At 69.5% G+C, this 55,463-nt stretch carries 53 protein-coding genes and 1 pseudogene (1 of these 54 running past the window's edge); 35 read left to right on the forward strand and 19 right to left on the reverse strand.

The features are described from left to right. The 7 genes and pseudogenes from A9976_RS01345 to A9976_RS01375 form a co-directional block, all read right to left on the reverse strand. A pseudogene (locus tag A9976_RS01345) lies at positions 1–184 on the reverse strand (helix-turn-helix domain-containing protein); the annotation flags it as partial. Between the two features lie 235 nt (positions 185–419). Then, complete coding sequence (locus A9976_RS01350) at positions 420–2,285, reverse strand: phosphoenolpyruvate carboxykinase (GTP) (RefSeq protein ID WP_183017488.1); 1,866 nt, start codon at positions 2,283–2,285, stop codon at positions 420–422. Between the two features lie 325 nt (positions 2,286–2,610). Continuing rightward, positions 2,611–2,760 (reverse strand): hypothetical protein, encoded by a 150-nt coding sequence (locus A9976_RS01355; RefSeq protein WP_013800017.1) that lies wholly within the window; start codon positions 2,758–2,760, stop codon positions 2,611–2,613. 105 nt (positions 2,761–2,865) lie between these two features. Continuing rightward, on the reverse strand, positions 2,866–4,065 hold the full coding sequence (locus A9976_RS01360) for a threonine ammonia-lyase (RefSeq protein WP_183017489.1): 1,200 nt from the start codon (positions 4,063–4,065) through the stop codon (positions 2,866–2,868). Positions 4,066–4,106: 41 nt separating this feature from the next. Next, complete coding sequence (locus tag A9976_RS01365) at positions 4,107–6,563, reverse strand: TonB-dependent siderophore receptor (RefSeq protein ID WP_183017490.1); 2,457 nt, start codon at positions 6,561–6,563, stop codon at positions 4,107–4,109. Between the two features lie 178 nt (positions 6,564–6,741). Further along, positions 6,742–7,722: a FecR domain-containing protein gene (locus A9976_RS01370; protein ID WP_232245683.1), complete on the reverse strand. Its 981-nt coding sequence runs from the start codon at positions 7,720–7,722 to the stop codon at positions 6,742–6,744. Beyond that, positions 7,722–8,237 (reverse strand): sigma-70 family RNA polymerase sigma factor, encoded by a 516-nt coding sequence (locus A9976_RS01375; RefSeq protein WP_183017492.1) that lies wholly within the window; start codon positions 8,235–8,237, stop codon positions 7,722–7,724. Before A9976_RS01375 ends, A9976_RS01370 begins: the two co-directional genes overlap by 1 nt. Positions 8,238–8,387: 150 nt before the next feature. On the opposite strand from A9976_RS01375, the gene A9976_RS01380 reads away from it, so the two are divergent. After that, positions 8,388–9,416, forward strand: a complete 1,029-nt coding sequence (locus A9976_RS01380) for an AraC family transcriptional regulator (RefSeq protein ID WP_183017493.1) — start codon at positions 8,388–8,390, stop codon at positions 9,414–9,416. A gap of 109 nt (positions 9,417–9,525) precedes the next feature. Continuing rightward, complete coding sequence (locus tag A9976_RS01385; protein ID WP_183017494.1) at positions 9,526–10,653, forward strand: siderophore-interacting protein; 1,128 nt, start codon at positions 9,526–9,528, stop codon at positions 10,651–10,653. Between the two features lie 45 nt (positions 10,654–10,698). On the opposite strand, the gene A9976_RS01390 is transcribed toward A9976_RS01385, so the two are convergent. Both A9976_RS01390 and A9976_RS01395 read right to left on the reverse strand, forming a co-directional pair. After that, positions 10,699–12,219, reverse strand: coding sequence for a class I adenylate-forming enzyme family protein (locus A9976_RS01390; protein WP_183017495.1), 1,521 nt, complete (start codon positions 12,217–12,219; stop codon positions 10,699–10,701). 45 nt (positions 12,220–12,264) lie between these two features. Further along, positions 12,265–13,962: an acyl-CoA dehydrogenase family protein gene (locus A9976_RS01395; protein ID WP_183017496.1), complete on the reverse strand. Its 1,698-nt coding sequence runs from the start codon at positions 13,960–13,962 to the stop codon at positions 12,265–12,267. Between the two features lie 45 nt (positions 13,963–14,007). Here A9976_RS01395 and A9976_RS01400 point away from each other — a divergent pair, with 45 nt between their 5' ends. After that, positions 14,008–14,667 carry a TetR/AcrR family transcriptional regulator gene (locus tag A9976_RS01400; protein WP_183017497.1) on the forward strand — a complete coding sequence of 220 codons (660 nt, stop codon included), beginning with the start codon at positions 14,008–14,010 and terminating at the stop codon, positions 14,665–14,667. A gap of 40 nt (positions 14,668–14,707) precedes the next feature. On the opposite strand, the gene A9976_RS01405 is transcribed toward A9976_RS01400, so the two are convergent. Together A9976_RS01405 and A9976_RS01410 are read right to left on the reverse strand one after the other, a co-directional pair. After that, complete coding sequence (locus tag A9976_RS01405; protein ID WP_183017498.1) at positions 14,708–15,886, reverse strand: cell wall metabolism sensor histidine kinase WalK; 1,179 nt, start codon at positions 15,884–15,886, stop codon at positions 14,708–14,710. Continuing rightward, entirely contained in the window at positions 15,871–16,593 is a 723-nt protein-coding gene (locus A9976_RS01410; protein ID WP_183017499.1) for a response regulator, read from the reverse strand. Before A9976_RS01410 ends, A9976_RS01405 begins: the two co-directional genes overlap by 16 nt. Positions 16,594–16,767: 174 nt before the next feature. Here A9976_RS01410 and A9976_RS01415 point away from each other — a divergent pair, with 174 nt between their 5' ends. The 9 genes from A9976_RS01415 to A9976_RS01455 all read left to right on the forward strand — a co-directional run bounded on the left by A9976_RS01415 (position 16,768) and on the right by A9976_RS01455 (position 25,202). Further along, positions 16,768–18,288 (forward strand): TolC family protein, encoded by a 1,521-nt coding sequence (locus A9976_RS01415; RefSeq protein ID WP_259649072.1) that lies wholly within the window; start codon positions 16,768–16,770, stop codon positions 18,286–18,288. Continuing rightward, positions 18,285–19,439: an ABC transporter permease gene (locus A9976_RS01420; RefSeq protein ID WP_183017501.1), complete on the forward strand. Its 1,155-nt coding sequence runs from the start codon at positions 18,285–18,287 to the stop codon at positions 19,437–19,439. The genes A9976_RS01415 and A9976_RS01420 overlap by 4 nt, the downstream gene beginning before the upstream one ends. 15 nt (positions 19,440–19,454) lie before the next feature. Beyond that, positions 19,455–20,213: an ABC transporter ATP-binding protein gene (locus A9976_RS01425; RefSeq protein WP_013800028.1), complete on the forward strand. Its 759-nt coding sequence runs from the start codon at positions 19,455–19,457 to the stop codon at positions 20,211–20,213. Then, a complete protein-coding gene (locus tag A9976_RS01430) occupies positions 20,210–21,154 on the forward strand; it encodes an HlyD family secretion protein (RefSeq protein WP_183017502.1) in 945 nt (314 codons plus the stop codon). Before A9976_RS01425 ends, A9976_RS01430 begins: the two co-directional genes overlap by 4 nt. Continuing rightward, positions 21,147–21,851, forward strand: a complete 705-nt coding sequence (locus A9976_RS01435) for an MtnX-like HAD-IB family phosphatase (protein WP_183017503.1) — start codon at positions 21,147–21,149, stop codon at positions 21,849–21,851. Before A9976_RS01430 ends, A9976_RS01435 begins: the two co-directional genes overlap by 8 nt. Before the next feature lie 174 nt (positions 21,852–22,025). After that, positions 22,026–22,973, forward strand: a complete 948-nt coding sequence (locus A9976_RS01440; protein ID WP_183017504.1) for a carboxylesterase — start codon at positions 22,026–22,028, stop codon at positions 22,971–22,973. Then, positions 22,963–23,331, forward strand: coding sequence for an EamA family transporter (locus A9976_RS01445; RefSeq protein WP_183017505.1), 369 nt, complete (start codon positions 22,963–22,965; stop codon positions 23,329–23,331). The genes A9976_RS01440 and A9976_RS01445 overlap by 11 nt, the downstream gene beginning before the upstream one ends. 154 nt (positions 23,332–23,485) lie before the next feature. Beyond that, positions 23,486–23,980, forward strand: coding sequence for a multidrug efflux SMR transporter (locus A9976_RS01450; protein ID WP_012202071.1), 495 nt, complete (start codon positions 23,486–23,488; stop codon positions 23,978–23,980). Then, positions 23,973–25,202, forward strand: a complete 1,230-nt coding sequence (locus A9976_RS01455) for a DegT/DnrJ/EryC1/StrS family aminotransferase (RefSeq protein WP_183017506.1) — start codon at positions 23,973–23,975, stop codon at positions 25,200–25,202. Before A9976_RS01450 ends, A9976_RS01455 begins: the two co-directional genes overlap by 8 nt. Positions 25,203–25,220: 18 nt before the next feature. Here A9976_RS01455 and A9976_RS01460 read toward each other — a convergent pair whose 3' ends face one another. The 5 genes from A9976_RS01460 to A9976_RS01480 form a co-directional block, all read right to left on the reverse strand. Continuing rightward, positions 25,221–26,126, reverse strand: a complete 906-nt coding sequence (locus A9976_RS01460; RefSeq protein ID WP_183017507.1) for an arginase family protein — start codon at positions 26,124–26,126, stop codon at positions 25,221–25,223. Next, positions 26,108–27,181 (reverse strand): GNAT family N-acetyltransferase, encoded by a 1,074-nt coding sequence (locus A9976_RS01465; RefSeq protein WP_183017508.1) that lies wholly within the window; start codon positions 27,179–27,181, stop codon positions 26,108–26,110. The genes A9976_RS01460 and A9976_RS01465 overlap by 19 nt, the downstream gene beginning before the upstream one ends. Positions 27,182–27,188: 7 nt before the next feature. After that, positions 27,189–28,562 carry an aspartate aminotransferase family protein gene (locus A9976_RS01470; protein ID WP_016447370.1) on the reverse strand — a complete coding sequence of 458 codons (1,374 nt, stop codon included), beginning with the start codon at positions 28,560–28,562 and terminating at the stop codon, positions 27,189–27,191. Between the two features lie 102 nt (positions 28,563–28,664). Beyond that, on the reverse strand, positions 28,665–29,438 hold the full coding sequence (locus tag A9976_RS01475) for a GntR family transcriptional regulator (protein ID WP_183017509.1): 774 nt from the start codon (positions 29,436–29,438) through the stop codon (positions 28,665–28,667). Between the two features lie 4 nt (positions 29,439–29,442). Next, positions 29,443–31,137 (reverse strand): sigma-54-dependent Fis family transcriptional regulator, encoded by a 1,695-nt coding sequence (locus tag A9976_RS01480; protein ID WP_183017510.1) that lies wholly within the window; start codon positions 31,135–31,137, stop codon positions 29,443–29,445. A gap of 311 nt (positions 31,138–31,448) precedes the next feature. Between A9976_RS01480 and A9976_RS01485 the strand changes: the two genes are divergently transcribed. From A9976_RS01485 to A9976_RS01590, 22 genes are all read left to right on the forward strand, one after another. Then, the gene (locus tag A9976_RS01485; RefSeq protein ID WP_183017511.1) at positions 31,449–31,658 is read left to right on the forward strand and encodes a phenol hydroxylase subunit; all 210 of its coding nucleotides are present in this window, start codon (positions 31,449–31,451) and stop codon (positions 31,656–31,658) included. Positions 31,659–31,699: 41 nt separating this feature from the next. After that, positions 31,700–32,692, forward strand: coding sequence for a phenol hydroxylase (locus tag A9976_RS01490; protein ID WP_183017512.1), 993 nt, complete (start codon positions 31,700–31,702; stop codon positions 32,690–32,692). 13 nt (positions 32,693–32,705) lie between these two features. Next, positions 32,706–33,008, forward strand: a complete 303-nt coding sequence (locus tag A9976_RS01495) for an MmoB/DmpM family protein (protein WP_183017513.1) — start codon at positions 32,706–32,708, stop codon at positions 33,006–33,008. Between the two features lie 52 nt (positions 33,009–33,060). Further along, the gene (locus A9976_RS01500; protein ID WP_183017514.1) at positions 33,061–34,656 is read left to right on the forward strand and encodes an aromatic/alkene/methane monooxygenase hydroxylase/oxygenase subunit alpha; all 1,596 of its coding nucleotides are present in this window, start codon (positions 33,061–33,063) and stop codon (positions 34,654–34,656) included. Further along, positions 34,653–35,009 carry a phenol hydroxylase subunit P4 gene (locus A9976_RS01505; RefSeq protein ID WP_183017515.1) on the forward strand — a complete coding sequence of 119 codons (357 nt, stop codon included), beginning with the start codon at positions 34,653–34,655 and terminating at the stop codon, positions 35,007–35,009. Before A9976_RS01500 ends, A9976_RS01505 begins: the two co-directional genes overlap by 4 nt. A 56-nt stretch (positions 35,010–35,065) precedes the next feature. Further along, positions 35,066–36,139 carry an NADH:ubiquinone reductase (Na(+)-transporting) subunit F gene (locus tag A9976_RS01510; protein ID WP_183017516.1) on the forward strand — a complete coding sequence of 358 codons (1,074 nt, stop codon included), beginning with the start codon at positions 35,066–35,068 and terminating at the stop codon, positions 36,137–36,139. A 12-nt stretch (positions 36,140–36,151) separates the two neighbouring features. After that, the gene (locus A9976_RS01515; RefSeq protein WP_183017517.1) at positions 36,152–36,562 is read left to right on the forward strand and encodes a 2Fe-2S iron-sulfur cluster binding domain-containing protein; all 411 of its coding nucleotides are present in this window, start codon (positions 36,152–36,154) and stop codon (positions 36,560–36,562) included. Position 36,563: 1 nt separating this feature from the next. Further along, positions 36,564–37,508, forward strand: a complete 945-nt coding sequence (locus A9976_RS01520) for a catechol 2,3-dioxygenase (protein ID WP_183017518.1) — start codon at positions 36,564–36,566, stop codon at positions 37,506–37,508. A gap of 23 nt (positions 37,509–37,531) precedes the next feature. Further along, positions 37,532–38,440 carry a transporter gene (locus A9976_RS01525; RefSeq protein ID WP_232245686.1) on the forward strand — a complete coding sequence of 303 codons (909 nt, stop codon included), beginning with the start codon at positions 37,532–37,534 and terminating at the stop codon, positions 38,438–38,440. A gap of 11 nt (positions 38,441–38,451) precedes the next feature. Further along, positions 38,452–38,931 (forward strand): heme-binding protein, encoded by a 480-nt coding sequence (locus A9976_RS01530; RefSeq protein WP_183017519.1) that lies wholly within the window; start codon positions 38,452–38,454, stop codon positions 38,929–38,931. 28 nt (positions 38,932–38,959) lie between these two features. Beyond that, positions 38,960–40,414: a 2-hydroxymuconic semialdehyde dehydrogenase gene (locus A9976_RS01535; RefSeq protein ID WP_183017520.1), complete on the forward strand. Its 1,455-nt coding sequence runs from the start codon at positions 38,960–38,962 to the stop codon at positions 40,412–40,414. After that, positions 40,395–41,261 (forward strand): alpha/beta fold hydrolase, encoded by an 867-nt coding sequence (locus A9976_RS01540; protein ID WP_183017521.1) that lies wholly within the window; start codon positions 40,395–40,397, stop codon positions 41,259–41,261. Before A9976_RS01535 ends, A9976_RS01540 begins: the two co-directional genes overlap by 20 nt. A 4-nt stretch (positions 41,262–41,265) precedes the next feature. Next, positions 41,266–42,048, forward strand: a complete 783-nt coding sequence (dmpE, locus tag A9976_RS01545) for a 2-oxopent-4-enoate hydratase (RefSeq protein ID WP_183017522.1) — start codon at positions 41,266–41,268, stop codon at positions 42,046–42,048. Between the two features lie 18 nt (positions 42,049–42,066). Next, positions 42,067–42,984 carry an acetaldehyde dehydrogenase (acetylating) gene (locus A9976_RS01550; protein WP_183017523.1) on the forward strand — a complete coding sequence of 306 codons (918 nt, stop codon included), beginning with the start codon at positions 42,067–42,069 and terminating at the stop codon, positions 42,982–42,984. Positions 42,985–42,998: 14 nt separating this feature from the next. Continuing rightward, positions 42,999–44,093: a 4-hydroxy-2-oxovalerate aldolase gene (gene dmpG / locus A9976_RS01555; RefSeq protein ID WP_183017524.1), complete on the forward strand. Its 1,095-nt coding sequence runs from the start codon at positions 42,999–43,001 to the stop codon at positions 44,091–44,093. Positions 44,094–44,107: 14 nt separating this feature from the next. Next, positions 44,108–44,896, forward strand: a complete 789-nt coding sequence (gene dmpH / locus A9976_RS01560) for a 2-oxo-3-hexenedioate decarboxylase (protein ID WP_183017525.1) — start codon at positions 44,108–44,110, stop codon at positions 44,894–44,896. A gap of 13 nt (positions 44,897–44,909) precedes the next feature. Beyond that, a complete protein-coding gene (locus A9976_RS01565) occupies positions 44,910–45,905 on the forward strand; it encodes a tripartite tricarboxylate transporter substrate binding protein (RefSeq protein ID WP_183017526.1) in 996 nt (331 codons plus the stop codon). 25 nt (positions 45,906–45,930) lie between these two features. After that, positions 45,931–46,122 (forward strand): 2-hydroxymuconate tautomerase, encoded by a 192-nt coding sequence (locus A9976_RS01570; RefSeq protein WP_183017527.1) that lies wholly within the window; start codon positions 45,931–45,933, stop codon positions 46,120–46,122. Positions 46,123–46,402: 280 nt separating this feature from the next. After that, entirely contained in the window at positions 46,403–48,736 is a 2,334-nt protein-coding gene (locus A9976_RS01575; RefSeq protein WP_183017528.1) for a TonB-dependent hemoglobin/transferrin/lactoferrin family receptor, read from the forward strand. Between the two features lie 172 nt (positions 48,737–48,908). Continuing rightward, complete coding sequence (locus A9976_RS01580; protein ID WP_183017529.1) at positions 48,909–49,397, forward strand: hypothetical protein; 489 nt, start codon at positions 48,909–48,911, stop codon at positions 49,395–49,397. 6 nt (positions 49,398–49,403) lie between these two features. After that, complete coding sequence (locus tag A9976_RS01585) at positions 49,404–50,213, forward strand: DUF4198 domain-containing protein (RefSeq protein ID WP_183017530.1); 810 nt, start codon at positions 49,404–49,406, stop codon at positions 50,211–50,213. 89 nt (positions 50,214–50,302) lie between these two features. Then, positions 50,303–50,623 (forward strand): helix-turn-helix domain-containing protein, encoded by a 321-nt coding sequence (locus tag A9976_RS01590; RefSeq protein WP_016452227.1) that lies wholly within the window; start codon positions 50,303–50,305, stop codon positions 50,621–50,623. Between the two features lie 7 nt (positions 50,624–50,630). Here the strand turns inward: A9976_RS01590 and A9976_RS01595 are convergent, their stop codons facing one another. The 3 genes from A9976_RS01595 to A9976_RS01605 all read right to left on the reverse strand — a co-directional run bounded on the left by A9976_RS01595 (position 50,631) and on the right by A9976_RS01605 (position 55,186). After that, on the reverse strand, positions 50,631–52,562 hold the full coding sequence (locus A9976_RS01595; protein WP_183017531.1) for a RecQ family ATP-dependent DNA helicase: 1,932 nt from the start codon (positions 52,560–52,562) through the stop codon (positions 50,631–50,633). Positions 52,563–52,782: 220 nt separating this feature from the next. Continuing rightward, positions 52,783–53,934, reverse strand: coding sequence for an acyl-CoA dehydrogenase family protein (locus A9976_RS01600; RefSeq protein WP_183017532.1), 1,152 nt, complete (start codon positions 53,932–53,934; stop codon positions 52,783–52,785). A 10-nt stretch (positions 53,935–53,944) separates the two neighbouring features. Further along, entirely contained in the window at positions 53,945–55,186 is a 1,242-nt protein-coding gene (locus tag A9976_RS01605) for a CaiB/BaiF CoA-transferase family protein (RefSeq protein WP_183017533.1), read from the reverse strand. A gap of 94 nt (positions 55,187–55,280) precedes the next feature. Between A9976_RS01605 and A9976_RS01610 the strand changes: the two genes are divergently transcribed. Next, positions 55,281–55,463: the 5' end (the start) of a LysR family transcriptional regulator gene (locus tag A9976_RS01610; RefSeq protein WP_183017534.1), read on the forward strand. It continues 714 nt past the right edge of the window; only the first 183 of its 897 coding nucleotides appear in the window; its start codon is at positions 55,281–55,283; its stop codon lies off the right edge, out of view.

Here is a 55,463-nt window from a genome sequence, read left to right on the forward strand (position 1 = left end):
ATGCCGAACTCCAGTTTTGGCGACCATGCTTGCGCAGCCACACCAACACGGTCGAACGGCCCTGGATGCCGTAGCGCTCCTGGGCCTGTTTGTACGTGAGATCGCCTTTTTCCACCTGATCGACCACCGACAGCTTAAAAGCCAGCGTGTAGTCCCGCTGCGTGCGTTTGACCCTTGATTCCATTGACTTGCCTTTTCTGAGAGGAAAAGGTGTCAACCCAGGTCAGGACGGGTCAAACGCCACAAAAAAGCCTCGCACTGCGAGGCTTTTTCTATGGGTCGAGAGCTACTCAGGGATTCATTGTTCTGTGCATCTTCCACAGTCCATGAAACTGGCGCTGCCCAAAGCAAGGGGCACCAAGGGTGCAGTCCTCCCGCGAAGCGAGAGGGGGAAGCGGCGTAGCCGCTCAGGGGGAGCTTTATGTCCCCAAGCGCTTTTCCAGTTCGGCCTTGGTCACCAGCAGCTCTTGAGGCAGCTTGTGGGCCAGCTTGTCGAAGTGCTCGGTGTGCAGTTGCATTTCCTCGGCCCAGGCGGCCTTGTCGATGCTGGTCACGCTGGCGAACTGCTCGGCGGAGAAGTCCAGGCCGGTCCAGTTGATCTCGGCGTACTGGGGCGCAATGCCGAAGGCGGTCTGCTCGCCCTGTGCCTGGCCTTCGAGGCGGTCGATCATCCACTTCAGCACGCGCATGTTCTCGCCGTAGCCGGGCCAGACGAACTTGCCGTCGGCGTTCTTGCGGAACCAGTTGGTGGTGAAGATCTTGGGCAGGGCCGCGCCCTGGCCTTCGATCTTGGCGCCCAGCGTGAGCCAGTGCTGGAAGTAGTCGCTCATGTTGTAGCCGGCAAACGGCAGCATGGCGAAGGGGTCGCGGCGCACCACGCCCTGGGCGCCGAAGGCGGCGGCCGTGGTTTCCGAACCCATGGTGGCGGCCATGTAGACGCCTTCGGTCCAGTTGCGGGCCTCGGTCACCAGCGGCACGGTGGTGGAGCGGCGGCCGCCGAAGATGATGGCGTCGATCTTCACGCCCTTGGGATCGTCCCAGGCTTCGTCCAGCGCGGGGTTGTTGGTCGCGGCCACGGTGAAGCGGGCGTTGGGGTGGGCGGCCTTGGCGCCGGTCTCGCGGGCGATCTGGGGCGTCCAGTCCTTGCCTTGCCAGTCGATCAGGTGATCGGGCTGCTTGCCGGTGTCCTTGTCCATGCCTTCCCACCACACGTCGTTGTCATCGGTCAGCGCGACGTTCGTGAAGATCACGTTCTTGTCGAGGCTGGCCATGCAGTTGGGGTTGGTGTGGTAGTTCGTGCCCGGGGCCACGCCGAAGTAGCCGGCTTCGGGGTTGATGGCGCGCAGCGAGCCGTCGGCCTGGGGCTTGATCCAGGCGATGTCGTCGCCGATGGTGGTGACCTTCCAGCCTTCGAAGACCTTGGGCGGCACCAGCATGGAGAAGTTGGTCTTGCCGCAGGCGCTGGGGAAGGCCGCAGCCACGTGGTACTTCTTGCCCTGGGGGTTGGTCACGCCCAGGATGAGCATGTGCTCGGCCAGCCAGCCCTGGTCGCGGCCCATGGTGGAGGCGATGCGCAGCGCAAAGCACTTCTTGCCCAGCAGGGCGTTGCCGCCGTAGCCCGAGCCATAGCTCCAGATCTCGCGCGTCTCGGGGTAGTGGACGATGTACTTGGTCTTGTTGCAGGGCCAGCTGGTCTGGTCCTTCTCGCCTTCGGCCAGGGGCGCGCCCACGGTGTGCACGCAGGGAACGAACTCGCCTTCCACGCCGATCACGTCATACACGGCACGGCCCATGCGGGTCATGATCTTCATGTTGACGGCCACATAGGCGCTGTCGGACAGCTCCACGCCCACGTGGGCGATGGGCGAGCCCAGCGGGCCCATGGAGAAGGGCACCACATACATGGTGCGGCCGGCCATGCAGCCGTCGAACAGCGGCTGCAGCGTGGCGCGCATCTCGTTCGGGGCCATCCAGTTGTTGGTCGGGCCCGCGTCTTCCTTGTTGGCCGAGCAGATGTAGGTGCGGTCCTCGACGCGCGCCACGTCGGACGGGTCGGACCAGGCCAGGTAGCTGCCGGGGCGCTTGACGGGATCGAGCTTCTTGAAGGTGCCGGCATCGACGAGCTGCTGGCACAGCTGCTCGTACTCTTCCTGGGAGCCGTCGCACCAGTGGATCCGGGCGGGCTTGCACAGTGCGGCCATCTCGGCCACCCAGGCGATCAGTCGGCTGTTCTTGACGTAGGCAGGGGCCTGGATGTTCAGGCCTTGCATGACGGGTGCGTTCATCGCGGAGCTTCCTTCAATTGAAAAAACCAGTTTTTCAAAGGGGACGCGCCTGTTGCCGCGCCAACTTTGAGAAACGGGCTCTCGTTCAGTCGGCGCGCGAAGGAAGCTCTTCTCGGGGCGGCGAGGCGGCGCTGGCGGAAGCTGGCGGCGCACCGGCTGGGGATTCGATTCTAGGGAGCGGTCACGAATTTGTCAGCAAACGAATGGCAAAAACTATGCATTCTATGCATTGAAATATGCAAGATACTTTGTCTGTCTGCCTATTGCATAGGCAAACAAAAAGCCCCGCAAAGCGGGGCTCGGTGCAGTGGGCGAAGAGGCCGGATCAGGCCATGTTGACGGCGATGAAGGCCAGCAGGAACATCATCACGGCGCCCGCCAGGGGCAGGATGACGGGCATGTAGGGGACGATGGCCTCGGTGGCGTCTTCGGGGGGCGACTGCTCGCCGTGGTTCGCTGCGGGATCATGCGACATGCAAAAGCTCCTGGCTGCCAATGGGGATGCCCCATTCTAGGCAGGCCTGCCCGCCAGCGCCTTCGGGGAAAGCCATGACACAAGGGCCAGGGGCCTGCTAGGGCTCTAGACGGCGTTGACCTGCATGCCCTCGGCCTGAAGGGCGGCAATGACCTCGTCGATATGGGCCTTGTTGCGCGTCTGCAGCACCAGCTCGATCTCCACGCTTTGCGCGGCCAGCATGGTGAAGGCCCGCTGGTGGTGGACTTCCTCGATATTGGCACCCGCCGCCGCCACCGTGGCCGTGATGCGCGCCAGCACGCCGGGCACGTCGCGCGCGCTGACCTTGATGCGCGCCAGCCGCCCGGAGCGCACCATGCCGCGCCCGATGATGGCCGCCAGCAGCAGCGGGTCGATGTTGCCGCCCGACAGGATCAGCCCCACCTTCTTGCCCGCGAAGTGCTGCGGGTGGCGCAGCAGTGCGGCCAGGCCTGCGGCGCCCGCGCCCTCGACCAGGGTCTTCTCGATCTCCAGCAGCATGAGCACGGCCTGCTCGATGTCGCCTTCATCGACCAGCAGCATGTCGTCCACCAGGCGTGACACGACTTCCTGCGTGATCGCGCCGGGCTGGGTGACGGCAATGCCCTCGGCGATGGTCGAGGTGCCCATGGGCAGCCCGGCCTGTCGCACGGCATTGAACATGGACGGAAAGCGCTGGGTCTGCACGCCGATGACCTCGATGCCCGGGTTCAGCCCCTTGGCCGCCGTGGCCACGCCCGCGATCAGGCCGCCGCCGCCAATGGCCACGATGAGCTGGTCCAGGTCGGGCTGCTCGGCCAGCATCTCCAGCGCCAGCGTGCCCTGGCCGGCCGCGATCTGCTCGTCGTCATAGGGGTGGACGAAGCACAGGCCCTGCTGCTCGGCCAGCGTGTAGGCATGCTGGCGCGCCTCGGCCAGGGAGTCGCCGTGCAGCACGATCTCGGCGCCGAAGCCGCGCGTGCGCTCCACCTTCACGCCCGGCGTGAAGCGCGGCATGACGATGACGGCACGCACGCCCAGGCGCTGCGCGTGGTAGGCCACGCCCTGGGCATGGTTGCCGGCGCTCATGGCGACCACGCCGCGTGCGCGCTCCTCGGGCGAGAGCTGGGCCAGCTTGTTGAGGGCGCCGCGTTCCTTGAACGAGGCCGTGAACTGCAGGTTCTCGAACTTGAGATAGACCTGCGCTCCCGTGATCTGGGACAGCGTGCGCGATTCCACGCAGGGCGTTTCGAGCACGGCGCCGCGCAGGCGGCCGGCGGCGTTCTGGATGTCTTGGAGGCTGAGCATCACGCATTGTGGCGCACGGCGGAGCGCCTGCGGGCAGCCCTTCAGAACTTGTGGGTGAGGGTCACCAGCAGGTTGCGCGGTGGCCCATACGACTTGGTGCTGTAGAAGTTCACCTGGCTCAGGTATTTGCGGTCGAAGGCATTGTGGATGTTCAACTGCAGCGCGGTGCGCTCATCGAACTCGTAGCGCGCCATCAGGTTCACCAGGGTGTAGCTGCCCTGTTCGCTGCGCCGCTGGAGCACGGTGCCGCTGGCGTCCGCACCCCAGGCCAGGCCCCAGATGCTGCCCTGGCGGCGCAGTCCCGCTCCCAGCGTGAGCCTGGCCTGCGGGCCGCCGGGCTTGAATGTGGTGAAGAGGTCGAGGATGTTGCGCGGCAGCGTGGTGCTCAGCGGCGTGCCTTGCGCGTCCTTGATGTCGTAGCGCGTGTAGCCGAGCTTGGCCTGCCAGCCGGGCCGTATCTCGCCGGCGATCTCGGCCTCGAAGCCCTTGCTTCTGGCGCCTTTGGCGCCGTAGTAGGCCTGGGCCAGCCCGTCGGGCGTGGTGGCGCTGGTGTCCACCTGGGCCAGGTTGTCCTGCAGGATGTCGAACACGGCGGCGCTGGCCTGCAGGCGCTGCTCCAGGAAGGCTCCCTTGAGGCCGATTTCGCGGCTCTTGCCGATCACGGGGTCCAGATAGCGGCCCCGGCGGTCCATCTGGCTTTGCGGCTGGAAGATGTCGGTGTGGCTGGCATAGGCCGACAGGCCATGGCCCAGCTCCAGCACCACGCCTGCATAGGGCGTGAACTGCGTGAAGCGGTCCTGCGTATTCCTGTCCCAGACCGAGTAGCGGCTGCCGAGGATGACTTTCAGCGGTTCGGCCAGGGACAGGCGCACGGCCGCGTAGGCGCCGGCTTGCCGCGTGGCCATATCGGACTCCACATAGGACTCGCCCCAGGTCGGTTCGGGGTAGGAGCCGTTCCAGTCCAGCATGCTGTCTTCGTAGGAGGCGCTCTGCGCGGCCGGCGTGCCCATGATGAACTGCCTCTGGCGCGAGGCCGTGGCGCCGAGCACCAGTTCATGCTCGCGGCCCAGCCACTCGAAGCTGCCTTCGGTCTTGGCATCCAGCGCATGCTGCTCGCGGTGGCCTGTGTAGCGGAAGATGTAGGGCGTGCCGCTGCCGGACTGCCAGGTCTGCGGGTCGATGCTGCCCAGGGCCATGGCCAGCGGTGCGTCATAGGACTGCTTGCTGTGCGTGTAGCCCAGGTGCGTTTTCCAGCCGCTGTCCCACTGGTGCTCCAGCACGGCGAACTGGGTCTGGGTGGTGGTCTGCCAGCGCGCCCAGTCGGGAGCGAGATTGGTGGAGCGTTTCCAGTCGATGGGCTGGCCGTTGGTGAACCAGATCGGCAGCCCGCCCCAGGAAGAGGCGCGGGGACGGTTGCTCTGGTGGTCCATGCCCACGCGCAACAGGGTCTGCGGCGTGAGGTCTGCCTCGACGGTGGCATAGAGCAGGGATTTGTTTTTCTTCTGGCGCTCCATGAAGGTGTCGCTGCGCTGCACCGAGCCCACGATGCGGCCCCGGATGCGGCCGTCGGCACTCAGCGGCGCGGACAGGTCGGCATCGCTGCGGTAGTGGCTCCAGGAGCCAAGCGTGGCCGCCACGGAGCCGGTCAGCGTGCGGCTGCCGGCGCGCTTGCGCACGAGATTCACCGAACCGCCGGGATTGCCCGCCCCCGTGAGCAGCCCGGTGGCGCCACGCACGACCTCCACCCGGTCATAGAGGATGGCGTCCAACTCGCCCTCTCCGGCAGAGTAGGGCGATTCGAACGCGGTGGCCACCCCGTCGTAGAGGTAGTTGTCCACGCTGAAACCGCGGTAGCTGAAGGATGAGCGCTCGCTGTCATAGGCGCTCTCGGATACGCCGGTGGTGGTGCGCAACACATCGGCCAGGGAGCGCAGCGCCTGGTCGTCCATGCGCTGGCGCGTGACCACTTCCAGCGATTGCGGCGTCTCCCGGGGCGCCAGCGCCAGCCCCGTGGCGGCCGCGGTGCTGCGGGCCGCATACAGCCCGGTCCCTTCGGTCAGGCTGCTGACGGGCGCGGAGGCGGTCACCTGCACCTGGGGCAGGGTGGCGCCCGGGACGGGCGCGGAGGCCTGGGGGATGCGTTGCAGCGTCATGCTGCCATCTCCCTGGGGGCGCGCCTGCAGGCCGGTGCCTGCCAGCAGCGCATCGAGCGCCTGGACGGGGGTGAGGCTGCCGCTGGCGCCCGGGCTCTGCAGGCCGGCCACCATCTCGGGCGTGAAGCTGATCAGCATGCCGGACTCCCGGCCCAGCCGGTTGAGGGCCGCGGCCAGCGGGCCCGGCGCAATGGCATGGCTGCGTGCCGCCCCGGCGGCGGCCGTCTGGGCCAGGGCATTCGGCAAGGCCGTGGCGGTCCAGACGGCCAGGCCGGCACACAGCAGGTGCGCGGCCCAGGCGGTGCGGCGCGGGATGGATGGTCGGTTGGATGGTTGGCGGTTCATGCGTCGGTTCCCTCGGATGGTCGGTGGCAGATGCGGCACGGCGCGCGCGGCGCAGTGCGTCTGAGGGGCTTGACACGCACGGCGGCACAAATGGCCGCTTTTTTTTGAAGGAAATTGGAGGGATGGCGCGCTGTCTGCCGTCTGCGCTGGCGATGGCGCTCCTGAGGGGATAGCGCTTTCAGTCGCTGAGCTCCACCGTCACCCACCAGCCGGTGCGGCTGCGCACCTGCACGGGCAGCGTGTGCGTGAGTGCGGCGAGCACGCGGTCGGTGTCGGCCAGGGGATAGGCGCCGGAGACGCGCAGCCGGCCTGCCTCGGGCGTGCAGCGCAACAGGCCGGGCCGATGGCGGGCCAATTCGGCGATGAAGTCCTCCAGCGGCATGTCGTCGGCCACCAGCATGCCTTCGCTCCAGGCGCCGGCGCTGTCGGGCAGCGGGGTGGCGGGGCTGGTCCGGGTGCCGGTGAAGCGGCCCTGTTCCCCGGCCGACAGGCGGCTTGCGGCTGCCGTGCCATGCAGGGGCTGCAGCTCCACCGCGCCCTGCAGCACGGCCACGGCGGTGGCGCCCTCATGCTGGCGCACCGTGAAGCGCGTGCCGATGGCGCGTACCGTGCCCTCGGCCGTGCGCACGCGCAGGGGGCGGTGGGCAGTGTCGGACGCGCTCTGCACCAGGATTTCGCCTGCGCGCAGCACGATCAGGCGCTCGCTTTCCGAATAGCGCAAGTCCACGGCCGAGGCCGTGTTGAGCATGAGGCGGGTGCCATCGGCCAGCACGGCCTCGCGGCGCTGGCCGGTGGCGGTGGACAGGTCGGCGGCCCATTGCTGCCAGGCCCGCTCGCCCGGTGCGGTGTACCGCGCGGCAAGCAAGCCGCCTGCGCCCCCCGCCAGCAGCACGGCCAGCCGCACCGCATGGCGCCGGCCCATGCCGCGTGCGGCCAGTGTCTGCAGTGCCACGGCGGGCGGCAGGCCCCGCAACTGGCCGTCGATGCCGGCAATGCGCTGCCAGGCCTGCGCATGCAGGGGATCGGCTGCCAGCCAGATCTGCCATTGGCGGTGCAACTGTTCGGTGCCGGGACCGGGCTCCAGGCCCAGTTCCAGCAGCCAGTGCACGGCCTGCCGGGCCACCTCGGGCGGTATGGGGGCTGCAGCGGGGTCTGCCATCAATCCGCCAGGCCGAAGTAGCAGCGTGTGGCAGCTGCGGCCAGATGGCGGCGCACGCTGGTGCGCGAGAGACCCAGTTGGTCCGCGATCTCCTCCTGCGTCAGCTCCTCCAGGCGCCACAGCAGGAAGGCCTTGCGCGCCACCACGGGCAGGCCATCGAGCAGCCGGTCGATGGCGACCAGTGTCTCCAGCACCATCAGCCGGGCTTCGGGTGGCGGCGTCACGGGCTCGGGCAGCAGGGCCAAGGCATCGAGGTAGGCGCGTTCGATCTGGCGCCTGCGCAGGTGGTTGGACAGCAGCCGCTGCGCGATGGTGGTCAGGTAGGCGCGCGGCTCGGCCAAACGGTCCAGCGGCAGGTCGCGTGCCGCAAGCACGCGCACGAAGGTGTTCTGCGCCAGGTCGGCCGCATCCCAGCCGCAGCCGAGTTTGCGGCGCAGGCGTGCCACCAGCCAGCCATGGTGCTGTAGGTACAGGGTCTGCACCGTGTCGGTGGCGGCAGGGGGAACGGCGGGCATGCGAGGCACCTCGGAGTGTCAAATGCGAATGAATCGCATTTTATGTCTCATCGCCTGCGGGGTGTACAGACGCGGCCGGCGCCCGCAGCCTTGCGTGCCTTAAAATAAGAATCATTCTTGTCTGTGGGGCGCGCAACGCTCCGGCTGGCCATGGCTTCCTCCTCTGTCCAACCCCCCGCACGCCCGCCGCGCTGGCTGGGGCGGGGCACGCTGCGTGCCTGCGATTTCACCGGGCCCGACTACCGCATCCTCGATGCCGAGGTCACGGCCCAGGACGCGCTGCTGGCCGGGCACCTGCAGGCCTGGCAGGTCCAGCCCGGGCTCTGGCTGCATGGCGTGGAGGCGCGCGATCTGCGCACCATGAGCACGCGCTCTCCGGCCGTGCCGGGCCTGCACCTGGTCGTGCTGCTGGAAGGCTGCGTGGACGTGGCCTTCGGCAACCAGGGCCTGCAGCTGCAGGTGGCACCCTCCAGCCCCGCCGGCGCGCATGCGCAGGCCTGCGGTGCCGTCATCCATTCGCGGCCCGGCGACCTGTTCACGCGCCACTGGCGGCGCGGCAAGTTCGAGCGCAAGCTCAGCATCACCGTGCAGCCGCAATGGTTCGCCGCCCAGTCCCTGCCGAGGGCGGCGCCCGCCATGCTGCGCCACTGGATGGAGCAGCAGGTGCTGGCCATACAGCCCTGGCAGCCCTCGCCGCGTGCCGTGGCTGTGGCCGAGCAGATCATCCAGCTGGCGCGCGAGGGCTCGGCGCCCCTGCTGCTGGCCAGCCGCACGCTGGAGCTGGTGCATGAAGCCCTGCAGGCCCTCGACGTGGTCGAGCCCGACCCGGCGCAGACCGTGCCGGGCGTGCTGGGCGTACGCGAGCACCGGCGCATGGCGCGGCTCAAGGCCTTGCTGGACAGCGGCGGCGACGGCTGCCGCACGCTGGCCGAGATCGCGCGCGAGGTGGGCCTGAGCGCCAGCGCGCTGCAGCGCCAGTTCCGCCACGCCTATGGCTCGAGCATCGACGAATACCGGCGCGAACAGCGGCTGGAGCGCGCCTGGGCCGCGCTGGAGCAGACCGGCTGCAATGTGTCCGAGGTCGCGCATGCGGCCGGCTACACCAGCGCAGCCAATTTCTCCACCGCCTTCAAGCGGCGCTTCGGCATCTCTCCCAAGCTGGTGCGTGCCCGGCTCTGAGGGCGTGTGCCGCGGGCCTTGGCGCGTGGCGCAAACGTCGGCGAAGCTGGCACAAACCACGCAGCCATCGGGCGGTGCTGCAATCCATCGAACGAAAGGAAAACCCCGAATGACATTGCTGCAGGCACGCACCTCGGTGCGCTCGGAGCGCGCCGACGAGGCTATGGCCGCCGTGGTCGAACACATGCTGGAACACGACATCGCCGTGCGCCGTGAAGGTGCACGCTGGGTGGCGGCCTACGAAGGCGGACGGGGCCAGCTGTGGCTGGAGGACGGACAGATCCATGCCGAGGTGGCAGCGCCCGGCGTGGAGCTGCTGCAGGACATGAAGCTCATGCTGGCCCACCTGCTGCTGGGGGCCACGGGCGCCGCCGATGCCGCGCTGGCCTGGGACGGCGACGGCGCCGCAATGCTTCGTCCCCCGGCCTTCCGCGAGCTGCAGGTGCTGGCCGTGCGCGACCTCACGCCGCACATGCGCCGCGTGCGCTTTGCCTGTGACGACATGGCACGCTATGCGCAGGACAGCAACATCCACGTCAAGCTGCTGTTTCCGCAGCCGGGCGTGGCCGAGCCCGAGTGGCCCACGCTGTCGGCCAGCGGCCTGCTGCGCCTGCCCGAGGGCGACAGGCGTCTGGACATGCGCACGTACACCATGCGTGCGATGGGTGTGGATGGCGTGGACAGCGAGGCGGGCGGCGCCAATGGTTGGATGGACGTGGACTTCGTGCTGCACGAGGACGCCGGCCCCGGGTCGGCCTGGGCCGCGCGCGCCCAGCCGGGCCAGCGCATCGGCATGACCGGCCCCGGCGGGCGCACGGCCACCCCGGCCGACTGGATGCTGCTGGCCGGCGACGACACAGGCCTGCCGGCCATGCTGCGCATCGCGGCCGCCCTGCCCGCGCACACGCGCGGCCATGTGTTTGCCGAGGTCCAGGGCCCGCAGGACGAGCAGCCCGTGCAGGCGCCCGCAGGCCTGCAATGGCACTGGCTGCACCGTGGCGCTGCCGAGGCCGGCACCACCACGCTGCTGATCGACGCGCTGCGCGCCGTGCGCTGGCCGGATTTGTTGGCCGGTCATCCCGCCAGCCGCTTCGTCTGGGCCGCTGGCGAGTTCGACACCGCCCAGGCCGTGCGCCAGTGGGCGCGCGAGGAGCGCGGGCTGGAAAAGCACGAGCAGCTGGTCGTGGCCTATTGGCGGCGCGGCATGAGCGAGTCGGATTTCAAGGCCGCGAAGTAGACCGTGAAGTAGACCGTGAAGTAGGCCACGCAGGGGGCCGGCGCCTCAGGTGGCGCTGCGCTCCTGACGCAGCAGAAACTTCTGCAGCTTGCCTGTGGGCGTGCGCGGCAGGCTGGCCGCAAAGACGAATTCACGCGGGATCTTGTAGCGCGCCAGCCTGTCGGCCAGGAACTGCTGCAGTGCCTCCGCATCGGGGGCGGTCTCGCCGCGCGGCACCACGTGGGCGATGACGGTCTCGCCCCATTCGGCGTGGGGCCGGCCCACGACGGCGACATCGGCGACCTGGGGATGGGCCGACAGCGCGTCCTCCACCTCCTTGGAATACACGTTCTCGCCACCCGTGATGACCATGTCCTTGGTCCGGTCCACGATGAAGAGATAGCCCGCATCGTCCAGGCGAGCAAGGTCGCCCGTGCGGTACCAGCCGCCCGGTGCGAAGGCGGCAGCCGTGGCCTGGGCGTCGTGCAGGTAGCCGTCCATCACGCTGCCGGTGCGCAGCCAGATCTCGCCGGTGTCGCCGGGGCCGGCGTCCGCACCGTCGTCGCGCACCACGCGCATGTCCACGCCGGGCAGGGCCACGCGGCCGATGGAGCCGGCGCGCTCCACCTGCTCCTCGGGGTAGAGCGTGGTGCCCGTGGGGCCGGTCTCGGTCATGCCGTAGACCTGGTAGAAGCGGTCGCTGCGGTAGGCCGTGGCCAGCTTGCGCGCCATCTCGGCGCCGATGGGGCCGCCGCCGTAGACCCAGGCGCGCACGCTGCTCAGGTCGTAGCGGGCAAAGTCGGGCAGCATCTGCAGCGGCGCGAAGTAGGAGACGGGGGCGCCGAAGTACAGCGTCACGCCCTCGTCCTGCACGGCCTGCAGGAAATGCTGCGGGTGGTACTCGCGCAGCAGCACCACGGTGCCGCCCATGTACAGCGTGCCGCCGAACCAGTTGTTGAGCGGCGAGGAATGCCAGATGGGCATGGCCATCAGCGTGCGCTCCTCGCGCGTGATGGACAGGCCCAGCGCGGCCGTGATCGCCGCCAGCGTGACGGCGCGGTGGCTCAGCAGGCAGCCCTTGGGCCGGCCCGTGGTGCCCGAGGTGTAGAGCACCTGGGCGATGTCGCCATCGGCGGGCCGCGTGCCTTCCATGGGCCTGGCGGCCGCCACCAGCGTGTCCCAGTCCTGGACACCCGGGACGGCCTCTTGCGCCTCGGTCACAAGGCGGGCGCAGGGGTGCGGCGCGGCCGCGACCACGGGCGCGAGTGCGGCGTCAAACACCAGGGCCTTGCACTGCGCGTGGTCGAGGATGTACTGCAGTTCGGGCGCCTGCAGCTTGTGGTTGACGGGCACCAGCGCGGCACCCAGGCGCCACGCGCCGAACAGGGCCTCGACGAAGCCCGGCGTGTTCAGGCACATCAGCGCCACGGTATCGCCCCGGCCCACGCCCTGGGCCTGTAGCACGGCGGCAGCGCGCTGCGAGCGCCGCTGCATGTCTGCATAGCTGATGGAGGCGCCCCGGTCGCGCACAAAGGCCTTGGCGGGCGTCTTGCGCACGGCGCTGTCGAAGGCGTCGAGCAGGTTCATGTCTTGTCTCCTTGTGGTTTTTCTGTCGGGGTTCCTGCCGCCGCTTCAGGCCGGCAATGCGCGTTGCAGGATGGCAGCGATGTCCAGCCCTGCGGGATCGAAGGCGCCCGCCACCATGGCGCCTTGCTGCGCCCCCAGGCGCGTGGCGATGAAGCCATCGGCCATGGTGGGCGGCGCATGGCGGCGCAGCAGGCAGGCCTGGGCCAGCAATACCAGGTCCTGCACCAGGCGGCGTGCCTGGGCCTCGAGCTGGTCAGGCGGTCCGGACAGGCGCCGCGCCAGCGATTGCGCCTGCTGCAGCAGCACGGGCTCGCCCGCCGCCGTGTCGATCAGGTCCTGCAGCAGCAGCTGCGCGCCGTCGGGCTCGCGCGAGATGGCGCGCAGCACGTCCAGGCACATGACGTTGCCCGAGCCTTCCCAGATCGAGTTCACGGGCGCCTCGCGGAACAGGCGCGCCATCACGCCCGTGTCCACGTAGCCGTTGCCGCCCAGCACCTCCATGGCCTCGCCCGTCAGCTCCACGCCGCGCTTGCAGACCCAGAACTTGGCGGCCGGCGTCATGATGCGTTTCCAGGCGCGCTCCAGCGGGTCGCCACTGCCGCCATCGCTGCCGCTGTCGTTCTCGTAGGCCCGGGCCAGGCGCATGGCGATCTGCAGCGCGGCCTCGCTCTCCAGCGCCAGGTCGGCCAGCACGGTGCGCATCAGCGGCTGCTCGGCCAGCAGCTTGCCGAAGACGCTGCGCCGGCGCGCATAGGCCAGGGCCTGCACCGTGGCCGAGCGCAGGATGGCGGCGCTGCCCAGCACGCAGTTCAGGCGGGTGTAGGTGGCCATCTCGATGATGGTGGGAATGCCCCGGCCTTCCTCGCCCATCAGGATGCCCCAGGCGTCCTCGAACTCCACCTCGCTGCTGGAGTTGCTGCGGTTGCCGACCTTGTCCTTCAGGCGCTGCACGCGCACGGCATTCCTGCTGCCGTCCGGGCGCCAGCGCGGTACGTAGAAGCAGGCCTGGCCACCGCCTTCCCCCATGCGCGCCACCACCAGGTGGGCATCGCACATGGGTGCCGAGAAGAACCACTTGTGACCGCGCAGCAGGTACTCGCCGCCGCGCCCGCCGGCGTGCACCGGCATGGCCACCGTGGTGTTGGCGCGCACGTCGGAGCCGCCCTGCTTCTCGGTCATGCCCATGCCCAGCCACATCGATGCCTTGTCGGCCACGGGCAGGTCGCGCGGATCGTATTCGTGGCTGAACAGCTTGCCCTGCAGCTGCTTCCACAGCGCCGGTTCCTTTTGCAGCAGCGGGATGGCTGCCGTGGTCATGGTGGCCGGGCACAGCGTGCCCTGTTCGACCTGGCCGTGCAGGTAAAAGCCTGCGGCCCAGGCGCTCCAGCGGCCCGCGCTGCTGTCCTCGAAGGGCAGGGAGATCAGCCCCTGCTGCCGGTATAGTCCCAGCAGCGTGTGCCAGCTCGGGTGGAACTCCACGGCGTCGATGATGCGGCCGCGCGCGTCGAAGCGGTGCAGCTCGGGCGTGTGGCGGTTGGCCTGCTCGGCCAGTTCCCAGGTGGCGCGCTCGCCCAGCTGCTGCGCATAGCGCGACAGCGAAGGGATGTGGCGTGCGGCGCCGCTGCGCTGCAGGGCCTCGGCCAGGGCGGGGTCGGCCTCCAGCAGGTTGAAATCGGTGTATTCGTCGAACTGGTTCAGGACCTCGTGCGTGTCCCAGCTCTGCAATGTTTGGCCGTTGCTCATGCGTGTCTCCGTGATCATTGGTCTCAACGCAAAAGTCTAGGAAAAATGCCCAGCAAAGGTGTTCGGGTTTCAAGGCAGCAGCCGCAGCCGCCCAAAGTGCGGCGCCGCCCCCTGCAATCGCGCGCGCAGGCCACGTCGCAGGCGCTGCAGGACGCCTTTGTTCGGCTTGTGATCGAGCAGGGCTACGAGCGCACCACGGTGCGCGAGGTAGCCGCCGTGGCCGGCGTGGGCCTGGGCACCTTCTATGAATACTTCGGCAACATGGACACGCTGGCGGCCATGTGCATCCACCGCCAGGTGCAGGCCCTGCACGCCCAGGGGCTGCAAACGCTGCAGGACAGTGCCGGCATGCCGCTGGCCACGCGCGTGGACCGCCTGCTGGACACCCTGGTCGATGGCATTGCGCGCGAGGCGCCGATGTGGGCCGTGCTGTTCATGCTGGAGCGCAAGGTGTCCGCGCCCGAGCCCTTTCGTCGCCACTACCAGGCCTATGTGCAGCTATGGGCCATGGCGCTGCAGGACTGCGATCCGCCACTGCCCGAGCCGGCCCAGCCCCTGGCACGGCTGCTGCACACGCTGACCTATGGCTGGGTGTCGCAGTCGCTGCTGGCTCTGGGACCGCAGCAGACGCTGCCGCAGCTGCGCGCGCCGCTGGGCTGGGCCATCCATGCGCTGCTGCGCGAGGCGCAGGCTCCGTCCGCGTAGCGGTTCCAGCGGCCTTCAGCGGCCCTGTCGAGTCGCAGGATCAGACACGCGGAAAGCGCAGCGTGAAGCGGGCGCCGCCCTGCTCGGAGTCGTCGGCCTGCACGCTGCCGCCCTGGGACACGGTCAGTGCCTTGACGATGGACAGGCCCAGGCCCGAGCCCTCGCGGCGGCGCTTGCCGGGCACCTGGGCAAAACGCTGGAAGGGGTGGGCGCGCAGCTCGCTGGGCAGGCCGGGGCCTGCATCGCTGATGCGCAGCACGGCCCAGGCGCGGCCTTCGATATCGGATTCCACCGTCAGCGCCACGCCCAGCCATGCGCCGCTGGCCGCATGGCGGATGGCGTTGCTGACGAGGTTGGAGAGGATCTGGCGCATGCGGTCGGCGTCGGCACGGATGTCGGCCATGCCGATGTCACTGGGCGCGGGCAGGTGCATCTCCAGCTGCATGCCATGCTGCTGGAGCTGGGGGTGCAGGTGATCCAGCGTCTCGGCCACGAGTTCGGCCAGGTCCAGGCGCTGCTTTTGCAGCGACAGCTGGCCGGCATCGGCCATGGACAGCGTGTGCAGGTCGCCCACCAGCCGGCCCAGGTGCTCGACCTGGGACAGCAGCGTGTTCAGCTCGGTGTCGTCTGCGGCGATGACGCCGTCGCAGATGGCATGCAGGCGCGCCTGCAGCACGGTCAGCGGCGTGCGCAGCTCGTGCGAGATCGAGGCCGCCGTGGCGCGGCGCTCGGTCTCCAGCGTCTCCAGCGAATCGATCATGCGGTTGAAGGCCACCACCATCTCGGCCATCTCGCCATGCGCCTTGCCGGGCAGGGCGCGCGCGCTGAAGTCGCCCAGCTCCACGCGCTTGGCCACCTCGACCATGGACGCCAGAGGCCGCGTTACCAGGCGCGAGACCCAGAAGCCCACGGCCAGCCCGAAGGGCAGGCACACCAGCAGGCCGATGACCAGGGACCATTTCTCGCCGAACAGCAGATCGCCCGTCCAGTACTGGCCGTAGATCTGCATGGCGCGCGGGCTGTCTTCCAGCGACTGGGCGTTGAGTTCGTCCAGCTCGATCTGCACGGCCGGCGGCAGGCTGCTGTAGAAATCGCGGTACTGGATCTCCGAGAACACCAGCACGCCGATGGCCAGCAGGGCAATGGTGCTGAGCACGGTGGCCGTGATCCACAGGCCGAAGCGCACCCAGATGCGGTTGGGCCTCAGTCCCAGGGCCATAGCCGGTAGCCGATGCCGCGCACGGTCTCGATCAGGCCTTCCTGGCCGGCCAGCTGCAGCTTGCGGCGCAGCTTGGACAGGTGGGAGTCGATGACGCGCTCCAGCGCATCGCTCTCGGGCAGGCAGTGCTCGATCAGGTGGGAGCGCGAGAAGCAGCGCCGGGGCTGGGCCGCCAGGCAGGCCAGCAGGCGGAACTCGGTCAGCGTCAGGGGCAGCGGCAGGGCGCGGCCCTCGTTGTCGTAGACCACGGCGCTGTGCGCCTCGGCATCGATCTCGATGGGGCCCACGCGGATGGGCGCGGGCGCCGGGTTCTTGCGCGCCTGGGTGCGGCGCAGCACGGCGCGCACGCGGGCCACGACCTCGGGCGGGTTGAAGGGCTTGACCACATAGTCGTCGGCGCCCAGGCGCAGGGCCAGCAGCTTGTCCACATCGTCGGCCAGGGCCGTGACCATGATCACGGGCGTCTGGCTGTCGTCGCGGATGGCGCGCAGCACGTCGATGCCGTCCATGCCGGGGAGGTGGATGTCCAGCAGCACCAGGTCGGGCCGCAGCTGGCGGAACAGCTGCAGCGCCTCCTGTCCGTCCGAGGCCATGCGCGAACGCAGCCCATCCCGCTCGAGATAGGCCGTCAGGATGCTGGCGATGGCGGGCTCGTCTTCGACGACGAGCACGAGGGGGGTGGTGGCGGGCTGGGTGGACGTATTCATGGCAGGCACCGGGGCCGGTCGCTGCGGGCCTGCGGCGTTGCCTCAGACCGCCGCAGGCGGCTTCAAAAGCGCATTATGGGGTGATGCCCGCTGCCGCGCATGTCTCCATATTCCCTCCATAAAGCCTGCAACCTGCCGCAAGCTTGGCCGCGTCCAATGGACATTCCTGGAGGCATGGTCCCCCGGGCCCGCCGGCTCCCTCCACCCTTCTTTCCGACTGCCCCTGCCCACCCTGTGAACACTGCTGCCGCCGCGACGCACCGCTTTTCCTGCCTGTGCCTGGGTGCCGTCCTGGCGCTGGGCGGCTGCTCCTCGCCGCCGCCTGCGCAGCTGGACGGCACGGTCCCGGGCCAGTGGACGCAGCCCGTGCCGGCCGCAGGGGCCGCCGCCGCGCCCGACCTGCAGGGCTGGTGGAAGGCCTGGGACGATGCGGCGCTCGACGCCCTGGTGGACGAGGCGCTGGCCGCCAACCTGGACCTGGCCCAGGCACAGTCGCGGCTGCGCCAGCAGCGCCTGCTGGCCGGCACGGCCGGATCGGCCTTCCAGCCCGTGCTGACGGCCGGTGCGCGCACGCTGCAGGACATTGCGGCCATCGACTCGTATTTCCACGCCAGCATCGACGTGAGCTGGGACCTGGGCCTGTTCGGCGCCCGCGAGGCCGGCGAGCGCAATGCCGCCGCCTCCGTGCTTGACGCACGGGGCCGCCTGCAGGCGGCCCGCGTGGCCCTGGTGGCCGATGTGGTCCACCGCTATCTGGACATCCGCATGGCCCAGCGCCAGCGCGCCCTGATCGACGAGCAGGCACTGCTGGATGCGCGTGCCCTGCAACTGGCCCAGGTGCGCCAGCAGCAGCGCCTGGGCACGGCAGAGGCCGTGCACCAGCTGCAACTGCAGGCCGGCCAGAGCGCGGCGTTGCGTGCCAGCCTGCGCGAAACCCAGGCCCGCAGCGCCCACATGCTGGCCGCCTTGCTGGGCCGCACGCGGCCCGATGCGCAGTGGCTGCAGGCCGATGCGAAGGCCCCGCTGCCCGGTGCCCAGGCACTGGGCGTGGCTGCCCTGCCGGCCGACCTGCTGCGCACGCGCCCCGACATCCAGGTGGCGCAGGCTGCCGTGGAGCGTGCTGCAGCCGAGCAGGGCATTGCGCATGCGGCGCTGTACCCGCGCTTCGTGCTCGGTGGCTCGCTGCTGTACTCGTTCAACATCACCCAGAACTTTCGCACCACGCAGGACAACGCACCCACCTTCGGGCCGCAGATCGACATTCCCCTGTTCGACTGGGGCCGCCGCCGCTCGCAGGCCGACGCCAGCGAGCTGGCGCTGCAGGCCGCCGTCCAGGCCTACCGCCAAAGCGTGCTCGACGGCGTGGCCGAGGTCGAGTCCGCGCTGGCCGCGCTGGACGCCCAGCGCGAGCGCATCGCCTCGCTGCAGTCCACCCAGCAGGTGCTGGCCGAACGCGAGCGCGTGCAGGACCAGCGCCTGAAGCTGGGCCTGGCCAGCGAATTCGGCGGCCTGGCGCCCCGGCGCGCAGCGCTGCAGGCGCGCAGCGAGCAGACCACGGCCCTGGCCGCCCATGCGCTGGCCTACGTGGCGCTGTACAAGGCCCTGGGTGGCGCGCCGCTGCCGGCCGAGGACAAGGACGATGCCGACAGCGGCATGGCGCCGCGGGCCCCACGGGCAGAAGGGGCGCCCTCATGATCGCCCTGGCACGCAAGACGCTGGTGCACGAGTGGCGCCGCTTCATTCCCTCCGTCTTCGCCGTGGGCTTCTCCGGCGTGCTGCTGGCCATGCAGGCCGCGCTGGTGCTGGGCATCTTCGGCTCGGCCGCGCTGTATGTGACGGCTTCCTCGGCCGACCTGTGGATCGGCTACCCGGGCACGCAGAGCGTGAACTTCGGCCGCACCATCGGCCGCGACGTGGACATGCGCCTGCGCATGGACCCCGATGTCGCAGCGGTCGAGCCCTATGTCTGGGTGGATGGCGACTGGCGCTCGGACTCGGCGGCCGGCGGCGCGGCGAGCGAGCACGGCGGCGGCGTGTCGGTCTACCTGTCGGGCATTGCCACCGATGACGCCTCCATGCTGTTTTCCCACGTGCTCCAGCCCTGGCAGCGCCAGCGCCTGCGCGAGCCCGGCGCCGTGATCGTGGACCGGGCCGACCTGCAGACGCTGGGCACCAACGAAGGCGGTGTGGCCTGGGTCAACAACCACCGCGTGCAAGTGGTGGCCGCCGTGGACGGCCTGCGTGGCCTGGGCGGCGTGAACGTATTGGCCTCGCTGGCCACGGCCCGCGGGATTGCGGGCGACCCCGGCCAGGGCAGCACCTATTTCGTGGCGCGCGTGCGCCAGGGCGCCTCGGCCAAGGCCGTGAAGCAGCGCCTGAACCAGCCCACGCCCAGCTTCGGCCCCTACGAGGCATGGACGGCCAGGGAATTCGCGCGGCGCTCGCAGCGCTACTGGATGTTCGACACGGGCGCCGGCGCGGGCGTGCTGTTCATGGCCGTCATCGTCTGCCTGGTGGGCTCGGTGGTCACCAGCCAGTCGCTCAAGGCCGTGGTGGCCGCTTCCTCGCGCGAGTACGCCGTGCTCAACGCGCTGGGCGTGAGCCGCGCGGCATTGGGCCGCGTGGTGGTCGAGCAGGCCTGCTGGATCGGCGGCCTGGGCTTTGTGATGGCCGCGCTGGCCAGCGCCGTATTGCTGGCCCTGGCCATGGCCTACCGCGTGCCCGTGGCGCTGAACGCATCGGCCGTGCTGGCCTGCGCCGTGCTGGTGGCCGTGCTGTCCCTGCTGTCGGGCCTGGGCGCCATGCGCAGCCTGCTGCGCGCCGACCCGGCCACGCTGCTGCGCTGAAGACGGCCAGACGCCATGAACGTGATGAATGCCCACTCCCCCGCGCCCACGGCGGCGCCCCGCACGGCACCCAGCCTGGAGGCCGTGCGCCTGTGCAAGTCCTTTCTGTCGGGCATGGTCAGCGTGCAGGTGCTGCAAGGCCTTTCGGTGTCGCTGTACCCGAGCGAGCTGAGCCTGATCTCCGGGCCCTCGGGCTGCGGCAAGAGCACGCTGCTGTCGCTGATGTCGGGCCTGCAGGCGCCCGACAGCGGCCACGCCATGGCGCTGGGCGAGGACCTGGGCAAGCTGGGCACGCGGGCGCTGGAGAAATTCCGCCTGCGCCACACGGGCTTCGTCTTCCAGGGCTTCAACCTGTTCCCGGCGCTGACGGCCATCGAGCAGGTACAGCTGCCCCTGGGCTACATGGGCCTGCGCAGCGACGAGGCCCTGCGCCGCGCGCAGCAGGCGCTGGACGAGGTCGGCCTGTCCCACCGCGCCCACATGCGCCCGGCCGAACTGTCGGGCGGCGAAAAGCAGCGCGTGGCCATCGCCCGCGCCATGGCCAAGGCGCCTCAGCTGCTGTTTGCCGACGAACCCACGAGTGCGCTGGATGCCGAAAGCGGCCAGCGCGTCATCGACATCCTGCACCGCGCGGCGCGCAACCATGGCACGACCGTGCTGTGCGTGAGCCATGACCCACGCCTGGTGCGCCATGCCGACCGCGTGCTCGGCATGGAGGACGGCGCCATCCGCAGCGACTGGCGCCAGACCTCTCCGTTGAAGGAAAAAGAATGAAGTACCCAATGAGCGGCTTTGCCGCTTCCACTGCCGGTCTGGCTGCGGCGCTGGCCGCCGCCGCGCTGCTGGCGGGCTGCGGTCCTTCGCACGACGCTGCCGCCAACGCCGCTCAGGCCAGCGCCAAGGCGCAGCAAAACGGCCCGGCGGCCGTGGCCGTGGCGCGCGGCAAGATCGAGGTTGAAGGCGGCCTGCTGGACCTGTCGCCCGCCGTTGCCGGCGTGGTGCAGCAGCTGTCCGTCAAGGAAGGCCAGTCCGTGCAGCGGGGCCAGTTGCTGCTGAGGCTGGCCGACGATACCGGCCAGGCCGACCTGGCCGTGGCCGAGTCCGAGGCCCAGCTGGCCAAGGCGCGCCAGAAGGCGCGCGCCGCGCGCCTGCCCCAGCTCAAGCAGACCCTGTCGCGCTGGCAGGCCGCAGCGCGCGAGGGCGCCGCCGATGCACAGAACGTGGACGAGGCCGCGCAGGCGCTGCGCGATGCCCAGGCCGAGATCGACGTGGCCGCGGCCGAGGCCCAGGTGGCACAGCGCAAGCTCGAACAATTGCGCGCCCAGCACAAGCGCCAGGAACTGCGCGCGCCCGAGGCCGGCACCGTGGTGCGCCTGGCCACCCATGCGGGCAGCCAGGCCGTGCCCGGCACGCCGGCCGTGGTGCTGCTGCCGCAGCGCCCGCTGCAGGTTCGCGCCGAAATCAACGAAAGCTTCGCCGCCGCCGTGCGCGAAGGCATGCGGGCCACGGTGACGCTGGACGCCGATGGCGCCGCGCAGCAGCAGCTGCCTTCGGCACGTGTGCTGCGCATCAGCCCCGTCTACGGCACGGCGCGGCTGCAGGACGACCAGCAGCGCGGGCCGGTGCGCGTCATCGACTGTGTGCTGGTTTTCGACCAGGCCCCCGCCGCCGTCGTGCGCGTGGGCCAGAACGTAAGGGTGCTGTTTCATGAATAAGCGCATTCCCCTGTACCTGGACACCGCCGCCCCCGGCTGGATGGTGCAAAGCGATTTCGACGGCACGATCAGCCTGCTGGACGTGACCGACACCCTGCTCAACCGCTTCGGCAAGCCCGGCTGGCAGGAACTGGAGGACGCCTGGGAGCGCGGCGAGATCGGCTCGCGCGAATGCATGAAGGGCCAGGTCGCGCTGCTGGACATGGACGAGGCCGAACTGCGCGCCCACCTGGACACCATCGAGATCGACCCCGGCTTTGCCGGCTTCGTGGCGGCCGCCCAGGCCCACGGCATGGCGGTGCAGGTGGTCAGCGACGGCATCGACTACGCCATACGCCATGTGCTGGAGCGCCATGGCCTGGGCCATCTGCAGGTCATCGCCAACCGCCTGGTGCAGACCGGCGAGCGCAGCTGGCGCCTGGACTCTCCGTGGGCCAGCGCGCAGTGCGCGCGCGCCAGCGGCAACTGCAAGTGCGAGCGCCTGGCCGAGCAGCAGGCCCTGCACGGCCGCGTGCTCTACGTGGGCGACAGCACCTCGGACTTCTGCGTCTCGGGCCGGGCCGACTTCGTGCTGGCCAAGTACAAGCTCATCGCCCACTGCGAAAGCCGGGGCATCGCCCATGCGCCCTTCGAGCATTTCGAGCAGGCCACGGCCCTGCTCGACAAGGTGGTCCTGAGCCTGGAGGCGCTGGCATGACATACCACCCCCTGAGTCGCTTCGCGCCTTCCCGTTGCACGGCGCCCCCCAAGGGGGACGACACCTTCGGTGCGGGGCTGCGCGGCCGGCCAAGGCCCTTCCTTGGTGTCTCTGGCCTCAGGGCACGCCAGTTTCATGGTCAGAGGGCGACGCGCAGCGTCATGGAAAATTGACATGAATTTGAGTGATGGGCTCTCCTTGGTTCAGCACAGCGAGCAGGCTGCTGCCACGGGGCTGGACAGCGTCTGCGTGACCGAGCATGAATTCGTCATGCCGGGCACGGGCGCTGCCGCGCGCACCGGCGTGCTGCTGGTGCACGGGCTCACGGGCACGCCGGCCGAGATGCGCCTGCTGGCCAAGGGGCTGAACAAGCAGGGCTTCACCGTCTATGCGGTCCAGCTGGCCGGCCATTGCGGCAGCATGGAAGATCTCGTGGACACGCGCTGGACCGACTGGCTGGCCAGCGTGGAGGCCGGCCTGCAGCGGCTGTCGCAGCACATGGACCATGTGGTGGTCGGCGGCCTGTCCATGGGCGCCGTGCTCTCCCTGGCCGTGGCCCAGCGCCACCCCGACAAGGTGGACGGCGTCTGCGCCCTGTCCACCACCTTCCGCTACGACGGCTGGAGCATCCCCTTCTACACGCGCCTGGCCTTTTTGCTGCCGCTGTTCCGCGCGCTGGGCATTGGCCGCCACAGCGTGTTCATGGAGCAGCCGCCCTACGGCATCAAGGACGAGGCCCTGCGCGCGCGCGTGGTCGAGCAAATGCATTCGGGCGACAGCGCGGCGGCCGGCCTGCCGGGCAATCCCTGGTGGTCCATCATCGAGCTGCGCCGCCTCTCGGCCCATGTGCTGGCGCGCCTGCCCCAGCTGCGCTCGCCCTGCCTGGTCATCCATGCGCGCAACGACGACATCTCCTCGGTGGCCAACGCCCATGACATCGTGCACGGCGCCAGCCAGGCCCATGTCGAGCTGGTGCTGCTGGACAACAGCTACCACATGGTCACCATCGACCGCGACCGCCGCACCGTGATCGCGCGCACCACCGAATTCGTGGCGCGCATCGCCAGCGGCGCCGCCCCCCGCGAGGTGCGGGATGCGGAGGCCGCGCGGCATGGGCAGTGATCTGTCGCCTCTGGTCATCACGCTGTGGGTGCTGAACGTGCTGGTGGACAGCGGGGGGCAGCTGGCCTTCAAGGCCGCCGCCAGCCAGCCCGGTGAACTCGACGGCCTGGCGCGCTGGCGCTTCATGGCCTCCAGGCCCTGGCTGTGGCTGGGCGTGGGCTGCTATGTGGCCGAGTTCGTGCTGTGGCTGGCCTTTCTCTCGCTGGTGCCGCTGTCCGAAGGCGTGCTGCTGGGCTCCATCAACATCGTGGCCATCATGATCGCGGGCCGGCTGCTGTTTGCCGAGAAGCTGGCACCCATGCGGGTCGCCGGAATTGTCCTCGTGTCCATAGGCGTCGCCATCGTGGGCCTGCATTGAAGATGGAATACCCCCTGAGCGGCTGCGCCGCTTCCCCCTGGGAGGGGGACGACACCTTCGCTGCGAGGCGGCTCTTGCTCGGCGTCCCGCGCATGCGCCGCGGCAGTCCCACGCGATGCGTGCAGAGCGAGCATCAAGGAACTGAAATACCGGTATGAAGCGCTTTTATTTCATTGGCTTTCTGGTGCTCATGGCCTTCGACACGCTGGCCCAGCTGAGCTTCAAGCAGGCCGGCAATGCGGCGCTGCCGCTGGAGTTCTCCACGGCCTGGCTGGCGCGCGTGTTCGGCCAGCCCTGGATCTATGGCGCCTTCGTGGGCTACATCGGTGCGTTTTTCTCGTGGATGACCCTGCTCAAGCGCGCGCCCATCGGCCCGGCCTTCGCGGCATCGCACCTGGAGATTCTTTCCGTGCTGGCACTGTCGTACTGGCTGTTCGACGAGCGCATAGGCATGCCCCAGATCATCGGCTGCCTGTTCATCGTGGCCGGCATCGCCTGCCTGGCCGTCAGCGAGACGCAGGAGGCCGAGGGGCCCGGCGCAGACGATGACACGCCGGGCCATGCGGGCGGCAATCCGGGCGCGGGCTCGGCCAGCGCGGGCGCCGCGCATCTGGCGGCCTCGGCCGAGCACGGCACGCACCGTGGCTGAACGCGTGCTGCCGCCCACGGCGGGCCTGCCGCTGCGCGCGGCCGACCTGCTGCCCTGGGGCGACGCGGACCTGGCGACGGCGCTGGCGCAATGGCTGGGCGTGCCCGCCGTGCAGCTGGAATGCTCGGGCACCTCGGCGCTGATGGTGGCGCTGCAGGCCCTGCGCCGCCTGGCGCCGGGCCGCAGCGAAGTCATCGCCCCCGCCTATACCTGCCCGCTGGTGGCCCTGGCCGTGGCGCACTGCGGCCTGCAGCTGCGCCTGTGCGATCTGCAGTCCCACACACTGGACATGGACAGCGCCCGCCTGCGCGCGCTGTGCAGCGAACGCACGCTGGCCGTGCTGCCCACGCATCTGTGCGGCCGCGTGGCCGACGTGGCCACGGCCGTGGACTGCGCGCGCGCCGTGGGCGCCTGGGTGGTGGAGGACGCGGCCCAGGCCCTGGGCGCCCGCCTGCGCGGCGAGCCCCTGGGCTGGCAGGGCGATGTGGGCTTCTACAGCCTGGCCGTGGGCAAGGGCCTGACCACCTTCGAGGGCGGCGTGCTGCTGGCACGCGAGCCTGCGCTGCGCGAGGCGCTGCGCGAGACACATGCGGCCAGCGTGCGCCAGGACCGGGGCTGGGAGTTGCGCCGCAGCCTGGAGCTGCTGGGCTATGCGGCGCTGTACCGCCCCGCCGGGCTGGACCTGGCCTATGGCCGTCCCCTGCGCGATGCGCTGTCGCGCAGCGACTGGGTGCAGGCCGCCGGCGATGATTTCGACGACGCCATTCCCCGCCATGAGCTGGGCGCCTGGCGCCGCCGCGTGGGCCGGCGCGCGCTGGCGCGGCTGGCGGATTTCCAGCAGCAACTGCAGCGCCAGGCCCATGAGCGCAGCGCCTGGCTGTCGGCCATCGACGGGGTCGAGATGGTGGGTGACACCGTGCCGGGTGCGCAAGGCGTCTGGCCCGTGCTGCTGCTGCGCCTGCGCGATGCGGCGACGCGCGATGCGCTGCTGCGTGCGCAATGGGGGAGGGGCTGGGGTTTGTCGCTGCCCTTCGTCCATGTGCTGCCCGACTATGGCCGCTACGACCATGTGCTGGGCCTGGCGCGCCAGGACGTGGTGGACCAGGGGCGTGACTGGGCACGGCGCCTGGTGGCCGTGGGCAACAGCCTGTGGTTCGACGACGCGCGCTTTGGCGATCTGGTCGATGTACTGGAAAGCGCCACAGCGCGGGCGGCCGTCTGACGCCGCGGGCCCGGCTCCTCAACTGGCCTGCTGCAGACGCTCCACCAGCCGTTCGTTGAAGGCATGCTGGCCCAGTTGCCAGGTGGCCAGCGTCTGTGCGTCGATCTGCGTGTCCTGGCCGTCTCCGGCACTCATCCAGCGCTTCCACCAGGTCGTGTAGCGCCAGGAGGACACATCGCCCGTGATGTCGCTGCCCACGATCTGGCCGGCCAGCGCGCCGATGATGTCCAGGGCCTCGCTTTCCTGCATGCGGCCCTGGTCCCAGTTGGTGCGCACCACCTCGGGCGCGAACACGTCCTTGTCGATGCTCAGGTAGGTGGGCTGGGCTTGCTCGCGCAGCATGCGTGCCAGCGTGCGCGACAGATCGGCCACGCTGGCAAAGCCGCGAAAGGCGGCATCCACGCCCAGGCGGCGCGCCCAGCCCGTGTCCACGCCCGCGCTCCAGTAGCTCAGGCGGCCGGCGCGCAGCGGCGTGAGGTAGTTCTCCCAGGCGTGCGCGCGGCCGATGTCGCCGGAGGTGATGCCGGCCACATGCACATGCGAGACGGCCGGATGCAAGGCCACGCGCCGCACCCAGGAGCCGCAGTGCACGCCCCAGGGAAAGCGCATGTTGTCGGGGTGGTTGTCCAGCACGACCACGCGCAGCGGCCGGCCCGCGGACAGGGCCTGGGCGGTGATGCAGCGCTCGATCAGCGGCCAGCTCAGGTGGTGGAAGTCGCCACTGCCCATGAGGGCCGTGCCATGCGCGGCGGGCAGTTGCGCGTCGAGGGCCGCGCGGAACTGCGCAAAGCGGCGCAGGCCGCAGCCGAAGCGCACCTGCTCCTGCCAGTGCTGCAGCGGCAGGCGCAGCTCGCCGGGCAAGGAGCCCACCGAGCCATCCACATCCAGCACCACGGGCTGGGCATTCAGTTCTGTTCGCTCCATTGGCGATCGCTTTCGAAGTGGCCGGCAAAGCGCCGGCCCAGTGCGCGCAGCAGCGGATTGCGGATGAAGACCGCATGCTGCGTGAAGGTGAAGCTGGCGCCCAGCTGGGCCTTGACCTCGGGGTCGGTCCAGCCGGCCACGTAGTGGCTCAGGCCGCGTTCGATGGCGTATTCAAGGTTGACCATCCAGCTCACGAAATAGAGATTGGCCTCGCGCGCGGCCGGGTAGGACAGGCCGATGTACTTGTCGATCAGCTTGCCGCCGTGCTCGAAGCACAGGTTCCAGCCCAGCAGCGCGCCGGGCGTGCCGTCGTCCTGCAGCGCGCGGTACTCGAACACGGTGCCGCCGTTGCCCGCATCGCGCAGCAGGGCCGCGAAGAAATCGCGCGTGAGCCTGTCGAAGTGGATCTCGCTTTGCGCATACACCGCATCGAACAGCGCGTAGTAGGCATCGACCCGGGCGTCATCGGCAAAGGCCGCGCCCGTGGGGATGCGCTGCACCTGCAGCTGCGCGCGGCTCCTGAGCTTGCGGCGCAGGTTCTGGCGGCGGCTCCTGGACAGGCGTGCAAGGTATTCGTCCAGGCTGGAGAAGTCGATGGGCACATGAGCCAGGGCCTGGCCCTCGACCAGGATGAAGCCCGCATCGGCCAGCGCCAGCGCCAGCGCCCGTGCATGGGCGTTGTCGGCGTCCGGCAGCAGCGGGGAATCCTGGGGCAGGTCCTTGACGATGGTCAGCATGCGCCGGCCTGCGCGCGCACGCAGCGCGGCAGCCTGCTGGGCGGCAGGGGTGCCCATGGGCAGCACGGCGTACTCGCTGACCGTGGTGCCCACGAAGTCGGTGGACAGGCGCAGCCGGCGCGACAGCCAGCCGCCACCGGGCAACGACAAAAGACGCGCCTTGAGCGCGTCGTCCGCCGTGGTCAGAAGATCGAAGGGCGCCGTGAAGGCCGGCGCCGGCCAGTCCTGCAGCAGTGCGAAGCCCTCGGGAGGATGGGCCGCGAACTGCGCGAGCAGGCCTGGGGGTTCGAGCTGGTTGTGCAGGCGCTCTGCGGGCATCGCGCCTTCAGGCCGCCTTGGCTTTCGTGAGCAACTGGTCCAGCAGGACCATGGCTTCGTCGATCTCGGGGCGCGAGATCATCAGCGAGGGCGCGAAGGTGATCACGTTCTTGTAGTAGCCGCCCACGTCCAGCACCAGGCCGCGTTTCTGGCCCTGGTATTCCAGGCCGCCTTCGAGGCCGATGTCCACCATCTTGTCCAGCAGCGCCTTGTTGGGCGTGAAGCCGTCCTCGGTGCAGATCTCGGCGCGCAGCGCCAGGCCCAGGCCGTCCACGTCGCCGATTTCCTTGTGGCGCTTTTGCAGCTCCTTGAGGCCTTCGAGGAAGTAGGCGCCCGATTCGCGCACCTGGCGGCCGAAGTCCATCTCGTGGGTCATCTTCATGACTTCCAGGCCCAGGGCCGTGCCCAGCGGGTTGGAGGCGAAGGTGGAGTGGGTCGATCCCGGCGGGAAGATGGTGGGGTTGATCAGCTCCTCGCGCGCCCACAGGCCCGACAGGGCGTTGAGGCCGTTGGTCAGCGCCTTGGCGAAGACCAGCACGTCGGGCTTGACGCCGAAGTTCTCCACCGACCACAGCGTGCCGGTGCGCCAAAAGCCCATCTGGATTTCATCGACCACCATCAGCACGCCGTGGTCGTCCAGCACCTTCTTGAGGCCCTTGAAGAAGTTGGGCGGCGGCACGACATAGCCGCCCGTGCCCTGGATGGGTTCCACGTAGAAGGCCGCGTACTCGCACTGGTTGGTCTTGGGGTCCCAGATGGCGTGGTACTCGTTCTCGAACTTGCGCGCGAATTCCCGGACGATGGAGTCCGCATACTCCTCGGACGTCATGCCCTTGGGGCGGCGGAACGGGTAGGGGAAGGGGATGAACTGCGCGCGGTCGCCGAAGTGGCCGTAGCGGCGGCGGTAGCGGTAGCTGGAGGTGATGCTGGAGGCGCCCAGCGTGCGGCCGTGGTAGCCGCCCTCGAAGGCGAACATCAGGCTCTTGCCGCCGCTGGCATTGCGCACGACCTTGAGCGAGTCCTCGATGGCCTGGGCGCCGCCCACGTTGAAGTGCACGCGGCCTGCATGGCCCCACTTGCGCTCCGCATCCTGGGCGATGAACTTGGCCAGCTCGATCTTGGTCGGGTGCAGGTACTGGCTGGCGACCTGGGGCAGGGTCTGCAGCTGCTCGATCATCTTCTGCTCGAGGCGCTTGTTCTTGTAGCCGAAGTTCACGGCCGAATACCACATCTGCAGATCGAGGTAGGGCGTGCCGGCCTCGTCGTACATGTAGCTGCCTTCGCAGCCCGAGAAAATCTTGGGCGGGTTGACGTAGTGGACGGTATCCCCGAACGAGCAGTACTTGGCTTCGTCGGCCAGAAGTTGGGCGTTATTGGTCACAGCAGAAGGGCTCCGTAGATTCAGCTGCCGCAGTGTGGGCGGGCAATCTTGCCGGGCTGTCGAGCCTTTGTGTGGGATTTGTGGAGGAGGGCGTGGGCGTGCTCAGTCCATGCCCGCGGCCTGCCCGCCGGATGGCGCTGCGCCGCCCGTGCCGGGCAGTCGCACGCGCCCCTCGCGCAAGGCCTTGAGCAGCTCGTGGGGCGTGGCGCAGATATGCGCCTCCAGCGCCAGGGCCGCGCGCGCCTCCTGGCCGGCCATGGCCAGCTCGAAAATCTCGGTGTGCTCGGCATGCACGTCGCGCGTCATGCCGGGCAGGTCCATGGCGTAGCAGCGGTAGCGCTCGCCATGGCGGGCCAGCAGTCGCAGCACCTTCTGCGTCCAGGGCGAGGGCTGGCCGGCCAGCAGGGCCTCGTGGAAGCGCAGGTTCATCATCTCCCAGGAGCGGCGCTGGGCGCGCGACAGCGGCTGCTCCAGCGAAGACAGCTCCTCGTAGCTGGCGCGCAGCCGGGCGCGCCAGTCCTCGCCGCCATGGCGTATGGAGTCGCGCAGGGCCTGGGTCTCTATGTGCACGCGCAGCCGCGTGAGGTCCTCCAGGTCATCGATGGCAATGGGCGAGACACGAAAGCCGCGCTGCCCCTCGGCCGTGACCAGGGCGTCGCTGACCAGGCGCGTCAGCGCCTCGCGCAGCGTCCCCGCTCCCACGCCATAGGTCTGGCGCAGGTGCTCGATGCGCAGCTTGCTGCCGGGCACGAGCCGGCCTTCGATGATGTCGGCGCGCAGCTCGGCGTAGGCCTGCTCGGTCAGCGTGCGCGAGGCTTCGCCGCCGCCGTCCGCATCGGCCATCAGCAGGCGCTGGATGAAGGGTCGCTTGGCCATGGGCTCACTCCTTGGTGCGTTCGCGAATGCGCGACAGCCGGTAGCTCAGCTGCGGCCGGGTCATGCCCAGCGCGCGCGCCGCAGCCGCGAGGTTGCCGCCGGCGCGGCGCACCGCCTCCTGCAGCAGGCCGTCCTCCAGTGCTTCCAGGTGCAGGCCCTGGCCCAGCATGGCGTCGTACAGGCCCGAGGCGTCGGCCACGCCCTCGGCACCGGGCCCTTGCGCCAGGTAGCCCTGCGCATCGATACCGCTATGCCCCGCGTTGCTCCATTGCGGGAACAGTGCCCCCACATCGATCAGCTCGCCGGGCGGCGTCAGGATCAGGCCGCGCTCCATGAGGTTCTCCAGTTCGCGCACGTTGCCGGGCCAGCTGTGGCCGCGCAGCGCGGCCAGGGCACGGTCACTGAGCCCGGACACGGGCTTGCCGTGCAGTGCCGAGAACTTGTGCAGCAGATGCATGGCTAGCAGCGCGATGTCGTCGGCGCGCTCGCGCAGCGCGGGGATGCGGATGGGATAGACGTTGAGCCGGTACAGCAGGTCGCGCCGAAAGCGTCCTTGCTCGACGGCCTGTTCCAGGTCCACGTTGGTCGCGGCGATCACGCGCACATCGACCTTGCGTGCCTGCGTGCCACCCAGGCGCTCGACCTCGCCGCTTTGCAGCACGCGCAGCAGCTTGGCCTGGGCCGGCAGCGGCAGCTCTCCCAGTTCATCGAGCATCAGCGTGCCGCCATGGGCGCGTTCGAAGCGGCCCATGCGCGCGGCTCCCGCGCCCGTGTAGGCGCCTTTCTCGGCACCGAACAGTTCGCTTTCGATCAGCTCGGCCGGCAGCGCCGCGCAGTTGACGGCCACGAAGGGCTTGCCAGCGCGCGGACTCATGGCGTGCAGCGCGCGCGCGAAGCGCTCCTTGCCCACGCCGGTCTCTCCCGTGAGCAGCACCGTGACCTGGGTGGGCGCGGCCTTGCGCAGCAGCTCCACGGCGCCCTGGAAGGCGCGCGAGCGGCCCAGCAGCGGACCCTGCTCGTCGCTGGGCTGCAGGCCCGTGCGCAGCGCCTCCACCTGCGACTGCAGCTCCTCCATGCGCACCAGCATGGACTCGGGCGCGTAGTCGCGCTCCAGCAGCTCGCCATCGGGCCATTCCTGCACGAAGCGCCCCTCGATCAGGCAGTGCGCGTGGCCGCAGGCCGCGCACTGCACTTCCTTGAACAGCGCGGGCCGGCGAAAGAAGGCGCTGGTATAGCCCGAGGCATAGCCCAGCAGCATCCAGCACACGGGCGCCTCCTGCGGGCCCCATTCGCGCCCGTGCATCTCGGCCTCCCAGCTGTGGTCCCAGCGCACCACGCAGCGCAGGCGGCCCGCGGCCTCGTCGATCTCGAAGACCTCGGGCGTGGCGCGTACCGCGCCTTCGAGCCGGTGCAGCTGCGGGCCCACGGCGAACATGTCGAACAGGCTGGCATCGGGCCGGATCTGGCGCGCCAGCTGCGCATCGCGCTCGCCCGAGGCATAGCCGGCCCGCATCAGCAGCCGGCGCGTATGGGCCGAGCCCATGGTCTCCATCATTTCGCGGCGCAGCGCGCTCAGCGAGGCCAGGTGCAGCAGCAGCATGCGCTGGCCCGAAAGCCAGATCAGCCCGTCCTCGGTGGAAAAGCGCACGAGGCTGCGCAGGTCGGCATCGGATGGCAGGGGTGGGACGGATGTGGGCATGGTTGAACTATCGATAAAACGACTTTTCCTGCCAATGCGGATTCACCCGCGCCCGGTGCCGGCCGGCAGGTGATCAATTGCGCACATGCGGGGTCCCGGATTCACCATTTCATCATGCTGCACTGCGCAATGGCAGGCGGGCGCGGCGCGGACATCCAAGGGTTTGCCCTGGATTGGCGCCTTTCCAGGGCCGGAGAGTGGTCTGAAATCTAGGGGCTAACCCTGTATTTATCGATATTTCTGCGCCATTGGGCCAGCCTGGCACGGCCCATGCAAACACCGGCCGGCAAAGACCTCGCCTGGAGCCCGCCATGGATACCCCGACCCGCACCGCCACCGCCACTGTCGACCTGCCCGCCTGCGATCTCTCGCGCCGCTCGGTGCGCGTGCTGCAGCGGCGCGCCAACGGTTTCGTGGAGTTCGAGTTCTCCGTGGGCTGGCCCGAGCTGGTGGTGGAGCTGACCATGGCCGAGCCCGATTTCCAGGACTTCTGCCGCAGGCAGGGCGCCACGGTGCTGTGAGCGCATCCCGAATCCCGACGAACCCCACAGGAGACAAGCCCATGAACATCGAGCTGCAGGCGCGCGAGATACAGCCGCTGCGCCATACCTTCGACCGCGTCGCGGCGCACACGGGGGACAAGCCCGCGTCGCGCTATCTGGAGGCCATGCTGGGCGCCCAGCCCAAGGAAAACTTCCACTACCGCCCGACCTGGGAGCAGGGCCTGGAGTTGTTCGACGCCGGCCGCACGGCCATCCGCATGGCCGACTGGTATGCGCTGCGCGATCCGCGCCAGTTCTACTACGCCACCTGGACCATGGCCCGTGCGCGCCAGCAGGAGGCCATGGAGGCCAACTACCAGTTCGTCGAGTCGCGCGGCCTGGCCGCGCGCATGGCCGATGCACAGCGTGCCCATGCCTGTGCCGTGCTGATGCCGCTGCGCCACGTGGCCTGGGGCGGCAACATGAACAACTGCAGCATGTGCTCGCGCGGCTATGGCACGGCCTTCACGGCGCCGGCCATGTTCCACGCCATGGACCAGCTGGGCGTGGCCCAGTACCTGACGCGGCTGGGCCTGGCCATGGACGAGCCCGGCGTGCTGGAGGCCGGCAGGAACGACTGGCTGCAGGACTCCACCTGGCAGCCGCTGCGCCGCCTGGTCGAGGACCTGCTGGTGCTGCAGGACCCCATCGAGCTGTTCATTGCCCAGAACCTGGCGCTGGACGGCCTGCTGTACCCGCTGATCTACGGCCGCTTCGTGGACGGGCCGCTGGCGCTGCACGGCGGCACGGCCGTGTCCATGCTCACGGCCTTCATGCCCGAGTGGCATGCCGAGTCGGCCCGCTGGATCGATGCCGTGGCCAAGGTGGCGGCCGCCGAGTCCGGTGCCAACCGCGCCCTGCTGTCGCGCTGGTACCTGGCCCATGTGGACCAGGCGCAGACCGCGCTGGCACCCGTGGCCGCGATGGCCCTGGGGGAGGACGCGCAGGCCGCGCTGTCCGAAGTGCGCCAGGCCTTGGACGCCCGCGCCCGCAAGGCCGGCCTGGATATCTGAAGGGGAGCACGCCATGACGACAAGCGCAACCGCCGCCACCGCCCCAGTCTCCAGGGTCTTCATCGCCTTCCAGGACAACGAGGAATCGCGCCCCGTGGTCGAGGCCGTGCTGGCCGACAACCCCCAGGCCACGGCGGCCCATACGCCCGGCCTCGTGAAGATCGACTGCCCCGGGCGCCTGGTCATCCGGCGCGCCAGCATCGAGGCCCTCACGGGCCAGCCCTTCGACCTGCAGCAGATCCAGATCAACCTGGTGACGCTGTCGGGCCACGTCAACGAGGACGACGAAGAGTTCTCCCTGAGCTGGGGCCGCTGAGCCGCGCCCCGCCCGCCAGGCAACACCACAAGCAACACGACAAGGAGACATCATGGACGCACCCGTGATCAAGAAGAAGCTGGGCCTCAAGGAGCGCTACACCGCCATGACGCGCGGCCTGGCCTGGGACACGACCTACCAGCCCATGGACAAGGTCTTCCCCTACGACCGCTACGAGGGCATCAGGATCCACGACTGGGACCGCTGGGAGGACCCCTTCCGCCTGACCATGGATGCCTACTGGAAGTACCAGGGCGAGAAGGAGCGCAAGCTCTACGCCGTGATCGAGGCCTTCGCCCAGAACAACGGCCAGCTGGGCGTGACCGACGCGCGCTACGTCAACGCGCTCAAGCTGTTCCTCCAGGGCGTGACGCCGCTGGAGTACGGCGCGCACCGGGGCTTCGCCCACGTGGGCCGGCATTTCACGGGGGCCGGCGCGCGCGTGGCCGCGCAGATGCAGTCCATCGACGAGCTGCGCCATTTCCAGACAGAGACGCATGCGCTGAGCCACTACAACAAGTACTTCAACGGCATGCACAACGCATCGCAGTGGTACGACCGCGTCTGGTACCTGTCCGTGCCCAAGTCCTTCTTCGAGGACGCGATGACGGCCGGCCCCTTCGAGTTCCTCACGGCCGTGAGCTTCTCGTTCGAATATGTGCTGACCAACCTGCTGTTCGTGCCCTTCATGTCGGGCGCGGCGCACAACGGCGACCTGTCCACGGTGACCTTCGGCTTCTCGGCGCAGAGCGACGAGTCGCGCCACATGACGCTGGGCATCGAGTGCATCAAGTTCATGCTGGAGCAGGACCCGGCCAACGTGCCCATCGTGCAGCGCTGGATCGACAAGTGGTTCTGGCGCGGCTACCGCCTGCTGACCCTGGTGGCCATGATGCAGGACTACATGCTGCCCAAACGCGTGATGAGCTGGAAGCAGGCCTGGGAGATGTATGCCGAGGAAAACGGCGGCGCCCTGTTCCGCGACCTGGCGCGCTACGGCATCCGCGAGCCCATGGGCTGGAAAGAGGCCTGCGAGGGCAAGCACCACATCAGCCACCAGGCCTGGAACATCTTCTACAACTACGGCGCCGCCGCACCCTTCCACACCTGGGTGCCCGAACCGCAGGAGATGGACTGGCTGGCCGCGCAATACCCCGACAGCTTCGATCGCCACTACCGCCCGCGCCTGGAGCATTACCGCGCCGAACAGCAGGCCGGCCGGCGCTTCTACAACAAGACCCTGCCCATGCTGTGCACCACCTGCCAGATTCCCATGGGCTTCACCGAGCCCGGCGACGCCACGCGCATCTGCTACCGTGAGTCCGACTACCAGGGCGACAAATACCATTTCTGCAGCGACGGCTGCAAGCACATCTTCGACCACGAGCCAGAGAAATACGTGCAGTCCTGGCTGCCCGTGCACCAGATCTACCAGGGCCGCTGTTTCAAGCCCGATGCCGACCCCGGCCGGCCCGGCTTCGATCCGCTGGCCGCCGTGCTCGACTGGTATGGCCTGAACGCGGGGCGCGACAACTTCGACTTCGAGGGCTCCGAGGACCAGCGCCACTTTGCGGCCTGGCGCGGCAATGCGCCGCCCGGCGCGGGCGGGCAGACAGGGGCCACGGCCGGCGAAGGAGCTGCGCCATGAGCGTCACCGCCCTGTACCCCTATGCCTTCGAGGCCGCCGACCGGCGCGAGAACTTTCCGGCCCCCTTGCTGTACATCGCCTGGGACGACCACCTGATGTTCTGCTCGCCCGTCTGCCTGCCGCTGCCGGCCGACACCCCCTTCGGCGCGCTGGCCAGCGACGTGCTGCCCGGCATCTACGGGGCCCATCCGGACTTCGGCCGCATCGACTGGAGCGCCGTCCAGTGGCTGAAGTCGGGCCGGCCCTTCGTGCCCGACCCGGCCCTGGGCCTGGCCGCCAACGGCCTGGACCACAAGGACGTGATCCGCTTTCGCACGCCGGGCCTGACCGGCATCGCCGGATCGCACAGCTAGACCCCATCGACGAGCCCGCACGGCAGGCGCTGCGCGCGCCTGCCGGCCCCACGACCATGAGCTACCAACTGACGCTGCAACCCCTGGGCGCCACCATCGAGGTGGAGGACGGCCAGACCCTGCTCGATGCCGCGCTGCGGCAGGGCATCTACATCCCCCATGCCTGCGGCCACGGCCTGTGCGGCACCTGCAAGGTCCAGGTCTGCGAGGGCGAGGTGGACCATGGCGCGGCCAACCCCTTCGCGCTGATGGACATGGAGCGCGACGACGGCATGACCCTGGCCTGCTGCGCCACGCTGCAGTCCGACGCCACCATCGAGGCCGACATCGAGGACGAGCCCGACGCCCGCGTCATCCCCGTGCGCGACTTCGGCGCCACCGTGCTGCGCACCGTGCAGCTGACGCCCACCATCAAGGCCATCCACCTGCGGCTGGACACGCCCATCGCCTACCAGGCAGGGCAGTACGTGCAGGTCCGCATTCCGGGCCTGGACGCGCCGCGCGCCTTCTCCATCGCCAACGCGCCATCCGGCGCCGACGGCACGGCCCGGGACATCGAGATCAACGTGCGCCATGTGCCCGGCGGTGCCGGCACCACCTGGCTGCATGCATCGCTGCAGGAGGGCGAGCGGCTGCAGCTGGCCGGCCCCTACGGGCGTTTCTTCGTGCGCCACTCGGCGCGCCAGCCCCTGGTCTTCATGGCCGGCGGCTCTGGCCTGTCCAGCCCGCGCGCCATGATCCAGGAGCTGCTGGAGCGCGGCTGCGAGCAGCCCATCACCCTGGTCTACGGCCAGCGCAGCCGCGCCGAGCTGTACTACGACGAGGAATTCCGCGCGCTGGCCGAGCGCCATCCGCAGTTCACCTACGTCCCCGCCATCTCGGGCGGGGCGGCCGATGCCGGCACGGACTGGCGCGGCGCCCTGGGCTTCGTGCATGAGGCCGCGCAGGCCCACTTCGGCGGCAACTTCGCGGGCAGCAAGGCCTATCTGTGCGGGCCGCCGCCCATGGTCGAGGCCTGCATCGCCACGCTGATGCAGGGCCGGCTGTTCGAACGCGACATCTACACCGAGAAATTCCTCTCGGCTGCCGATGCCCAGGGCGCGCGCAGCCCGCTGTTCAAGCGCGTCTGAACGGAGAGCGCCATGTGGATCAGCCCCCGTGCCACCGTGGACGTGCAGGTCGAGCAGACCGCCGAGCGCTATGCCTGCGCCCTCGATGAAAGCCTGCTCAGGGGCATGTTGCGCCTGGGCCGAAAAGGCATTCCCGTGGGCTGCGTCAACGGCGGCTGCGGCGTGTGCAAGGTGCGCATCGTCGAGGGCGGCGTGCGCGCCCTGGGCCCCGTCAGCCGCGCCCACGTGAGCGCCGAGGAAGAGCAGCAGGGCTACACGCTGGCCTGCCGCGCCGCACCCGTGGCCGCCGTGCGCCTGCAGATCTGCGAGCGGCTGGCCAAGCCCTTTGCCAGACCTGCCTGCCCAACGATTTCCCCACCCCGGGCGGACGCCGGTGCAGCGCCCGCCTCTTTCACCACGACACAAGCAACCAAGGAGACATGACATGGGCGTACTACGCATAGGCCACGCAAGCCTGAAGGTGATGGACATGGCCGCCGCCGTGCACCACTACGAGAAGGTGCTGGGCCTGAAGACCGTGATGCAGGACAAGACCGGCAACCTCTATCTCAAGTGCTGGGACGAGTGGGACAAGTACTCGCTGATCCTCACGCCCTCGGACCAGGCCGGGCTCAACCACCTGGCCTACAAGGTCGAGCGGGACGAGGACCTGGACAGCCTGCGCCAGCGCATCGAGGCCTGGGGCGTGAAGACCGAGATGCTGGCCGAGGGCAGCCTGCCCGCCACGGGGCGCATGCTGAAGTTCCACCTGCCCAGCGGCCACGAGATGCGCCTGTATGCCATGAAGGAATGCGTGGGCACGGACGTGGGATCGACCAACCCCGACCCCTGGCCCGACGACATCCGCGGCGCGGGCGCGCACTGGCTGGACCACGCCCTGCTGATGTGCGAGCTCAACCCCGAGGCCGGCATCAACACCGTGGAGCAAAACACCCGCTTCATGCGTGAGTGCCTGGATTTCTTCCTGACCGAACAGGTCGTGGCCGGTCCCGGTGGCGCCGTGCAGGCCGCCACCTGGATGGCCTGCACCACCACGCCGCACGACATCGCCTTCGTGGGCGGCGCGCGCAGCGGGCTGCATCACATCGCCTACTTCCTGGACTCCTGGCACGACGTGCTCAAGTCGGCCGACGTGATGGCCAAGAACAAGGTGCGCATCGACGTGGCGCCCACGCGCCACGGCATCACGCGCGGCGAGACCATCTATTTCTTCGACCCCAGCGGCAACCGCAACGAGACCTTCGCAGGCCTGGGCTACCTGGCCCAGCGCGACCGGCCCGTGACCACCTGGACCGAGGACCAGCTGGGCAGCGGCATCTTCTATCACACCGGCGATCTCGTGCCCTCGTTCACCGAGGTCTACACCTGAGCCCGCGCACCGGAGAGCCCCCGATGAACAAGAACATGGGACACACCGCGCCGGCCCTGCTGTCGCTGCTGGCCGCGCTCGGCGCACTCGCCGCCCCGGCGGCCCGGGCCGAAGGCCATTACGTGCCCGGCGTGGAAGGCCTGCAGGGCGCCAGCGTGCCGCCGCCCGGCGCCTACTACCTGGGCTACCTCGTCAACTACCAGATGGACGACTTCCGCGCGCCCGGCACCAGCAGCAACCTGCCCGGGCACAACCGGGGCACGGTCACGGCGCTGGCCAACCGCTTCGTCTGGATCACCGGACGAAAGCTGCTGGGGGCCGACTACGGCATGGAGGCCATCGTGCCCGTGATGCGCACCTCGCTCACGGTGAACGCGGCCGGCATCTCGGACACGCGCTCGGGCGTCGGTGACGTCTACCTGGGGCCACTGGTGCTGGGCTGGCATGGCCCGCAGTGGGATGCGGTGGCGGCCGCCGGCGTCTGGCTGGACTCTGCCGGCACGGGCCATCCGGCCTCGCCGGGCAAGGGCTTCAAGAGCACCATGCTCACGGGCGGGCTGACGTACTACTTCGATGGCGCCAGGACCGTCTCGGGATCGGCCCTGCTGCGCCTGGAGCGCAACGGCCGCAACGCGGCCGGCATGCGCCCCGGCAACCAGGCCACGCTGGAATGGGGCCTGGGCCGGTCCTTCGGCGCCTGGCAGGTGGGCCTGGTGGGCTACAGCCAGTGGCAGTTCAGCGATGACAGCGGCCCGGGCGCGAGCACCGACCGCGCCTCGCGCCACGCGCTGGGGGCCGAGCTGGTCTATCCGGTGCCGGGCGCGGGCCTGTTCCTCAAGGGCGCCTTCTACAAGGAGGTGCGCGCCGAGGCCGGCACGGGCGCCCTGCCCAAGGGTTCACTGCTGCGCCTGACCCTGGTCAAGGCCTTCTGATGGAGGCGCGCATGACCCAGACCCGGGAGATTTCCCAGGCCCCGCAGGCCGCCACGATCGCCGCCCTGGCCGCGCTCCAGCCCGTCATCGACGCGCCCGCCGCCCTGCGCGCCACGCAGGCCGCCGTGCAGCATGCCACCGAGCTGGGCGTGCGCGCCAACGTGGCCGTGGTCGATGCGGGTGGCCTGACCGTGGCCTTCGCGCGCATGGCCGGCGCGCCGCTGCACTCCATGGACATCGCCACCGACAAGGCCTACACGGCCGCCAGCTTCGGCCTGGCCACGGGCGACTGGACCCAGGCCCTGGCCTCGCACTCCGAGGCCGTGCGCCAGGGCCTGGTGCTGCGCCCGCGCTTCGTGGCCTTCGGCGGCGGCCTGCCCATCGTGGCCTCGGGGGCGCGCCTGGGCGGCATCGGCGTGTCCGGCGGCAGCGAGGCCCAGGACGAGGCCATCGCGCACGCCGGCCTGCGGGCCCTGGGCCTGGACGCCTGACACACAACGACGACTGCAACGGATCACCATGAAACAGATACGCAACTTCATCAATGGCGCCTACGCCGAATCGGCGCGCCGCTTCGACAAGCATTCGCCACTCACGGGCGAGGCCATCGCCCAGGTCCACGAGGCCGACCGCGCCCAGGTCGATGCCGCCGTGGCCGCCGCGCGCGCCGCGCTGCAAGGGCCCTGGGGCCGCATGGGCGTGGACGAGCGCGTGCAGAGGCTGCACGCCGTGGCCGACGGCATCAACCGCCGCTTCGAGGAGTTCCTGGCCGCCGAATGCGCGGACACGGGCAAGCCGCGCAGCGTGGCCAGCCACATCGACATCCCGCGCGGTGCGGCCAACTTCAAGATCTTCGCCGACGTGGTCAAGAACGTGCCCACCGAGTTCTTCGAGATGGCCACGCCCGACGGGCGCGGTGCCATCAACTACGGCCAGCGCGGCCCCGTGGGCGTGGTCGGCGTGATCTGTCCCTGGAACCTGCCGCTGCTGCTCATGACCTGGAAGGTCGGCCCGGCGCTGGCCTGCGGCAACACCGTGGTGGTCAAGCCCTCGGAGGAGTCTCCGCAGACGGCCGCCCTGCTGGGCGAGGTCATGAACGAGGCCGGCATCCCGCCCGGCGTCTACAACGTGGTCCACGGCTTCGGCCCCGATTCGGCCGGCGAGTTCATGACCACGCACCCCGGTGTCGATGCCATCACCTTCACGGGCGAGACGCGCACGGGCGAGGCCATCATGCGCGCCGCCGCCAAGGGCGCGCGCCCCGTGAGCCTGGAGATGGGCGGCAAGAACGCGGCCATCGTCTTCGCCGACTGCGACTTCGACGCGGCCATCGAGGGCACGCTGCGCTCGGCCTTCGTCAACAGCGGCCAGGTCTGCCTGGGCACGGAGCGCATCTATGTGGAACGTCCCCTGTTCGAGCGCTTCGTGGCCGAGCTCAAGCGCCAGGTAGAGGGCTGGAAGATCGGCCTGCCCGAGGACGCGGACACGAAGCTGGGCCCGCTGATCAGCCGCGAACACCAGGACAAGGTGCTGTCGTACTACGCGCTGGCCAGGCAGGAGGGCGCCACCGTGGTCACCGGCGGCGGCGTGCCCGACATGGGCGCGCGCCTGGCGGGCGGTGCCTGGGTGCAGCCCACGATCTGGACCGGCCTGCCCGAGACGGCGCGCGTCATCAAGGAGGAGATCTTCGGCCCCTGCTGCCATATCGCCGCCTTCGACCGCGAGGACGAGGTGCTGGCCCTGGCCAACGACAACGACTACGGACTGGCCTGCGCCGTCTGGACACGCGACCTGGCGCGCGCCCACCGCGTCGCCGCCCGCATGCAGGTGGGCATCTGCTGGGTCAACAGCTGGTTCCTGCGCGACCTGCGCACGCCCTTCGGCGGCGCCAAGCAGTCGGGCATAGGCCGCGAAGGCGGCGTGCATTCGCTGGAGTTCTACACGGAGCTGAAGAATGTCTGCGTCAAGCTCTGAAAACCCCGAACTCGGCCGCTGCATCGAGGTGGATGGCCTGCGCACCAACTACCACGACCATGGCCAGGGCGATCCGGTGCTGCTGATCCATGGCTCGGGTCCGGGCGTCTCGGCCTGGGCCAACTGGCGGCTGGTGATGCCTGCGCTGGCCGGCAACGCACGCGTGGTCGCGCCGGACATGGCGGGCTTCGGCTACAGCGCACGGCCGGCGGGCGGAGCCTTTGGCATGCAGGCCTGGGTGGACCAGGCCGTGGGCCTGCTCGATGCCTTGCAGATCGAGCGCGCCGACCTCGTGGGCAACTCCTTCGGTGGTGCCCTGGCCCTGGCGCTGGCGATACGCCATCCGGCCCGCGTGCGGCGCCTGGTGCTGATGGGCAGCGCGGGCCTGCCCTTCGCCCTCACGCCGGGGCTGGATGCGGTCTGGGGATACCAGCCCTCGCTGGAGGCCATGCGCGGGCTGCTGGACATCTTCGCCTTCGACCGGGGTCTGGTGAACGACGAACTCGCGCGCCTGCGCCATGCCGCCAGCATCCGGCCGGGCGTGCAGGAGTCCTATGCGGCCATGTTCCCCGCGCCACGCCAGCGCTGGGTCGATGCGCTGGCCAGCCGCGAGGACGACATCCGCCGCCTGCCCCATGAAACCCTGGTCATCCATGGCCGGGAGGACCGCGTGATTCCGCTGGCCAATGCCTACACGCTGGCCGACTGGATTCCGCGCGCCCAGCTGCATGTCTACGGCCGCTGCGGCCACTGGACGCAGATCGAGCATGCCGCGCGCTTCGCGCGGCTGGTCGGAGACTTCCTGGCCGAGGCCCGGCCCGATGAACCCCTTGCCCTTGCACGGTGACCCCATGAAACCCGAACTGCAACACACCCTGGGCGACGAGCTTTACGCCGCCCTGCACGAACGCCGCGCCATCGCTCCACTGAGCGAGCGCCATCCCGAGATCACCATCGCCGACGCCTACGCCATCCAGCAGCGCATGCTGGCGCGGCGCCTGACGGCGGGCGAGCGCGTGGTGGGCAAGAAGATCGGCGTGACCTCCAAAGCCGTGATGGACATGCTGGGCGTGTTTCAGCCCGACTTCGGCTGGCTCACCGACGGCATGGTCTTCAACGAGGGCCAGGCCGTGCCCGCCGCCACGCTGATCCAGCCCAAGGCCGAGGGCGAGATCGCCTTCGTGCTCAAGCGCGCGCTCAAGGGCCCGGGCGTCACCGCCGCCGACGTGCTGGCCGCCACCGAAGGCGTGATGGCCTGTTTCGAGATCGTCGATTCGCGCATACGCGACTGGAAGATCCGCATCGAGGACACCGTGGCCGACAACGCCAGCTGCGGCGTCTTCGTGCTCGGCGACCGCCTGGTCGATCCGCGCGACGTGGACCTGGCCACCTGCGGCATGGTGCTGGAGAAGAACGGCGAGATCGTCGCCACGGGCGCGGGCGCCGCCGCCCTGGGCCATCCGGCCAACGCCGTGGCTTGGCTGGCCAACACGCTGGGCGCCCTGGGCATTGCGCTGGAGGCGGGCGAGGTCGTGCTCTCGGGCTCGCTGGCGGCCATGGTGCCGGTACAGGCCGGCGACGACCTGCGCGTGACCATCGGCGGCATCGGCGGCTGCTCGGTCCGCTTCATCTGAAGAACAAGGAGAACTCCCATGAACCGGAACAAGATCCGCTGCGCCCTGATCGGGCCCGGCAACATCGGCACCGACCTGCTGGCCAAGCTGCAGCGCAGCGCGGTGCTGGAGCCCGTGTGGATGGTGGGCATAGACCCGGCCTCCGACGGCCTGCAGCGTGCGCGCGAGATGGGCCTGAAGACCACGGCCGACGGCGTGGACGGCCTGGTGCCGCACATGCGCGCCGACGGCGTGCAGATCGTCTTCGATGCCACCAGCGCCTACGTGCATGCCGAGAACTCGCGCAAGGTCAACGAACAGGGCGCGCTGATGATCGATCTCACGCCCGCGGCCATCGGCCCGTTCTGCGTGCCACCCGTCAACCTGGGCCAGCACCTGGGCGGGCGTGCGATGAACGTCAACATGGTCACCTGCGGCGGCCAGGCCACCATTCCCATGGTCGCGGCGGTCAGCCGCGTGCAGGCCGTGGCCTATGGCGAGATCGTCGCCACCGTGTCCAGCCGCTCGGTGGGGCCGGGCACGCGGCGCAACATCGACGAGTTCACGCGCACCACGGCCGCTGCCGTGGAGCAGGTGGGCGGCGCCGGCAAGGGCAAGGCCATCATCGTCATCAACCCCGCCGATCCGCCACTGATCATGCGCGACACCGTGCACTGCCTGACCGAGGAGGAGCCCGACCAGGCGGCCATCACCGCCTCCATCCACGACATGCTGGCCGAGGTGCGCAAGTACGTACCCGGCTACCGCCTGGTCAACGGGCCGGTGTTCGATGGCCGGCGCGTCTCGGTCTTCCTCGAAGTCGAGGGCCTGGGCGACTACCTGCCCCGGTACGCGGGCAACCTGGACATCATGACCGCCGCCGCCGCGCGCACGGCCGAGATGTTCGCCGAGGAAATGCTGGCCGGCCACCTGCAACTCCAGGCCGTGGCCGCCTGAAGGAGACAACCCCCATGACCACAGACAAGACGACAGACAAGACGACGGGCGCGCGCGGCCTCCAGGGCCGCAGGATCACCGTCCACGACATGACGCTGCGCGACGGCATGCACCCCAAGCGCCACCTGATGACGCTGGAGCAGATGAAGAGCGTGGCCCAGGGCCTGGACGCGGCCGGCGTGCCGCTGATCGAGGTCACGCACGGCGACGGCCTGGGCGGCGCCTCGGTCAACTACGGCTTTCCCGCGCACAGCGACGAGGAGTACCTGGGCGCCGTCATCCCGCTGATGAAGCAGGCCAGGGTCTCCGCGCTGCTGTTGCCCGGCATCGGCACCGTGGACCACCTGCTGATGGCCCACGGCCTGGGCGTGTCCACGCTGCGCGTGGCCACGCACTGCACCGAGGCCGACGTCAGCGAGCAGCACATCGCCAAGGCGCGCGCCCTGGGCATGGACACCGTGGGCTTTCTGATGATGGCCCACATGAACAGCGCCGAAGGCCTGGTGGCGCAGGCGCGGCTGATGGAAAGCTATGGTGCCCACTGCGTCTACGTCACCGACTCGGCCGGCTACCTGCTGCCCGAACAGGTGCGCGAGCGCATCGCCGCCGTGCGCGATGCGCTGCGGCCCGAGACCGAGCTGGGCTTTCACGGCCACCACAACCTGGCCATGGGCGTGGCCAACTCCATCGCCGCCGTCGAGGCGGGCGCCAACCGCATCGACGCGGCGGCCGCCGGCCTTGGCGCCGGCGCGGGCAACACGCCCATGGAGGTGCTGGTGGCCGTCTGCGACCGCATGGGAATCGAGACCGGCGTCGATGTCTGGAAGATCCAGGACGTGGCCGAGGACCTGGTCGTGCCGCTGATGGACTTCCCCATCCGCGTGGACCGTGACGCGCTCACGCTGGGCTATGCGGGCGTGTACGGCAGCTTCCTGCTGTTCGCCAAGCGCGCCGAGAAGAAGTACGGCGTGCCCGCGCGCGAGCTGCTCGTGGAACTGGGTCGGCGCGGCATGGTGGGCGGCCAGGAAGACATGATCGAGGACACCGCGCTGACCATGGCGCGCGAACGCGGCCTGCTGGCCGCGCAACCCCTGGCCCGCGCGGCCTGACGAGGAGAGCCAGCATGGCACTTGACGAACACACCATCGCCGCGCTCGCCGAGCACCTGGAAACCTGCCAGCAGCAGGCGCGCGACACGCCCAAGATCACCGACGAATACCCGGGCATGGGCTGGGACGACGCCTACGCCATCCAGGACCGCATCCTGGCCCGCAAGATCGGGCGCGGCGCGCGCGTCATCGGCTACAAGGCCGGCCTGACCTCGCACGCCAAGATGCGCCAGATGGGCGTGAGCGATCCGGTCTTCGGCTTCCTGGTCGATGAATACAGCGTGGCCGAAGGCAGCGAGATCCCCGTGGCCTCGCTGATCCACCCCAAGGTCGAGCCCGAGATCGCCTTCGTCACGCGCAGCGAGCTGCGCGGACCGGGCTGCCATGTGGGCAGCGTGCTGGCCGCCTGCGATCTGGTGCTGCCCGGCATCGAGGTCATCGACAGCCGCTACCGCGATTTCCGATTCGACCTCAAGAGCGTGGTGGCCGACAACACCTCGGCCGCGCGCTTCGCGGTCGGCGGACGGGGCGCCGCCGTGCGTGACCTGGACCTGCGCACCCTGGGCGTGGTGCTGGAGAAGAACGGCCAGCCCGTGGCCCTGGGCGCGGGCGCCGCCGTGCTCGGCCATCCGGCCGCCGCCGTGGCCATGCTGGTCAACCACCTGGGCCGGCGCGGCCAGAGCCTGCCGGCCGGCAGCCTGGTGCTGTCCGGCGGCATCACCGAGGCCGTGGCCGTGCAGGCCGGCGACCATGTCACGCTGCGCGTGCAGCACCTGGGCAGCGTCTCGCTGCGCTTTGCCTGAAGGGGTGCCCGCCATGCAACGCAGACAATTCCTGTCCTCGGGGCTGGGCGCGGGCCTGGCCTGTGCCGGTCTGCCGCCGGCTGCGGCGGCGTCCGGCGCGGCCGGTGAATGGCCGGTGCGCCCGGTCAAGCTCATCGTGCCCTTCCCGCCGGGGGGACCCACCGACATCATCGGCCGCACCGCGGCCCGGGTGATGGGCGAACGGCTGGGCCAGCAGATCGTGGTCGAGAACAAGGCGGGCGCGGGCGGCAACATCGGCACGGATGCCGTCGCCAAGGCCATGCCCGATGGCTACACCATCGGCCTGTCGGCCATCAGCAGTCTGGCCATTGCGCCATCGCTGTATGCGCGGCTGCCCTACTCGGTGGAGCGCGACCTGGCGCCCATCTCCCTGGCCGGCTACACGCCCTGTGCCATCGTGGCGCACCCGGGCGCTCCGTTCGATGACCTCGCGGGCCTGATCGCCTACGCCAAGGCCCACCCCGGCAAACTCAGCTATGGCACCTCGGGCCTGGGCACGAGCACGCATCTGGCGGCCGAATACTTCCAGTCGATCGCGGGCGTGTCCATGCTCCATGTGCCCTACAAGGGAACGAGCCAGATCGCCCAGGACCTGCTGGCGGGCACGATCCCGCTGAGCTTCGAGAGCTCGCTGACCACCACCTTGCCCAATGTCAGGGAGGGCCGGGTGAAGGTCATCGCCGTGACCTCGGCACGCCGATCGCGCGCCTTGCCCCAGGTGGCGACCGTGGCCGAGCAGGGGTTTGCCGGCTTCGATGTGGTCACCTGGTTCGGCCTCATCGGTCCCGCGCGCCTGCCGCGCGAACTGGCCCATCGGATCTCCGGGGCCTGGCAGACGGGCTCGGCCACGCCTTTGGCACGGCAGGCCTTCGAGAACATCGGCGCCGATCCGCAAGCCGGCAGCCCTCAGCAATTCGGCGACTTCATGCGCAGCGAGACCCAGCGCTGGGGCGCCCTGATCCGCAAGCTGGGCATCCAGCTCGATTGAACCCGCCGACCGACCGGAGAACGCCATGCCATTTGCACAGATCCACATGATCGAGGGCCGCACCGAGGCCCAGAAGAAAGCCGTGATCGAGAAAGTCACCGAGGCCCTGCACGAGGCCGTGGGCGCCCCGCGCGAGAACATCCGCGTCTGGATCCACGAGCTGCCCCGGGAGAACTGGGGTATCGCGGGTGTCAGCGCCAAGGAGTTGGGGCGCTAGCGGCGAGGGCGGAGGCGCCGGGGCAGGAAGATTGTGTCTGTGACTTAAAAGATACAAAACAAATGATAATCATTATCAATTGATGGGAGAATCGGGCAAAGCCAGCAGGAAGAATCACACACGGGGGAAGCAATGGTCTCGCAAGAGCGCTCCGCGGACAGGTCGGCAGCTAGCCAGCAACCCTCTTTCCCTGATTCGCGCCATGGCTGCCTCTCCTTTACCCTGCTCCTCTTACCCCCTTTCCCGCAACTCCTGCCTCCATCTCTCCCGCGCACCGGCCTTGCATCGCAGCCTGCTGGCCACGGCCGTGCAGGCCGCCGTCATCGGGCTGGCTTCGCCCGCCGCATGGGCCCAGGCCCAGGAACCCGCGGACCAGGCGCAGCTGATGGCCCAGGCGCCCGCGAAAGCCCTGCCCCAGGTCGACGTGGTCGACACGGCCGAGCCCGCGCAGCGCACACCCGGCGCATCGGCCACCATCAGCGGACCGGCGCTGGAGCAGGCCGGCAGCATGGCTGACGTGGTGCGCTACCAGCCCCTGGTGTCGGCGCCCGGCACGGCCTCGGGCACCAGCCGCAACCGCAGCAGCTTCGACCGCTCGGGAACCACGGGCTACAACATCCGCGGCATCGAGGGCAACCGCATCGGCATGGATGTGGACGGCGTCGAGATGCCCGACGCCACCACGCGCCCCTATGTGAGCCGTGCCGGTGCCAACACCTTCGGCGTGGGCCGTGACTTCATCGACCCCGAGATGTTCTCGGGCGTGGACATCCACTCCGGCACCACCACGGCGCGGCGCGCGGCCGGCGGCATCGGCGGCGCGGTGGGCTTTCGCACCAAGTCCCCCGAGGACTACCTGGTGGGCGGCAAGACCTCCTACCTGGGCGGCAAGATCGGCCACGACACGGCCGACCGCTCCTGGAACGAGAGCTTCACGGCCGCAGGCCGCTCGGGCAACCTCGACGGCCTGATCGCCTATTCGCGCCGCGACGGCCATGAGACGCGCAACCACAGCGCCATCGTCAACAGCTATCCCGATGACTGGAACTCCAACGCCCTGCTGCTCAAGGGCGGCCTGCGCATCGATCCCACCCAGCGCCTGGTGCTGTCGGCCGACCTGTACCGCCGCAAGAACGACACCTCCTTCCACGGCTGGGATGCCACCAGCACCAGCATCACCGAAAGCTCGCGCCAGAACAGCGACACCAGCCGCAACACGCTGCAGCTGCAGCACCTGTGGACGCCTGCCGGCGCCTGGGTGGACCAGCTGGACACGCGGCTGTACTTCCAGAACACGGACACCAACGACGTCACCGACACCACCACGCTGGCCACGGGCGCCAAGGTGCACAACGTCTCCGGCAACGAGACGCGTACCTGGGGTTTCTCGAGCACGGGCGACAAGCGCATCGAGCGCCACCGCCTGAGCTTTGGCGTGAACGCCTCGACCCAGGACACGGAGCGCCCCTGGGCCGTGTCCGGCAACATGAAGCCCCAGCCCGACACCACCACCCGCCGCTACGGCGCTTTCCTGCAGGACGAGATCAGCTTCCAGGCCGGCGGCCGCCGCCTGGCGCTGATTCCCGCGCTGCGCGTGGACCGCGTGGAGCTCAAGACACGCGACCTGGACAACTTCGTCTCGGGCGTGCTCACGGCCGCCGATGTCCAGAAGCTCTACGGCGGCACGCGCGGCAACACCATCCTCAGCCCCAGCCTGGCCCTGGTCTATGACCTCACGCCCAAGTTCAGCGCCTACGCCCAGTTCAAGCGCAGCGGGCGCGCGCCCTCGGCCGGCGAGATCTTCGGCTCGTGGAACATGGCCAGCAACTACAACACCGGCAACCAGTACGCGCTGGTGGGCAATCCCAACCTCAAGGAGGAAAGCAGCAATGCCCTCGACTTAGGGCTCAAGGGTTCGCCCACGCCGGGCGTGACCTTCAACAGCTCGGTCTTCTACACCAGGTACTCCGACTTCATCGCCTACACGCGCTACCTGCGCGCGGGCCGTCCCGACCTGTTCGTCAACGTGCCCGCCCACATCGGCACCATCTACCAGGCCGAGAACCGCGACAGCGCGAAGATCTACGGATTCGAGGCCAGCGCGCGCCTGGACCACGGCCAGTGGATGCCTGCAGCCAGGGGCCTGTACTCCACCTGGGCGCTGGGCATCAGCCGCGGCACCTCCAAGTCCTACTACGCAGGCGACAAGGATGTGCCGCTGGACAGCGTGCTGCCGCGCAAGGCCATCGTCGGCGTGGGCTATGACGCGCCGGCCCGGCAATGGGGCCTGAACCTGACCGGAACCTTCGTCGCGGGCAAGCAGGCCGTGGCCACCAACCGCGACAGCTACCAGAACGCGGGCACCGGCCTGGCCGACTCGACCACCGAGCTGTTCCGCGTGCCCGGCCATGCCATCTTCGACCTGGCCGGCTACTGGCAGGTCGCAAGGAACGTGCGCCTGAACGCCGGCATCTACAACCTGGGCGACAAGCGCTACTGGGACTATTCCAGCACCCGCAGCCTGCAGCCCGGCGTGGCGCGCGACCGCCGCGACATCGAGCTGCTGAGCAACCCGGGCCGCACCTTCGCCGTGTCCATGAACGTTGCGTTCTGAGCGCCCTGCGCACCATGCCATTGCACCCACGCCACCTTCACTTGCCGCGTGGCGCGGATCCGAGGAGTTTCTCCAGGGGCCGGCCGGCCTTCCCTACAGCGGCGGTGTCGGCCGGAAAGCCTCCACCACCATCGCAGCCGCCGCTGTATCTGCCTACTTCAGGAGTCGTTTCATGATCGAGTTCTCTCTGTCCCACCGCATGCTGGCCGCTGCCGGCCTGGCGGCCCTGCTCACCGCCTGCGCATCGCCCGCGGCACCATCCGCCAGCGGCCCGGCCCAGCCTGCGGGCGGGCATGGCCAGTCTGCCTTCATGGGCAGCTACGACGCCAACCGTGATGGCGTGGTCACGCGCGAGGAGTACGACACCGTGCGCAAGCAGCGCTTCCTGGCCGGCGACACCAATGGCGACGGCTGGCTCAGCGAGAAGGAGTACGTGGACGAGTTCGAGGCCCGCCTCAAGCAGCAATACGCGGGCCGCCAGCCCGACGAGCGCTATGCCCAGTCCATGAAGCAGGCCCATGTGCGCTTCGGCATCGTGGACAGGAACCGGGACGGCAAATACACCGTGGAAGAAGACATGGCCATCGCCGAACGCAGCTTCAAGGAAGCCGACGTCAATGCCGATGGCGTCGTGGACAAGAACGACGTCAAGAAGCCCTGAGCGGACATGGCCAAAACCCCATCCAAGCGATCGGCCTGGTGGCTGCCGCTGCTGTCGGCCGTGTGCATCTCCGCCCAGGCCCATACGCCCTACCTGCTGCCCGCCAGTTTCGAGGCCCAGCCCCGGGCCGTCATCAGCGTGGATGCCAGCTTTGCCGACAAGTTCTTCATCCCCGAAGTGGCTTTTGGCGAAACGCGCTTCACCGTGATGGCGCCCGACGGCTCGGTCACGCCCATGGCCGATGTGCGCCAGTTCAAGACCCGCACCGTGGCCGAGCACCAACTGCCCGACGAGAAGGGCACCTACCGCGTCAGCACCGGCCCGCGCCTGGGCGCCGTCTTCCGTTCGTGGGAGCGCAACGGCAAGGTCGAGACCGCGCGTGATCCCGCCACGCCCACGCCGGCCGATGCCAGGCTGCTGAGCCACTACCAGTCGCTGTCGGTCTCCGAGACCTACATCACGGTGGGCAAGCCCAGCCGGGCCGCGCTCGCGCCCTCAGGCAAGGGCCTGGAGATCGTGCCCGTCACGCACCCCGCCGACCTGTTCGCGGGCGAGAAGTTCGACTTCACCGTGCAGTACGACGGCAAGCCGCTGGCCGCGCAGAAGGTGGAAATCTTCCGCTCGGCCATGGACCTGGCCAGCCAGCACAGCGTGGACGTGCTGACCACCGATGGCGAGGGCCGCATCTCCTTCGCCCTGCCCAAGTCCGGCATCTACCTGGCCCTGGTGCGCTACCGCGCCGACGCCCCCGCCGGCGCCGCCGCGCCGCAGTACGGCAACAACTACACGCTGACGTTCAGGGTGCTGGCGCAGTGATGAAGAGAGCCCGCTGATGCGGGCTCTTCTTTTTGCTTAGGGACTATTGAAGTCCGTACTGCCCGCTATGGAGCGGGCGGGAGAACATGATGCATCGCCAGGATTCTTCGCAGGGAACAGCCAATGTGCTGGTCGATCTGGGCTTCGAGGACGCACAGGAACTGTCAGCCAAGACCGTGCTGGCCATGAAGCTCAACGAGCTGATGGACAAGCGCGGGCTCAGTCAGACCGAGGCTGCAGGCATCACGGGCATGACGCAGCCCAAGATTTCCCAGGTCCGGCGCTACAAGCTGCAGAACATCTCTCTGGAGCGCCTGATGCAGGCGCTGGTGTCGCTGGACCAGCAGGTCGAGATCGTCGTGCGGCCTGCGCGCCGTGCGCACGCGGCCGGCATCACGGTGGCGCCCTGAACCTCACTCAACCCGTGGCCACCACCCGCAGCACCTCGGCGCCGTAGGCGTCCAGCTTCTTGGCGCCCATGCCGCTGATGCCCTGCAGGTCGTCCAGCGAGGCCGGGTTGCGTTCGGCAATGGCCGCCAGCGTGGCGTCGTGGAAGATCACATAGGCCGGCAGGTTGTGCTCGCGCGCGACCTCGGCGCGCCAGGCCTTGAGGTTGATGAAGCGCACCTGGGCATCGGGGCCCAGGCTGGCGGCGGCCGCGTTGGGCTGGGTGGCGCGCTTGGAGGTGCGCGTGCGCGGCGCGGCCACGGCCTCGCGCAGCTGCACGGGGACATTGCCGCGCAGCACGTCGCGCGAGCCATCGGCCAGGCACAGGGTGTCGAAGCTGTGGCCGCTGTTCTCGCTGGTGATCTTGTGCAGGCCCAGGGCGCCCGTGGCCAGCAGCTGGCGCATCACGCCGCGCAGCTGGGGCTCGCTGTAGTCCTTGCCCAGGCCGAAGGTGGAGATCTTGTCGTGGCCGTACTGGCGCACCTTCTCGGTGTCCTTGCCGCGCAGCACGTCCATGATGTGGCCCGCGCCAAAGGTCAGCTGGCTGGCCTCGTGCACGCGGTAGATGGTGGACAGCAGCTTGCGCGCGGCGTCCGTGCCGTCCCACAGGGCCGGGGGCTCCATGCAGTTGTCGCAGTTGCCGCAGGCGGTCTTTGCCACGCGCTGCAGCGGCCGGCCTTCAATGTCCGTCTCTGCGTCTTCTCCCGGTGCGCCCAGGCCGTACTGCTCGCCGAAGTAGGCCAGCAGCCGCACGCGGCGGCAGTCCGTGGCCTCGGCCAGGCCCAGCAGGGCATCGAGCTTGCCGCGCATGACCTGCTTGAAGGTGTCCTCGGCCGGGCTTTCGTCGATCATGCGGCGCTGGTTGACCACGTCGGACAGGCCGTAGGCCATCCAGGCATCGGCGGGCAGGCCGTCGCGGCCCGCGCGGCCGGTTTCCTGGTAGTAGCCCTCGATGTTCTTGGGCATGTCCACATGGGCCACGAAGCGCACATCGGGCTTGTTGATGCCCATGCCGAAGGCGATGGTGGCGACGATGACGATGCCGTCCTCGCGCAGGAAGCGGTCCTGGTGCAGCTGGCGCGTCTCGAAGGGCAGGCCCGCGTGGTAGGGCAGGGCGGGCACGCCGGCCTGGCTCAGCGTCTGGGCCAGTTCCTCCACGCGCTTGCGCGACTGGCAATAGACCACGCCGGCCTCGCCCTCGTGCTCGCGCTCTATGAAGCGCAGCAGCTGGTTGCCCACATCCTTCTTCTCGGCGATGCGGTAGCGGATGTTGGGGCGGTCGAAGCTGCTGACGAAGTGCCGTGCGCTCTCCAGCTGCAGCCGCTCGACGATGTCGGCGCGCGTGAGTGCATCGGCCGTGGCCGTGAGCGCGATGCGCGGCACGCCCGCATAGCGCTCGTGCAGCACGCTCAGGGCGCGGTACTCGGGCCGGAAGTCGTGGCCCCACTGGCTCACGCAGTGGGCCTCGTCGATGGCGAACAGCGACAGCTTGCCCTGGGCATGCAGGTCGTCGAGCAGGCCCAGGAAGCGCGGCGTGTTCAGGCGCTCGGGCGCGGCATACAACAGGGTGATGTCGCCGCTTTGCAAGCGCCATTCGACTTCCTGCGTCTCGTCATAGGACAGCGTGGAGTTCAGGTAGGCCGCGCTCACGCCGGCCTCGTGCAGCGCACCGACCTGGTCGTGCATGAGCGCGATCAGCGGCGACACCACCACCGCCACGCCGTGGCCCTGCTGCTGGCGCACGATGGCCGGCACCTGGTAGCACAGCGACTTGCCGCCACCCGTGGGCATGAGCACCAGCGCATCGCCGCCGGCGACCACGTGCGAGACGATGGCTTCCTGCGGACCGCGGAATTGTTCGTAGCCGAACACGGCTTGCAGGACGGAATGCGCGGCGGACAACGGGGACTTCTTTCGGCAGAGGCGGCTTGCGCGGGAGGGGGCGGGATGCGGGCGCTTCCCGCAAAAAATGCACTGCGGCCCGAAGGCCGCAACAGCCGCCATTTTGCGCCCCCTCGCAAGGTCCAGGGAAGACCTGGGGTTTGGACCGCTGTGCATCAACGGCCTTTTCCGGGCGCGAGGGTGTCATTATCAGATTTCTCCTAGCCGCCCGCCGCTGCATTCAGCTGCGGCCCAGCACCCCGCGCGCGATGATGCTGCGCTGCACCTCGGACGAGCCCTCGTAGATGCGCAGGATGCGCGCATCGCGCACCAGGCGCTCCAGCGGCATTTCGCGTGTGTAGCCGTAGCCGCCGTGGATCTGCAGGGCCTCGTCGGTGACGAAGCCCACCATTTCCGAGGCATGCAGCTTGGCCATGGCCGAGTGCTGGGTGAAGGGCTGGCCGGCCTGGCGCAAGGCCAGGGCCTGCATCGTCAGCGCCCACGAGGCCTCCAGCCGCAGTTTCATGTCGGCCAGCTTCCATTGGATACCCTGCTTCGTGGCCAGCGGCTCGCCGCCCACCAGGCGCTGGCTGGCCCATTGCGCGGCAGCGGCCAGGGCGGCCTCGGCCACGCCCAGCGCGGTGGCCGCCACGTCCAGGCGGCTGTTGTCCAGCACCTTCATCGCCGTCTTGAAGCCCGTGCCCTCGGCGCCCAGCCGGTGGCTGGCGGGCACGCGCACGCCGTCCAGCGATACCTCGAAGGCATGGCCGCCGCGGATGCCCATGAGTTTTTCTGGGGCCGAGACCTGGATGCCGGGCAGGTCGCGCGGCACGATGAAGGCGCTGACGCCACGCGCGCCGGCCTCCATGTCGGTCTTGGCGAAGACCACCATGAAGCGTGCCTCGGCCGCGTTGGAGATGAAGTGCTTGACGCCGGTCAGCACATAGCCATCGCCATCACGCACGGCGCGCGTGCGCATGTCGGCCGGGTGCGAGCCGCCGCGCGGCTCGGTCAGCGCAAAGGCCGCCAGCCATTGGCCGCTGGCGCAGCGCGGCAGCCACTGCTGGCGCTGCGCGTCGTCGCCACCCAGCAGCACGGCATCGGTGCCAAGGTAGTGGGCGCCGATCATGGACGAGGTGGCAGCGCAGGCGCGCGAGATGGCCACCAGGGACAGCAGCATGGCCGTGGGCGTGACACCGGGGCCACCCAGGTCCTCGGGCAGGTTCATGCCCATCACGCCCAGGGCCGCCAGTCCCGGTACATGGCAGGTGGCGGACAGCGCCTCCTCGTCCATGCGCTGCGCCAGCGGCGCCAGTGCGTCGTCGGCAAATCGGGCCACGGCATCGGCAATGGCCTGGTCGTCGGCGGTGGTGCCCAGTCGTTGGAAGTTCATGGAGGTTCGCTCAGTGTGATGGGGAAGAGGGGGCTGCGCCTGCGGTGCCCAGGGCACCGGATGCGCGCAGCGCGGCAATGGCTTCGGCGCCCCGGCCCAGCCATTGCGAGAGCAGGGCATCGGTGTGCTCGCTCAGGGCCGGTGCGCGCTCGGCGCGGTTGGGCGCGGCGCCGCTGAAATGCACGGGCTGGGTGGGCAGGCGCAGGCCCGGCAGGCGCTCGTCCTGCACCGCGCTGAGCAGGCCCCGTGCCTGGGTCTGCGGCGATTCCAGCGCCTGGGCAATGTTCCAGATGGGTGCGGCGGGCACGCCGGCCGCATCCAGCATGGCCACCACCTGCACCACGTCATGCCGGCCGGCCCAGGCCTCGATGGCCTCGCGCAGCGCGGGCTCGTGGGCCGAGCGCGATTCGTCGCTGGCAAAGCGCGGGTCGCCTGCCAGCCCGCCCAGTTCCATGGCCTGGAGTGCGGCGGCGAACAGCTTGTTGTTGAGCACGGCCAGCGCGAAGTGGCCGTCGCCCGCGCGGTACACGCCGAAGGGGGCCGACAGCGGATGGCGGTTGCCCACGCGGCGTGCGGGCCGGCCCGTGAACAGGTAGCGCGCCACCGAGGTGGCCAGAAAGCTCAGCGTGGTGTCGAACATGGCCACGTCCACCTGCTGGCCCTGCCCGGTGGTGCGGGCCTGCAGCAGCGCGGCCAGTGTGGCCCAGGAAGCGAACAGGCCGGCCACCACGTCGCTGACGGCCTCGCCCACCACGGTGGGCGCGCCATCGGGCTCGCCCGTGGCCTCCATGAGGCCGCTCATGGCCTGCACGATGATGTCGTAGGCCGGCCGGTGGGCCAGCGGCCCGGTCTGCCCGAAGCCCGAGACGCTGACATAGACCAGGCGCGGATTGAGTGCGCGCAGCTGCGCGGGGCCTATGCCCAGGCGATCGGCCACGCCAGGGCGGAAGTTCTCCACCACCACGTCGGCGCGGGCCGCCATCTCGTGGACCAGGGCCACGGCATCGGGGTGCTTGAGGTCCAGCACCAGGCTTTGCTTGTTGCGGTTCATCACCGTGAACAGCGCGCTCTCGCCGTTGCTCATGGGGCCGATGGCGCGGTAGTCGTCGCCCTGCGGCGGCTCGATCTTGACCACCTCGGCGCCCAGGTCCGCCAGCAGGGCCGTGGACAGCGGCCCGGCCAGCACGCGCGTGAAGTCGAGGATGCGCACGCCGTCCAGCGGGCGGGCGGTGGGAGCGGTGGAGTCGGTCATGGATGCAGCCTTGGACGGGTGGTGTATGGCTGCATGCTGGCGCGCGATTGAATCAATGGAAAATATTCATTTCTGATCTATTGCATTCAAAAAGATGATTCAAATCAGTCTGCGCCAGCTGGAGTATTTTCTTGCGGCAGCGCGCTATGGCGGTGCGGTGCGCGCGGCCGAGGCCCTGCATGTTTCGCAGCCCTCGATTTCCAAGGCCATCGCCGATCTGGAGACGCTGTGGGGCGAGGTCTTGTTCGTGCGCCGCCATGCCCGGGGCATGGACCTG

The organism is Delftia sp. UME58 (assembly GCF_014170385.1).
Taxonomy (GTDB): domain Bacteria; phylum Pseudomonadota; class Gammaproteobacteria; order Burkholderiales; family Burkholderiaceae_C; genus Comamonas; species Comamonas acidovorans.

Coding starts and splice junctions, on each gene's coding strand:
- A9976_RS01350 (WP_183017488.1), bottom strand. CDS start 2,285: ATGAACGCACCCGTCATGCAAGGCCTGAACATCCAGGCCCCTGCCTAC.
- A9976_RS01355 (WP_013800017.1), bottom strand. CDS start 2,760: ATGTCGCATGATCCCGCAGCGAACCACGGCGAGCAGTCGCCCCCCGAA.
- A9976_RS01360 (WP_183017489.1), bottom strand. CDS start 4,065: ATGCTCAGCCTCCAAGACATCCAGAACGCCGCCGGCCGCCTGCGCGGC.
- A9976_RS01365 (WP_183017490.1), bottom strand. CDS start 6,563: ATGAACCGCCAACCATCCAACCGACCATCCATCCCGCGCCGCACCGCC.
- A9976_RS01370 (WP_232245683.1), bottom strand. CDS start 7,722: ATGGCAGACCCCGCTGCAGCCCCCATACCGCCCGAGGTGGCCCGGCAG.
- A9976_RS01375 (WP_183017492.1), bottom strand. CDS start 8,237: ATGCCCGCCGTTCCCCCTGCCGCCACCGACACGGTGCAGACCCTGTAC.
- A9976_RS01380 (WP_183017493.1), top strand. CDS start 8,388: ATGGCTTCCTCCTCTGTCCAACCCCCCGCACGCCCGCCGCGCTGGCTG.
- A9976_RS01385 (WP_183017494.1), top strand. CDS start 9,526: ATGACATTGCTGCAGGCACGCACCTCGGTGCGCTCGGAGCGCGCCGAC.
- A9976_RS01390 (WP_183017495.1), bottom strand. CDS start 12,219: ATGAACCTGCTCGACGCCTTCGACAGCGCCGTGCGCAAGACGCCCGCC.
- A9976_RS01395 (WP_183017496.1), bottom strand. CDS start 13,962: ATGAGCAACGGCCAAACATTGCAGAGCTGGGACACGCACGAGGTCCTG.
- A9976_RS01400 (WP_183017497.1), top strand. CDS start 14,008: ATGCCCAGCAAAGGTGTTCGGGTTTCAAGGCAGCAGCCGCAGCCGCCC.
- A9976_RS01405 (WP_183017498.1), bottom strand. CDS start 15,886: ATGGCCCTGGGACTGAGGCCCAACCGCATCTGGGTGCGCTTCGGCCTG.
- A9976_RS01410 (WP_183017499.1), bottom strand. CDS start 16,593: ATGAATACGTCCACCCAGCCCGCCACCACCCCCCTCGTGCTCGTCGTC.
- A9976_RS01415 (WP_259649072.1), top strand. CDS start 16,768: ATGGTCCCCCGGGCCCGCCGGCTCCCTCCACCCTTCTTTCCGACTGCC.
- A9976_RS01420 (WP_183017501.1), top strand. CDS start 18,285: ATGATCGCCCTGGCACGCAAGACGCTGGTGCACGAGTGGCGCCGCTTC.
- A9976_RS01425 (WP_013800028.1), top strand. CDS start 19,455: ATGAACGTGATGAATGCCCACTCCCCCGCGCCCACGGCGGCGCCCCGC.
- A9976_RS01430 (WP_183017502.1), top strand. CDS start 20,210: ATGAAGTACCCAATGAGCGGCTTTGCCGCTTCCACTGCCGGTCTGGCT.
- A9976_RS01435 (WP_183017503.1), top strand. CDS start 21,147: ATGAATAAGCGCATTCCCCTGTACCTGGACACCGCCGCCCCCGGCTGG.
- A9976_RS01440 (WP_183017504.1), top strand. CDS start 22,026: ATGAATTTGAGTGATGGGCTCTCCTTGGTTCAGCACAGCGAGCAGGCT.
- A9976_RS01445 (WP_183017505.1), top strand. CDS start 22,963: ATGGGCAGTGATCTGTCGCCTCTGGTCATCACGCTGTGGGTGCTGAAC.
- A9976_RS01450 (WP_012202071.1), top strand. CDS start 23,486: ATGAAGCGCTTTTATTTCATTGGCTTTCTGGTGCTCATGGCCTTCGAC.
- A9976_RS01460 (WP_183017507.1), bottom strand. CDS start 26,126: ATGGAGCGAACAGAACTGAATGCCCAGCCCGTGGTGCTGGATGTGGAT.
- A9976_RS01465 (WP_183017508.1), bottom strand. CDS start 27,181: ATGCCCGCAGAGCGCCTGCACAACCAGCTCGAACCCCCAGGCCTGCTC.
- A9976_RS01475 (WP_183017509.1), bottom strand. CDS start 29,438: ATGGCCAAGCGACCCTTCATCCAGCGCCTGCTGATGGCCGATGCGGAC.
- A9976_RS01480 (WP_183017510.1), bottom strand. CDS start 31,137: ATGCCCACATCCGTCCCACCCCTGCCATCCGATGCCGACCTGCGCAGC.
- A9976_RS01485 (WP_183017511.1), top strand. CDS start 31,449: ATGGATACCCCGACCCGCACCGCCACCGCCACTGTCGACCTGCCCGCC.
- A9976_RS01490 (WP_183017512.1), top strand. CDS start 31,700: ATGAACATCGAGCTGCAGGCGCGCGAGATACAGCCGCTGCGCCATACC.
- A9976_RS01495 (WP_183017513.1), top strand. CDS start 32,706: ATGACGACAAGCGCAACCGCCGCCACCGCCCCAGTCTCCAGGGTCTTC.
- A9976_RS01500 (WP_183017514.1), top strand. CDS start 33,061: ATGGACGCACCCGTGATCAAGAAGAAGCTGGGCCTCAAGGAGCGCTAC.
- A9976_RS01505 (WP_183017515.1), top strand. CDS start 34,653: ATGAGCGTCACCGCCCTGTACCCCTATGCCTTCGAGGCCGCCGACCGG.
- A9976_RS01510 (WP_183017516.1), top strand. CDS start 35,066: ATGAGCTACCAACTGACGCTGCAACCCCTGGGCGCCACCATCGAGGTG.
- A9976_RS01515 (WP_183017517.1), top strand. CDS start 36,152: ATGTGGATCAGCCCCCGTGCCACCGTGGACGTGCAGGTCGAGCAGACC.
- A9976_RS01520 (WP_183017518.1), top strand. CDS start 36,564: ATGGGCGTACTACGCATAGGCCACGCAAGCCTGAAGGTGATGGACATG.
- A9976_RS01525 (WP_232245686.1), top strand. CDS start 37,532: ATGAACAAGAACATGGGACACACCGCGCCGGCCCTGCTGTCGCTGCTG.
- A9976_RS01530 (WP_183017519.1), top strand. CDS start 38,452: ATGACCCAGACCCGGGAGATTTCCCAGGCCCCGCAGGCCGCCACGATC.
- A9976_RS01535 (WP_183017520.1), top strand. CDS start 38,960: ATGAAACAGATACGCAACTTCATCAATGGCGCCTACGCCGAATCGGCG.
- A9976_RS01540 (WP_183017521.1), top strand. CDS start 40,395: ATGTCTGCGTCAAGCTCTGAAAACCCCGAACTCGGCCGCTGCATCGAG.
- dmpE (WP_183017522.1), top strand. CDS start 41,266: ATGAAACCCGAACTGCAACACACCCTGGGCGACGAGCTTTACGCCGCC.
- A9976_RS01550 (WP_183017523.1), top strand. CDS start 42,067: ATGAACCGGAACAAGATCCGCTGCGCCCTGATCGGGCCCGGCAACATC.
- dmpG (WP_183017524.1), top strand. CDS start 42,999: ATGACCACAGACAAGACGACAGACAAGACGACGGGCGCGCGCGGCCTC.
- dmpH (WP_183017525.1), top strand. CDS start 44,108: ATGGCACTTGACGAACACACCATCGCCGCGCTCGCCGAGCACCTGGAA.
- A9976_RS01565 (WP_183017526.1), top strand. CDS start 44,910: ATGCAACGCAGACAATTCCTGTCCTCGGGGCTGGGCGCGGGCCTGGCC.
- A9976_RS01570 (WP_183017527.1), top strand. CDS start 45,931: ATGCCATTTGCACAGATCCACATGATCGAGGGCCGCACCGAGGCCCAG.
- A9976_RS01580 (WP_183017529.1), top strand. CDS start 48,909: ATGATCGAGTTCTCTCTGTCCCACCGCATGCTGGCCGCTGCCGGCCTG.
- A9976_RS01585 (WP_183017530.1), top strand. CDS start 49,404: ATGGCCAAAACCCCATCCAAGCGATCGGCCTGGTGGCTGCCGCTGCTG.
- A9976_RS01590 (WP_016452227.1), top strand. CDS start 50,303: ATGCATCGCCAGGATTCTTCGCAGGGAACAGCCAATGTGCTGGTCGAT.
- A9976_RS01600 (WP_183017532.1), bottom strand. CDS start 53,934: ATGAACTTCCAACGACTGGGCACCACCGCCGACGACCAGGCCATTGCC.
- A9976_RS01605 (WP_183017533.1), bottom strand. CDS start 55,186: ATGACCGACTCCACCGCTCCCACCGCCCGCCCGCTGGACGGCGTGCGC.